The sequence below is a fragment of the Desulfosporosinus metallidurans genome (assembly GCF_001936615.1).
GTDB classification, from domain to species: Bacteria; Bacillota; Desulfitobacteriia; order Desulfitobacteriales; family Desulfitobacteriaceae; genus Desulfosporosinus; species Desulfosporosinus metallidurans.
On the sequence record NZ_MLBF01000033.1, the window covers coordinates 1 to 54,393 of the forward strand.

Annotated in this window: 47 protein-coding genes, 2 pseudogenes and 1 riboswitch; of the genes and pseudogenes, 39 read left to right on the forward strand and 10 right to left on the reverse strand. The window is 41.2% G+C overall.

Annotated features, from left to right (window positions below):
* The first annotated feature begins 105 nt into the window (after window positions 1-105).
* From DSOL_RS16970 to dinB, 7 genes are all read left to right on the forward strand, one after another.
* Window positions 106-1,011 carry a DctP family TRAP transporter solute-binding subunit gene (locus tag DSOL_RS16970; RefSeq protein ID WP_235838864.1) on the forward strand — a complete coding sequence of 302 codons (906 nt, stop codon included), beginning with the start codon at window positions 106-108 and terminating at the stop codon, window positions 1,009-1,011.
* Between the two features lie 74 nt (window positions 1,012-1,085).
* Window positions 1,086-2,393 carry a dicarboxylate/amino acid:cation symporter gene (locus tag DSOL_RS16975; RefSeq protein ID WP_075366014.1) on the forward strand — a complete coding sequence of 436 codons (1,308 nt, stop codon included), beginning with the start codon at window positions 1,086-1,088 and terminating at the stop codon, window positions 2,391-2,393.
* 132 nt (window positions 2,394-2,525) lie between these two features.
* A complete protein-coding gene (locus DSOL_RS28955) occupies window positions 2,526-2,615 on the forward strand; it encodes a hypothetical protein (RefSeq protein ID WP_075366050.1) in 90 nt (29 codons plus the stop codon).
* A 481-nt stretch (window positions 2,616-3,096) separates the two neighbouring features.
* Entirely contained in the window at window positions 3,097-6,912 is a 3,816-nt protein-coding gene (locus DSOL_RS16990) for a phosphoribosylformylglycinamidine synthase (protein WP_075366016.1), read from the forward strand.
* Window positions 6,913-7,021: 109 nt separating this feature from the next.
* A complete protein-coding gene (locus DSOL_RS16995; RefSeq protein WP_075366017.1) occupies window positions 7,022-7,333 on the forward strand; it encodes a hypothetical protein in 312 nt (103 codons plus the stop codon).
* 170 nt (window positions 7,334-7,503) lie between these two features.
* Complete coding sequence (locus DSOL_RS17000) at window positions 7,504-7,986, forward strand: carbonic anhydrase (RefSeq protein WP_083642682.1); 483 nt, start codon at window positions 7,504-7,506, stop codon at window positions 7,984-7,986.
* A 50-nt stretch (window positions 7,987-8,036) separates the two neighbouring features.
* Complete coding sequence (gene dinB, locus DSOL_RS17005; protein WP_075366018.1) at window positions 8,037-9,251, forward strand: DNA polymerase IV; 1,215 nt, start codon at window positions 8,037-8,039, stop codon at window positions 9,249-9,251.
* A 543-nt stretch (window positions 9,252-9,794) separates the two neighbouring features.
* On the opposite strand, the gene DSOL_RS17010 is transcribed toward dinB, so the two are convergent.
* Window positions 9,795-10,367, reverse strand: coding sequence for a hypothetical protein (locus DSOL_RS17010; protein ID WP_075366019.1), 573 nt, complete (start codon window positions 10,365-10,367; stop codon window positions 9,795-9,797).
* Window positions 10,368-10,539: 172 nt separating this feature from the next.
* Here DSOL_RS17010 and DSOL_RS17015 point away from each other — a divergent pair, with 172 nt between their 5' ends.
* From DSOL_RS17015 to DSOL_RS17035, 5 genes are all read left to right on the forward strand, one after another.
* A complete protein-coding gene (locus DSOL_RS17015) occupies window positions 10,540-11,715 on the forward strand; it encodes a MalY/PatB family protein (protein WP_075366020.1) in 1,176 nt (391 codons plus the stop codon).
* A 175-nt stretch (window positions 11,716-11,890) separates the two neighbouring features.
* Window positions 11,891-12,658, forward strand: coding sequence for an ABC transporter ATP-binding protein (locus DSOL_RS17020; protein ID WP_139314506.1), 768 nt, complete (start codon window positions 11,891-11,893; stop codon window positions 12,656-12,658).
* Window positions 12,651-13,493 (forward strand): ABC transporter permease, encoded by an 843-nt coding sequence (locus DSOL_RS17025; RefSeq protein ID WP_083642686.1) that lies wholly within the window; start codon window positions 12,651-12,653, stop codon window positions 13,491-13,493. Before DSOL_RS17020 ends, DSOL_RS17025 begins: the two co-directional genes overlap by 8 nt.
* A gap of 55 nt (window positions 13,494-13,548) precedes the next feature.
* The gene (locus DSOL_RS17030; protein ID WP_075366021.1) at window positions 13,549-14,553 is read left to right on the forward strand and encodes an ABC transporter substrate-binding protein; all 1,005 of its coding nucleotides are present in this window, start codon (window positions 13,549-13,551) and stop codon (window positions 14,551-14,553) included.
* 207 nt (window positions 14,554-14,760) lie between these two features.
* A complete protein-coding gene (locus DSOL_RS17035; protein WP_075366022.1) occupies window positions 14,761-15,912 on the forward strand; it encodes a M20/M25/M40 family metallo-hydrolase in 1,152 nt (383 codons plus the stop codon).
* Window position 15,913: 1 nt separating this feature from the next.
* On the opposite strand, the gene DSOL_RS17040 is transcribed toward DSOL_RS17035, so the two are convergent.
* Window positions 15,914-16,993, reverse strand: coding sequence for an FUSC family protein (locus tag DSOL_RS17040; RefSeq protein WP_075366023.1), 1,080 nt, complete (start codon window positions 16,991-16,993; stop codon window positions 15,914-15,916).
* Window positions 16,994-17,218: 225 nt separating this feature from the next.
* Here DSOL_RS17040 and DSOL_RS28070 point away from each other — a divergent pair, with 225 nt between their 5' ends.
* The 5 genes and pseudogenes from DSOL_RS28070 (at window position 17,219) to DSOL_RS17060 (ending at window position 22,803) form a co-directional block, all read left to right on the forward strand.
* Window positions 17,219-17,395 carry a hypothetical protein gene (locus DSOL_RS28070; protein ID WP_170871544.1) on the forward strand — a complete coding sequence of 59 codons (177 nt, stop codon included), beginning with the start codon at window positions 17,219-17,221 and terminating at the stop codon, window positions 17,393-17,395.
* Between the two features lie 16 nt (window positions 17,396-17,411).
* Window positions 17,412-17,774, forward strand: coding sequence for a bacillithiol system redox-active protein YtxJ (gene ytxJ, locus DSOL_RS17045; RefSeq protein WP_075366024.1), 363 nt, complete (start codon window positions 17,412-17,414; stop codon window positions 17,772-17,774).
* A 687-nt stretch (window positions 17,775-18,461) separates the two neighbouring features.
* Entirely contained in the window at window positions 18,462-19,889 is a 1,428-nt protein-coding gene (locus DSOL_RS17050; RefSeq protein ID WP_075366025.1) for an MFS transporter, read from the forward strand.
* A gap of 206 nt (window positions 19,890-20,095) precedes the next feature.
* A pseudogene (locus tag DSOL_RS17055) lies at window positions 20,096-20,770 on the forward strand (ABC transporter ATP-binding protein); the annotation flags it as partial.
* Window positions 20,771-20,787: 17 nt separating this feature from the next.
* A complete protein-coding gene (locus DSOL_RS17060; protein WP_075366026.1) occupies window positions 20,788-22,803 on the forward strand; it encodes a heterodisulfide reductase-related iron-sulfur binding cluster in 2,016 nt (671 codons plus the stop codon).
* A gap of 7 nt (window positions 22,804-22,810) precedes the next feature.
* On the opposite strand, the gene DSOL_RS17065 is transcribed toward DSOL_RS17060, so the two are convergent.
* Both DSOL_RS17065 and DSOL_RS17070 read right to left on the reverse strand, forming a co-directional pair.
* Window positions 22,811-22,999 (reverse strand): PspC domain-containing protein, encoded by a 189-nt coding sequence (locus DSOL_RS17065; protein WP_075366027.1) that lies wholly within the window; start codon window positions 22,997-22,999, stop codon window positions 22,811-22,813.
* Window positions 23,000-23,133: 134 nt separating this feature from the next.
* A complete protein-coding gene (locus DSOL_RS17070; RefSeq protein ID WP_075366028.1) occupies window positions 23,134-24,582 on the reverse strand; it encodes a transposase in 1,449 nt (482 codons plus the stop codon).
* 395 nt (window positions 24,583-24,977) lie between these two features.
* Between DSOL_RS17070 and DSOL_RS17075 the strand changes: the two genes are divergently transcribed.
* From DSOL_RS17075 to DSOL_RS17110, 9 genes and pseudogenes are all read left to right on the forward strand, one after another.
* A complete protein-coding gene (locus DSOL_RS17075) occupies window positions 24,978-25,223 on the forward strand; it encodes a hypothetical protein (RefSeq protein ID WP_075366029.1) in 246 nt (81 codons plus the stop codon).
* A 13-nt stretch (window positions 25,224-25,236) separates the two neighbouring features.
* On the forward strand, window positions 25,237-25,371 hold the full coding sequence (locus tag DSOL_RS28960) for an alpha amylase C-terminal domain-containing protein (protein WP_235838862.1): 135 nt from the start codon (window positions 25,237-25,239) through the stop codon (window positions 25,369-25,371).
* A 115-nt stretch (window positions 25,372-25,486) separates the two neighbouring features.
* Window positions 25,487-27,931 carry a glycogen/starch/alpha-glucan phosphorylase gene (locus DSOL_RS17085; protein ID WP_075366030.1) on the forward strand — a complete coding sequence of 815 codons (2,445 nt, stop codon included), beginning with the start codon at window positions 25,487-25,489 and terminating at the stop codon, window positions 27,929-27,931.
* Between the two features lie 61 nt (window positions 27,932-27,992).
* A pseudogene (locus tag DSOL_RS17090) lies at window positions 27,993-29,212 on the forward strand (glucose-1-phosphate adenylyltransferase).
* A 1-nt stretch (window position 29,213) separates the two neighbouring features.
* Window positions 29,214-29,603 (forward strand): sugar phosphate nucleotidyltransferase, encoded by a 390-nt coding sequence (locus DSOL_RS29755; protein WP_345788396.1) that lies wholly within the window; start codon window positions 29,214-29,216, stop codon window positions 29,601-29,603.
* The gene (locus tag DSOL_RS17095) at window positions 29,569-30,351 is read left to right on the forward strand and encodes a GlgC family sugar phosphate nucleotidyltransferase (RefSeq protein WP_345788397.1); all 783 of its coding nucleotides are present in this window, start codon (window positions 29,569-29,571) and stop codon (window positions 30,349-30,351) included. Before DSOL_RS29755 ends, DSOL_RS17095 begins: the two co-directional genes overlap by 35 nt.
* Window positions 30,352-30,371: 20 nt before the next feature.
* Entirely contained in the window at window positions 30,372-31,802 is a 1,431-nt protein-coding gene (glgA, locus tag DSOL_RS17100; RefSeq protein WP_075366031.1) for a glycogen synthase GlgA, read from the forward strand.
* A 97-nt stretch (window positions 31,803-31,899) separates the two neighbouring features.
* The gene (locus DSOL_RS17105) at window positions 31,900-32,127 is read left to right on the forward strand and encodes a hypothetical protein (protein WP_075366032.1); all 228 of its coding nucleotides are present in this window, start codon (window positions 31,900-31,902) and stop codon (window positions 32,125-32,127) included.
* A gap of 282 nt (window positions 32,128-32,409) precedes the next feature.
* Entirely contained in the window at window positions 32,410-33,321 is a 912-nt protein-coding gene (locus DSOL_RS17110; protein WP_075366033.1) for a 4Fe-4S binding protein, read from the forward strand.
* Window positions 33,322-33,569: 248 nt separating this feature from the next.
* On the opposite strand, the gene DSOL_RS17115 is transcribed toward DSOL_RS17110, so the two are convergent.
* Window positions 33,570-33,743: a DUF1540 domain-containing protein gene (locus DSOL_RS17115; protein ID WP_075366034.1), complete on the reverse strand. Its 174-nt coding sequence runs from the start codon at window positions 33,741-33,743 to the stop codon at window positions 33,570-33,572.
* 272 nt (window positions 33,744-34,015) lie between these two features.
* Between DSOL_RS17115 and DSOL_RS17120 the strand changes: the two genes are divergently transcribed.
* From DSOL_RS17120 to DSOL_RS17155, 8 genes are all read left to right on the forward strand, one after another.
* Entirely contained in the window at window positions 34,016-34,870 is an 855-nt protein-coding gene (locus DSOL_RS17120) for a flavodoxin family protein (RefSeq protein WP_075366035.1), read from the forward strand.
* Window positions 34,871-34,960: 90 nt separating this feature from the next.
* Window positions 34,961-35,135: riboswitch (cobalamin riboswitch) on the forward strand.
* A 112-nt stretch (window positions 35,136-35,247) separates the two neighbouring features.
* A complete protein-coding gene (locus DSOL_RS17125) occupies window positions 35,248-35,991 on the forward strand; it encodes an AIR synthase related protein (RefSeq protein ID WP_075366036.1) in 744 nt (247 codons plus the stop codon).
* A gap of 22 nt (window positions 35,992-36,013) precedes the next feature.
* A complete protein-coding gene (locus DSOL_RS17130) occupies window positions 36,014-36,529 on the forward strand; it encodes an ECF transporter S component (protein ID WP_075366037.1) in 516 nt (171 codons plus the stop codon).
* 45 nt (window positions 36,530-36,574) lie between these two features.
* Window positions 36,575-38,341, forward strand: coding sequence for an ABC transporter ATP-binding protein (locus DSOL_RS17135; RefSeq protein ID WP_075366053.1), 1,767 nt, complete (start codon window positions 36,575-36,577; stop codon window positions 38,339-38,341).
* Entirely contained in the window at window positions 38,338-39,147 is an 810-nt protein-coding gene (locus tag DSOL_RS17140; RefSeq protein WP_075366038.1) for an energy-coupling factor transporter transmembrane component T family protein, read from the forward strand. The genes DSOL_RS17135 and DSOL_RS17140 overlap by 4 nt, the downstream gene beginning before the upstream one ends.
* A gap of 43 nt (window positions 39,148-39,190) precedes the next feature.
* Window positions 39,191-40,318, forward strand: coding sequence for a cobalt-precorrin-5B (C(1))-methyltransferase CbiD (gene cbiD, locus DSOL_RS17145; protein WP_075366039.1), 1,128 nt, complete (start codon window positions 39,191-39,193; stop codon window positions 40,316-40,318).
* A gap of 1,045 nt (window positions 40,319-41,363) precedes the next feature.
* The gene (locus DSOL_RS17150) at window positions 41,364-42,653 is read left to right on the forward strand and encodes a M16 family metallopeptidase (RefSeq protein ID WP_075366040.1); all 1,290 of its coding nucleotides are present in this window, start codon (window positions 41,364-41,366) and stop codon (window positions 42,651-42,653) included.
* Entirely contained in the window at window positions 42,650-44,302 is a 1,653-nt protein-coding gene (locus DSOL_RS17155) for a B12-binding domain-containing radical SAM protein (protein WP_075366041.1), read from the forward strand. The genes DSOL_RS17150 and DSOL_RS17155 overlap by 4 nt, the downstream gene beginning before the upstream one ends.
* Window positions 44,303-44,598: 296 nt before the next feature.
* Here the strand turns inward: DSOL_RS17155 and DSOL_RS17160 are convergent, their stop codons facing one another.
* Window positions 44,599-44,811 carry a hypothetical protein gene (locus DSOL_RS17160; RefSeq protein ID WP_075366042.1) on the reverse strand — a complete coding sequence of 71 codons (213 nt, stop codon included), beginning with the start codon at window positions 44,809-44,811 and terminating at the stop codon, window positions 44,599-44,601.
* Between the two features lie 119 nt (window positions 44,812-44,930).
* On the opposite strand from DSOL_RS17160, the gene DSOL_RS17165 reads away from it, so the two are divergent.
* Window positions 44,931-46,571: a B12-binding domain-containing radical SAM protein gene (locus tag DSOL_RS17165; protein ID WP_075366043.1), complete on the forward strand. Its 1,641-nt coding sequence runs from the start codon at window positions 44,931-44,933 to the stop codon at window positions 46,569-46,571.
* Window positions 46,572-46,918: 347 nt separating this feature from the next.
* Here DSOL_RS17165 and DSOL_RS17170 read toward each other — a convergent pair whose 3' ends face one another.
* Entirely contained in the window at window positions 46,919-48,214 is a 1,296-nt protein-coding gene (locus DSOL_RS17170) for an IS110 family RNA-guided transposase (RefSeq protein ID WP_075366044.1), read from the reverse strand.
* Window positions 48,215-48,569: 355 nt separating this feature from the next.
* Here DSOL_RS17170 and DSOL_RS17175 point away from each other — a divergent pair, with 355 nt between their 5' ends.
* The 4 genes from DSOL_RS17175 to DSOL_RS17190 all read left to right on the forward strand — a co-directional run bounded on the left by DSOL_RS17175 (window position 48,570) and on the right by DSOL_RS17190 (window position 51,875).
* A complete protein-coding gene (locus DSOL_RS17175) occupies window positions 48,570-50,213 on the forward strand; it encodes a B12-binding domain-containing radical SAM protein (RefSeq protein ID WP_075366045.1) in 1,644 nt (547 codons plus the stop codon).
* Between the two features lie 14 nt (window positions 50,214-50,227).
* A complete protein-coding gene (locus tag DSOL_RS17180; protein ID WP_139314508.1) occupies window positions 50,228-50,953 on the forward strand; it encodes an AzlC family ABC transporter permease in 726 nt (241 codons plus the stop codon).
* 35 nt (window positions 50,954-50,988) lie between these two features.
* Entirely contained in the window at window positions 50,989-51,249 is a 261-nt protein-coding gene (locus tag DSOL_RS30095) for an AzlD domain-containing protein (RefSeq protein ID WP_427854423.1), read from the forward strand.
* Window positions 51,250-51,380: 131 nt separating this feature from the next.
* Window positions 51,381-51,875 (forward strand): DinB family protein, encoded by a 495-nt coding sequence (locus DSOL_RS17190; protein WP_235838863.1) that lies wholly within the window; start codon window positions 51,381-51,383, stop codon window positions 51,873-51,875.
* 504 nt (window positions 51,876-52,379) lie between these two features.
* On the opposite strand, the gene DSOL_RS17195 is transcribed toward DSOL_RS17190, so the two are convergent.
* From DSOL_RS17195 to DSOL_RS17205, 3 genes are all read right to left on the reverse strand, one after another.
* Window positions 52,380-52,748 carry a hypothetical protein gene (locus DSOL_RS17195; RefSeq protein ID WP_075366047.1) on the reverse strand — a complete coding sequence of 123 codons (369 nt, stop codon included), beginning with the start codon at window positions 52,746-52,748 and terminating at the stop codon, window positions 52,380-52,382.
* A 363-nt stretch (window positions 52,749-53,111) separates the two neighbouring features.
* Complete coding sequence (locus DSOL_RS17200; RefSeq protein WP_139314510.1) at window positions 53,112-53,336, reverse strand: hypothetical protein; 225 nt, start codon at window positions 53,334-53,336, stop codon at window positions 53,112-53,114.
* 310 nt (window positions 53,337-53,646) lie between these two features.
* Window positions 53,647-54,069 (reverse strand): helix-turn-helix domain-containing protein, encoded by a 423-nt coding sequence (locus tag DSOL_RS17205; protein ID WP_075366049.1) that lies wholly within the window; start codon window positions 54,067-54,069, stop codon window positions 53,647-53,649.
* Between the last annotated feature and the right edge of the window lie 324 nt (window positions 54,070-54,393).

Consider the following 54,393-nt stretch of genomic DNA (forward strand, 5'->3'; position numbering starts at 1 on the left):
CTATTGTTTGATATTTTTGATTATTAGGGGGGTGTAGTCCTAGAGTCATTGATGAACAAGCAAAGTCGCAAAAAAACGTAAAAAATTGTCTAATCAAATTTTCCCATAGTAGTTTCTGAGAATACCTCGAAAGGGCTTGCGGCAAAACGTTTTGCCGATTTAGTCCGGGAGAGAACAGGGGGGTATGTCGAAGTACAAGTGTTTCCGGACTCTAAGTTATATAAAGATGGAGAAGAATTCGAAGCACTAAAAAACGGAGCGGTACAGATGTTAGCTCCAGCTACATCCAAATTATCAACCATGTTTCCGGAGTGGCAATTGTTTGATTTACCCTTTGCTTTTCCCGATATGAAAACAGCGCATTCTTTGATGGATGGCTCACTTGGGCAAGAATTATTTGCCGATTTACAGAAACAGAAGTTTTTGGGCTTAGCTATGTGGGATAGCGGTTTTAAGCAGTTTACTAATAACGAACGTCCCTTGCGCACACCGGAAGATTTTCAAGGCTTGCGTTTTCGGATCATGACCTCCAATGTTCTAAAGGATCAATTTGAGGCCCTTGGAGCACAAGCACTACCCATGCCCTTTAATGATGTTTACCAAGCTTTGGTCAATGGAACGGTCGATGCTGAAGAAAATACAATCTCAAACATTAATACTCAAAAGTTTAATCAAACCCAAAAGTACCTAACCCTCAGTAATCACGGTTATTTAGGGTATGTCGTACTCACTAACCTTGATTTCTGGCAAGGCTTGCCTCCACAAGTTAGAAAGATTCTCGAAGATACCCTACGCGAGGTGACCATCTGGGAACGGGAAAGAGCAGGAGAAATGGATCAAAAACAACTTGTGGAATTAGAGCAGGAGGGTAAGTTAAAAATTACCCGTTTGAGCCAAGGAGAAAAGTTGCAGTTGCAAAAGTCCTTAAATCCAGTCTATGAGCGCCTTTCTAAAGAAATAGGCCAGGATTTGGTTAATAGAGTTATCCGAAATTCAAGAAAAGGAGAGTAGGTAAAGTTTAATGGGGTCCTCTACCCAGAAGGAATTTAGAAAGTTAAAACTTAAATTTAAGAGGGGGATGTAGAGTGGAAAAGCAACAGAAACAGAGATTTTACAACGTTTTGTACTTTAGGGTCCTATTTGCGATTGTAATCGGTATTTTTCTAGGCTATTTTTATCCTGGTCTTGGAACAAAGATGAAACCTCTAGGTGATGGCTTTATCCAGCTCATCAAAATGCTAATTGCACCGATTATTTTTACGACAGTTGTTGTGGGTATTGCTAGTATGGGTGATATGAAAAAGGTAGGTCGAGTTGGACTAAAAGCAATCGTTTATTTTGAAATAGTTTCATCGATTGCCTTAGTACTTGGCCTTATTGTAGTTAATATTTATCAACCAGGCGTTGGGATCAACGCCAATCCGGCGACTTTGGATGTTAAATCAATTGCCAGTTATACTACTGCGGCAAAATCCTTGAATGCTGTTGACTTTTTACTGAACATTATTCCTAATACAGTCGTTGACGCATTTGCCAAGGGAGATATTCTGCAGGTATTGTTGTTTTCAATCCTCTTCGGTTTTTCATTGTCAGTATTGGGTGAAAAAGGGAAACCATTGGTTACCTTCTTTGATCAACTATCAAAAGCTTTATTTGGCATTGTGGGTATGATTATGAAAGTTGCCCCAATTGGTGCCTTTGGAGCGATGTCCTTCACCATTGGGAAATATGGTATTCATACTCTAGTATCGTTGGGTAAGCTGATGGCTGGAGTTTATACCACAAGTCTTCTCTTTATTTTCATAGTTCTTGGACTGATCGCCAGATTTAACGGATTTGGTATTTGGAAATTCATCAAATATATCAAGGAGGAAATGTTTATCGTCTTAGGAACTTCCTCTTCAGAGTCGGTTTTGCCGCGTATGATAGATAAAATGGAGAAATTGGGTTGTTCTAAATCGGTCGTTGGTTTGGTTATACCGACGGGATATTCCTTTAATTTAGATGGTACTTCAATTTATCTTACTATGGCTGCAATCTTTATTGCCCAGGCTTGTAATGTACATCTGAGCATCGTACAACAATTGACGATAGTGGCAGTGTTGATGCTTACTTCCAAAGGAGCAGCAGCAGTCACTGGTGGTGGTTTTATCACGTTAGCTGCCACATTAGCCTCTATTAGTACAATCCCAGTGGCAGGGTTGACACTTTTACTTGGAGTTGACCGCTTTATGTCAGAGGCTCGGGCACTTACAAACTTAATAGGTAACGGTGTTGCCACAATTGTAGTATCAAAGTGGGAGAAAGAGTTTGATGCCGAAAGAGCGGAGCTTATATTTAACGGAACAACAGTGGAAGATTTTCCGGCTGGAGTGAAAACAGAAAGTATTTAGCCGCCATTTACGACTAACAACTGATGTTTCTAAGTGGAACCCCCTTGGTAAACACGAAGTATGGTAAACGTACAACGTGATTTCAAGGGGTTTTTGTTACTGAAAAAAACGGTTTGTGAAGAAGTGGAGGCTATGCTGAACCAACATCCCGATATTGTAGAAAGTGCGGTTTTACCAGTCCAAGACACGAAAAAAGGCGAGGTTGTAAAAGCTTCCAGATGAGATTATCAGTTGGGGCAAAAATAATATGACATCCCATAAGGTCCCGGCTTATGTAGAGTTTAAAGACACGTTGCCCAAATCAGGTGTTAAGCTCCTCCGTTGGTTACTACGGGATGAAGAGGTATATAAATTGATCCAATCTTTAATCCAGAAAATTTTTCAGGGAGTTAGATCTACTGTTGTTGGGTTCGAGGGAGAAGAACGGATTTATAGAACGGTTAGAGAAGCCTAAGTAGTGCAACACGAGGACATGTTTCCGTGAACGGTGTACGTGTAGTGGAGTGATATATTGCAAGGATTCCATTGTTGTCTACTTTTATTTCGATGTGAATCGTGGTATTATGCAAACTAAGGATTTTTGTGCCAACTATTCTTGGGAGACAAGGCCATAGACAAAGTGCTATGGCCTTATACATATTTTAAACATCAATAGTTTAATGTTACAAGTTAGGATTAAAAATCATATTCGATGGAGGATGGTATGGGAACACAAGCAGTTAAACGAATTTACGTGGAAAAAAAGCCAGGCTATGATATTGAAGCACAGGGTCTCTATAATGATTTATTAGAAAATCTGGGCATCCTTGGGTTGGAGAATTTAAGGGTCATTAATCGTTATGATATTTCTGGAATTACGGATGAGGAATATACGCAGTCCCGTCCAATAATTTTTGCTGAGCCCCCGCTGGATTTGGTCTTTGACGAGGATTTAGAAATTCCCACTGAGGACCTGGTTTTTGCTATGCAATACCTACCTGGTCAGTATGATCAACGGGCGGATTCTGCTGCCCAATGTGTCCAGATCTTGACTCAGAAAGAGCGGCCCAATATTGTCTCTGCTAAAGTGATTGTTTTGAAGGGTCAAATAGCACTAGAGGATTTTCAGAAAATCAAGGATTACTGTATTAACCCTGTTGAATCACGGGAAGCTTCTTTAGATAAACCCGAAAGTCTGGAATTTGAATCTGTGATTCCTCCGGATGTAGAAGTAATTGATCGATTTATTGAGAAGACGCCGGCTGAGCTGAAAACGTTTTTTCAAGTAACTGGCTTAGCGATGAGTTATGAGGATTTGGCTTTTTGTCAGGGTTATTTTCGAGACACAGAGAAAAGAAACCCGACGATTACCGAGATCCGAGTGATCGACACTTACTGGTCAGATCATTGCCGCCACACAACGTTTAATACCCGGATTGAAGAAGTTGCTATTCCTGAAGGGGAATTTGCTTACCCTCTGACCACGGCCTTCCAGGAATACCTCACTTCTCGGGAGTTTGTCTATGCTGAAAATGTCTCTAACCGAGATGTCTGTCTTATGGATATAGGCATTTTGGGTATGAAAGAACTGAAAAAGAGAGGGCAATTACCAGACCTCGATCAATCCGATGAGATCAACGCTTGTAGTATTGTTGTGAATGTCGACATCGACGGCCAAAATGAAGAGTGGCTGGTGATGTTTAAAAATGAGACCCATAACCATCCCACGGAAATCGAACCGTTCGGTGGGGCGGCTACTTGTCTAGGGGGTGCAATTCGAGATCCCTTATCTGGTCGTACCTACGTTTACCAAGCCATGCGTGTGACAGGGAGTGGGGATCCGAGAACGAAACTAGAGGATACCCTACCCGGAAAATTACCTCAAAGAAAGATCACCAGGGGTGCGGCCTCTGGTTACAGTTCCTACGGAAATCAAATTGGACTCGCCACTGGGCAAGTTGCGGAAGTCTATGATGACGGCTTTGTGGCCAAACGTATGGAAATTGGGGCTGTGATTGCCGCTGCTCCCCGCAAAAATGTAGTACGTGAAGTCCCTGAACCCGGGGACGTTGTCGTACTGGTCGGCGGGAGAACGGGCCGAGACGGGTGTGGTGGTGCGACAGGTTCTTCAAAGGAACACACCGCGGAGTCCTTACTGACCTGCGGGGCTGAAGTGCAAAAAGGAAATCCTCCCACAGAACGAAAGATTCAAAGGCTCTTCCGTAATTCAAATATAAGTACCCTCATTAAACGATGTAATGATTTCGGAGCGGGTGGCGTTGCCGTGGCCATCGGGGAATTAACAGATGGCTTGGAAATTAACCTTGATGCTGTTCCGAAAAAATACGAAGGTCTTGATGGGACAGAACTCGCAATTTCCGAATCGCAGGAACGTATGGCCGTCGTTATTCGTTCAGATGATTTTGAGACATTTGCCAACTATGCTCATGAGGAAAACCTGGAAGCAACGTTAGTGGCTCGGGTTAGTTCTGTTCCCAGGCTCACAATGTTTTGGCGGGGGCAGGCAATTGTGGATCTCAGCCGAGAATTTCTCAATACCAATGGGGTCAAGCAAACGACGAGAATTCAGGTAACTCTTCCCGAGGCAAGTCGTAACTACTTTAGTCGGCTGTCAGAAACAGTCGAGCAAAAAATTACCTCTGAAACTATGAAAAACGAGGCTTCCTCGTTAAAAGAGGCTTGGCTAGCCAACCTAACGGACTTAAACGTCTGTAGCCAAAAAGGACTGGTGGAGAGGTTTGACAGTACCATCGGGATGTCTTCTGTCCTCATGCCGTTAGGTGGTAAATATCAAGCGACCCCTGCGGAAGGCATGGTGGCTAAAATTCCTGTGCTGTCAGGGGAAACTAATACTGCGACCATGATGACCTATGGTTATAATCCGCAATTGTCAAAATGGAGTCCGTTCCACGGTGCTCTATATGCTGTCGTGGATGCAGTAACCAAAATCGTAGCGCTAGGTGGAGATTATCGTAAAGTGCGCCTTACACTGCAGGAATATTTTGAACGACTGGGAACCGATCCGGAAAAATGGGGAAAACCCTTCAGCGCTTTACTCGGAGCATTTTACGCCCAGAAGAAACTGGAGATCCCTGCCATCGGTGGGAAAGACAGTATGTCTGGAACCTTTATGGATATGCATGTTCCACCGACATTGGTTGCTTTTGCGGTCAATGTGAGTGAGGCGGATAAAGTTGTGTCTCAGGAGTTCAAAAGGGTTGGCAGCCAAGTTGTCTTGGTAACAGCCATTCGGGATGCCCATGAGATCCCTGATTTTGATCAGTTGCGCAAAAATTATATGAAGATTACAGAGTTGATCAATTCCGGATTCGTCTTGGCAACGCATACCGTAAGGATGGGAGGACTAGCTGCTGCACTTAGCAAAATGTCGTTTGGCAATCGGATCGGGATGGTTTTTGACGCTCAAATCGATAATTTAGATTTATTTTCGGCTAATTATGGTACGATCGTCCTGGAAATTGTGGAGACGGTGGATCTAGCAGAGGCTTTCGGCGAGGTAGCATACCAACTTCTCGGCTATACCCGAGAAAAACAGGTAATTACGGTTAATGGAGTGGATGTTGAGCTGGATGTCGCTTTACAGGCCTGGGAAAAGCCGCTAGAAAAAATCTTTCCTACTCAAACGAAAAAGGTCTCTGAGCCGCAAAGGATGAGTTTCAACTTGCGGAATACTCAAAAACCGTCTTCAAAAGTGGCCAAACCGAGAATTTTCATTCCCGTATTTCCGGGTACGAACTGCGAATATGACTCAGCTAAATCCTTTGAGAAAGCTGGAGGCCTAGTGGAAACCATGGTGATTAGGAACCTAACGTCTGCCGATGTGGAACAATCCATCCAAGAGATGACAAAAAAAATTGGGCAAGCCCAAATTGTCATGCTGCCGGGTGGCTTTAGTGCCGGGGATGAACCAGATGGATCGGGCAAATTCATTGCCACGATGTTCAGAAATCCCCGAATCAACGAAGCGGTGCTGAAACTGATCAACCATCGAGACGGTTTGATGCTAGGGATTTGTAACGGTTTCCAAGCCTTGATTAAACTCGGACTCGTTCCGTATGGAGAAATCTTGGATTTAACCGAGGATTCTCCGACACTCACGTACAATAAAATCGGACGTCACGTTTCCAGCATGGTCCAAACTAAAGTTGTTTCCGTTTTATCCCCTTGGTTCAGCGGGGTGAAATTGGGAGACATACACACCGTGCCCATCTCGCACGGAGAAGGACGGTTTGTTGCCAGTCAAGATGTAATACAGACGTTGATTGCTAATGGGCAGGTTGCCACTCAATATGTCGATCTCGAGGGTAACCCAAGCAATGACATAATCTATACACCCAATGGCTCTTATGAAGCAATTGAAGGAATCACCAGCCCAGATGGACGTATTCTAGGAAAAATGGCTCATTCTGAAAGAACAGGTCTGGAAATAGCTAAAAATGTTCCAGGAGACAAGTATCAACCTATTTTTGCAGGAGGGGTAAATTACTTCAGAGATTAAGTTCATGAACAACCCTTGCCATAGGTTACATTTCCTTTGCAGGTTTTTTGAACTGTCTGTCGAATTATGAAACTGGATTATTAATTACAGCATATAGGAGATGAATTTCTTGAACACTCAATTTGAAGGTGCCGTAATAACAGAACAAGACAAAACGTTTGCCGTTGTTTCTGTTCAGAGGTCTGTATTCCAAGATTCGTTTAATGCAACTATGATTATCAAATCTATGTTACCTGTCTTTAAAGGAATGCCGGTTGTTCTCATGACGATTGATACCCAGGGAGTTCCGGCCTACTTCGGCAGATCGGACCTTGTACTTCTACTCGAGAGCATCAATATTAAAGATGCTAAATGGGAACAAATTACCGCCGATGTTGACTTAAGCAATTCTTGCCCAATGAAAGAGACGGAAGATTCATAACCGAAAATTATAGAGCCTTAAGAATTTCGATACCGTCATAGAAGCTGGTTTTTCCTATCTTCAAGGAAAAACCAGCTTTTTCTTCTGTTCACTTATCAGAAAGCAGTAGTTTGAGGGGGTAAGACTAAAATACTCATAAGGACCTCAGTTCCACAAGACGAAGCGATTTAATGAAGAACGGACAACACCCGTTTGCCGTCATTGTAAGCTGCTCAGATTCGAGGGTTCCTCCCGAACTTCTGTTTGACCAAGCCCTTGGTGACTTATTTGTCGTCCGTGTTGCAGGGAATGTCGTTACTCCTGTCGAAATGGGAAGCATAGAGTATGCCGTTGAACATCTTAAGGTTCCTTTAGTCGTAGTGCTAGGCCATGAGGAATGCGGTGCTGTCACGGCTGCTGTGCAGGGAGGAGAAACTCATGGTAGTATTGCTGCTATTATCGAGAAAATTAAACCTGCAGTCAATGAGGCTAGGGTTACCAAAGCAACTGGCAAAGACTTAATTGAAAAGAGTGCCGATCTGAATATTCAGAACGCCCTTATGGATATCGCCAAGAGCCCAATTATTAAAGAGGGTGTGGAAACGAAACAAGTTAGAGTTATAGGCGCCAAGTATGATCTGGATGAGGGCTTGTTAAAGTTAATGAATGATTAGAATCTAAAAGGAGTCGAGCCGTTATCTGACGATTCGGGAGCTAGAGGAAAATGAATATTTGGACAAACTTACGTAAAATATTACATGTCGATATGGATGCCTTCTACGCCTCTGTAGAGCAGCGGGACGATCCTTTCTTACTGGGTAAACCGGTCGTGGTCGGGGGTAGACCCAATAGCCGGGGTGTAGTTTCCGCAGCTTCATATGAAGCACGCAAATTTGGGATTCACTCGGCTATGCCTTTGGCGGAGGCCCTCCGGCGCTGTCCCCAGGCGGTTTTTTTACCAGTAAACGGCCAAAAGTATCGGGAGGTATCGTTGCAAATCCGGGAGATATTTTCAGCTTATACGCCCATGGTTGAGCCACTATCCTTAGATGAGGCCTTTTTAGACGTTACTGGTTCTACGAGCTTATTTGGTCCTGCGGATACCATTGCCTTAACGATTAAAAAACGCATCCAGCAAGAACTGAACTTAACGGCTTCAGTTGGCTTGGCCTGTAACAAATTTTTGGCTAAGCTTGCCTCAGACTTGCGAAAACCGAACGGTTTTGTCGTTGTTCAGCCGGATAGGGTTCAGGAGTTTCTTGACCCACTGTCTGTAGAGAGGATTTGGGGAGTCGGCAAAAAAACCGCGGAACAGTTGCACGCTCTTAATATCAAAACGATTAGGGACTTGCGAAACTTGGAGCAGGGATACCTAACACGGCTCTTTGGGGTTTCGGGAACTCAGCTTTTTCAGTTGGCGAAAGGTATTGATGATCGGCCCGTGGAAAGTGATAGGGTGGTTAAATCTATCGGTCGTGAAACCACGTTTGCCACAGATGTTGCTGATCTGGAGGTGCTGAAGACAGCTTTGCTAACGCAGGCTATTGATGTGGGTCGAAGCTTGCGTAAAGAGGGATTCAAAGGCAAGACGATCACCTTAAAAGTCCGTTATGACGATTTTCGGACAGTGTCTCGTTCTCGGACACTACCACGACCCACTGATCTTGACAACGTGATTTACCAAGAGGCATGTACCTTGTTAAGAGAGGTATCGCTTAAACAACCACTAAGGTTAATTGGTGTAACTCTACATAATCTGACAGATCAGATTGAAGGTCAATTATCTCTGTTCGAAGAGCCCCAACTGGATCATGAAACTCTTAATAAGGTTCTTGATTTTGTTAAAGAGAAGTACGGTGAGAAGAGTATTACGAGGGCAAGACTTTTGAGACCAAAGGATATTAAAGAAAAGGATGGTGAGAATGGCATTCAAGTCTAAGAAGAAAGGGACAAGCATAATGTTTTAGAGAGAGTAAAAAGTATTTATCTGTCAAAGAGAAAAAGGAGAAGAGAAAGGTGGATGACGTATGCGAACGAATCGGCGAAGTATCCTAGCTGTGATTGGAGTTGCTCTTTTGTTGATACAGATGACTTCTGGGCTAGCACTTGCAGGAGAGAGCAGTTCATCACCAGCTGTGCAGATATAGCCTCTGGCCCCATCTGAAATCACGTTAGAAAAGGCGATTCTTATTGTAAAAAACAAGTTCGATATCCCCAATGAGTACACTGATTTTAACTCTACGTATAATACGAACGATGATCGCCAGGTATGGTCTCTACGTTGGAACGGGCCTGTGGGACGACCCGGGGAGTTTTCAGCGGAGGTCAGTGCGCTAAACGGTGATATTTTAAGCATGAACAATTGGAAAAGTGGTATATTGCTCTAGCTCGAAGCTGCAACCGCTCTCTTTAGGGCCCTAGGTTGGCGGAGCTAGTTTTTCGTCTTTGAGAGCCTTTCACTTATGTGTGAAATGCTCTTGTTTTACTCAAGAAAGTGATTGGATTTTAAGTAGTTTAAAATACCTGATTTTTCACTGGCTTCCACGTGAACAAACGGTTGAGGATTATTAGCAATGATTCCGGCCCATTTAAGGTAAATAGTTTGAGTGTATGATTTTCGAATAATGGGATCAGTATAACTAAGATTTATGATTACAAACTGTGAATTGAGATCGGATCGTTGGCAAATGTCTTTGTCGTCAATGTTGAGGAGCAAACTTGTGGTGGTATCTCTAGGAATATCATTAATTACGGTGTAGTCGTCTACAAAAATGGGTTTCTGTAATAAATTTTGGTCAAAAACCAAGGTTTTACTTGAAAGACTACTTGCAGGATGAGTTCCAACATTATTAAATTTAAATTCAAAACTTATGTCCCCTTTAAGATGAACTGCAGGAGAATCTTTAAAGGTAAAATAAGGGCGTGCTGCTTCTCGCTGGGCTTGCCAGGAAGTCACAGAAATAAACACAGTGATGATCGAAACGATGGCAAAAATCGCTGTTGAAGTGGTGACTACCATGTTAGACCAATTCTTTTCTCGTTTGTTCCAAGACATGTTTTCCCCCTATTTCAAACATGCATTATGGTTAGTTATGAACTATATATATTAATCTATTTGTTAAACATTCATAACACCTCATAGACGCATCATCATCTTCGTTATATCATTAGAAACGTTAAGCTTTGCTTTGTTTGTCGTTAAATACTATAAGGAGAGGTTTGATTTTATGAACTACGACTTTGACCAAATAACGGATCGGCACCATACGAATTCTATAAAGTGGGATTTTAACCAACGAACGTTTGGCCGCGAGGACGTTTTACCCCTTTGGGTAGCCGATATGGACTTCAAAGCTCCAGAAGCGGTTGTCGAAGCCTTGGTGAAGCGAGCGCAGCACGGGATATACGGTTATTCGGAAGGTATGGATGGATACTACAAGGCACTTGAAGAATGGATTGATAAGCGCCATGGTTGGAAAATCAAACATGACTGGATTACGTTCAGTCCTGGAGTTGTGCCCGCCCTAAATGAATTGGTGCGTAGTTTAACTCAACCGGGCGAAAAAATTCTCATTCAATCTCCGGTTTATCCACCCTTTTTTCATGCGATACGGAATCACGGGCGTGAGGTTGTTAACAGTCAGCTTAGATTAGAAAATGGCCGGTACATTATGGACTTTGCGGACTTGGAGGAGAAATTTTCTAGCGGCGTCAAGATGATGATTCTTTGCAACCCGCACAACCCGGTAGGGCGGGTTTGGAAGCGAGATGAGCTTGAACGCTTAGGGCAGCTCTGCCTGGCCCATGATGTCATAGTCATCTCTGATGAAATTCACGGGGATCTTATTTATAAGGATTACCATCATATTCCCTTTGCTTCTCTATCCCCAGAGTTGGCAAATCAATCGATTGTTTGCACCGCACCTAGTAAGACATTTAATTTAGCCGGTTTACAAACCTCGAATTTGATCATTCCCAATCCCTCGTTTCGAAAAACATTTCAAGCGTCGCTTAACCTGACAGGAATTCATAACCCCAATGTATTTGGTATAACGGCACTTGAAGCAGCTTATCGGCATGGTTGGGACTGGTTGGATCAGTTGATGAATTACATTAAGGGAAACGTGGATTTCCTGACTTCGTTTCTTGACCAAGAACTGGGGCAAGTTCAAGCGATTCAACCTGAAGGAACCTATTTGGTTTGGCTCGATTTTCGGTCATTAGGAATGGAACCGAAAGTCCTACAGGAATTTTTGGTCCATCAAGCGGGTGTGGGTTTAAATGCTGGCTATCAATTTGGACCTGGTGGGGAAGGCTTTGCACGGCTCAATTTGGGGTGCTCCCGTTCGGTAGTGGAAGAAGGATTACAGCGTATTAAAGCAGCGGTCAAACGATTGGAATAGCAGCACTTCAGCAATTTAAATGCCTAACAAAACATAGCTCTTCTCAAGAACAGTCGTTACACTTTTCCAAGTGCACGGCTGTTCTTTTTCCTATACTAATAATTTGAATTGCTCACCTATTATGGCCTCCATCAATACACTATTAAAAAGCAAAGGAGTTAAGGAGGGGGTGCCATTGAACGATCTAGTCGAGGTACATAACGTAGGCATGAAATATCAATCCCTTAATGGAGAAATCACGGCTCTAGAGAATATCAATTTTTCAGTGCACGATGGGGAGTTTGTGAGTATTGTCGGCCCGAGCGGGTGCGGCAAATCCACCCTGTTATCCATCATTTCGGGGTTGCTTTCCTCAACCACTGGAACCGTCTTACTTGGCGGAGAAAAGGTCACGGGGACTTCCCCGAAAATCGGTTACATGTTGCAAAAGGATCATCTTTTTGACTGGAGAACCATCTATCAAAATGTCATCCTGGGCCTGGAAATAAGAAAGGCTATGACACCTAGAGCAAAGGAGCATGCCTTAAACCTTCTTAAAACGTATGGGCTTTACGAATTCAGAAATAAGTACCCTAACCAGCTTTCGGGTGGAATGCGGCAAAGAGTGGCTCTCATACGAACTCTTGTGACTGATCCTCAAATCCTTCTCCTAGACGAAGCCTTTTCAGCCTTGGATTATCAAACCAGACTCGTTGTCAATGAGGATATCTATACCATTATTAAAAAAGAAAACAAAACGGCGCTTCTTGTAACTCATGACATTTCCGAAAGTATCAGTATGGCAGATCGGGTCGTACTCTTATCTAAACGGCCTGGGAGATTAAAGGACATTTATAATATCAATTTGAGTTGTGCAAACAGAACCCCTTTATCCGCTCGGGAAGCACCTGAATTCCGCTATTATTTTCAAGAGATATGGAAGGGGCTGGATGTCCATGTCTAATCCAGAAGAAAGAAGCATTCCTTACATGGCTAAGGCGTCAGACTTTTCTCAAGAACATATAGGATACTTACGGCAGATCAAGAGGGAAAAACTATGGATTCGGTTCATACAATTTCTGATTTTAGTCCTTGCTTTAGGACTTTGGGAAATCTGCGCCAATTATAAAATCGTTGATCCGTTCATCACCAGCCAACCCTCAAGGATCATAGCAACGATCATTAGGTTATATGAGGAGGGGGTGCTTTTTCAACACATTGGAATAACCTGCCTCGAAGCGGTCGTTGGTTTTGTCCTAGGAACCCTTGTGGGAACACTGATCGCCATCATCCTATGGTGGTCAGAATTTTTGAGTAAGGTCTTAGAACCTTACCTCGTGATTCTTAACAGTTTGCCGAAAATTGCTCTCGGACCTGTGTTTATCGTTTGGATTGGAGCGGGCCCAGCGGCAATTATCATCATGACATTGGCCATTTCTCTCATTGTCACTGTTTTAGAAGTGTTAAATGGATTCCTAGCCATTGACCAGGAAAAGACGAAGCTTGTCCAGACCTTTGGTGGCACAAAATACCAAGTTCTTATGAAAGTGTTACTTCCTGCATCGGCTCCGACCATAATTAATGCCCTTAAGATTAATGTTGGGTTGTCTTGGGTAGGGGTAATCGTAGGAGAGTTTTTAGTATCTAAAGCAGGATTAGGTTATCTCATTGTTTACGGGGGGCAAGTTTTTAAATTGGACCTAGTCATGACCAGTGTTATTATCCTAGGTGTGGCAGCGACCGTGATGTATCAGGGGGTGGTTTTCCTAGAGAAGTTTATGGTAAAAAACAAAGCATAACGTTATATCATAATTTTTTAAACAACCAACATAAATCAAGAGGGGGAACGTCATAATGAAAAAAGGGTTTCTAATGGTATTTATCGTGTTGCTTTTAGGGATTTCCCTAGTGCTATCAGGCTGTAGTAATCAAACTGAGATCACTAAAATTAAACTTTCTGAGGTCACACATTCCATTTTTTATGCTCCACAGTATGTAGCATTAACTCAAGGATTCTTCAAAGAAGAAGGACTAGAGATCGAGCTCTCAAATGGTCAAGGGGCTGACAAGGTTATGACTGCAGTGCTATCAGGGCAAGTTGACATTGGCTTTGCTGGACCTGAAGCGAGTGTTTATGTTTATAACGAGGGTAAAGAAGATCATAGCGTCGTATTCGCCCAACTTACCAACGGAGATGGAACGTTCCTAATGGGTAGGAAGCCTGATCCCAACTTTAAGTGGAGTGATCTGAAAGGAAAAAGTGTTATTGGTGGACGCAAAGGTGGCATGCCAGCCATTGTCCTTCAGTATGTATTGAGTAAAAATAGTCTTACTACGGGAAAAGATGTTACCGTTGATACCACGCTACAATTTGCAGCGATGCCCGGTGCGTTTATTGGGGGCAAGGGTGATTATGTTATTATCTTTGAACCCACGGCATCGAGCATGGAGAAGGAGGGCAAAGCTTATATCGTAGCTTCTCTGGGCAAGGAAAGCGGTGAAGTACCCTATACTGCATATTTTACCAAGAAGAGTACGATTGAAAAAAACCCAGAGCTCATTCAGAAGTTTACAAATGCAATCTACAAGGGTCAGCGTTGGGTAGCAAGTCATACCTCGGAAGAGATTGCCAAGGCTATTAAACCTCAATTTCCGGAGGAAAACGATCAGATACTGATAAGTGCTGTCAAACGTTATAAAGAACAGAACACCTGGAAAACGGATCCTGTACTTCAGGAAAAAGATTTCTATCTCTTGCAAAAGATTATAAAGGATGCTGGGGAACTCAATAAAATTGCCCCTTATGATAAAGTGGTAACGACGAAATTTGGAGAAAAGGCCATAAAAATCGGGAAATAATGCAGCCGAAGGGATTAAGCGTATGCTTAATCCTTTTACTTCAAGAGCCAGTATCGTTATTGATGAGCAATCAGTCGAATTAAATTTGGGTAAGATAGTTTGACATAAGCAGGAATTAGTAAGCTTTTGATGAATCTATTATTATAGGGATTCAAGTAAGATCTGATCTAATAGCTCGAATGAGAGGTAAAATGAAGGAGTTACAACATGATTAATCGTGAAAGAATATTAACTGAGTTTTTCGAACTAGTGAGAACCGATTCGCCAACAAAAAATGAGCGGTTCATTGCAAATATGCTCAAAAACCGCCTCCAGAACCTAGGCATGACTGTAACCGAAGATAATGTTGGTCAAGTGATCGGCGGCAATTGCGGCAATGTCCTTGCTTATTTAAAAGGCACACTTCCTATGGCGCCGATCGTTTTATTCTCAGCCCATATGGATACAGTACAACCTTGCTTAAATATTGAGCCCGTGTTAAACGATGGACTAATCACGTCCGCTGGTCCAACGATTTTGGGAGCCGATGATAAATCTGGTATAGTACCAATCCTTGAAGCGTTAAGAACGATCCAAGAGCAGGCCATTCCTCATGGAGATATACAAGTTATCTTTAGTGTAGCCGAAGAAGGGGGTTTAAACGGTTCCAAAAACATTGAAAAAAAGCAACTGAAGGCTGACTTAGGATTTGTTTTGGACTCTGGTGGCAAACCGGGTGAAATTATTCTTGAAGCCCCTGGTCAAGATCGAATCAATATCACGATTAACGGCAAGGCGGCCCATGCCGGCGTTGAACCGGAAAATGGAATTAGCGCCATAGTTGTGGCTGCTAAGGCGATTTCTCGTCTTCAAACGGGCCGGATAGATGAGGAAACGACTTCAAACGTCGGAACGATCCAGGGTGGACGGGCCACCAATATTGTAGCAGATAGAGTAGAAGTTACTTGTGAAACTAGAAGCCGCAATTTGGGAAAACTGGAACGTCTGACCGCACAGATGTGTAATGCGTTTAAGCACTGTGCTGAAGAGGTCGGCGCCATCTCAGAGATTGAAGTTCTTAGATTATACGACCCGCTTATCATCGCTGCGGAATCAAAAATTGCCGCGCTAACGGTTCAAGCAGTCAAATCTGCCGGCTTAACCGTCGAATTTGGGGTAACCGGTGGGGGAAGCGATGCCAATAATTTTAACCGCTACGGCGTACCTTGCGTCGTTCTAGGAACTGGAATGCAAAAGTACCATACGACCGATGAAAGTATCGAAGAAGAAGATCTGTATCGGTCAGCGAAGTTGGTATTGGAGATTATCAAGGCTGTAGCGCGGGTTGATAAACACGAAATTATTAACTTTGTCGATTAGATCAAAGCGTAGTTGCATTTTTACCAGTAAACGCCCCCAGATCATAAAGCTTTTTCATCCGCCTACCAGCCCAGCGCATTTCGGTAGCGACCACAGCAATTTCCATCATGGCCCTCAGATAAAAGACCCCACTTACGGTGCGTTGCCATGAATCCATAACCCGATCAAATTCTGCCCAGTATTCGACATCCTCTTTAGCCTTTTCTACAGCATGGGGTTGGTTTAACCCTATGCTGACTTTGCGTGCCCAGAGTCCCAACTTTCTTTCTCCATCTAGGAGTACATCAAGAATCATTTGATATTCTGAACTTAGGCCATCAACAGGTAGTGGAGAATCGGGTGAATTACGTCGTTTAACGCGCTGAGCAGTCATCTCACCAATAGTTTGTCCACGTTCAATAAAACCTCTACAAATTTCGAGAACTCGCTCAACGAGTAAAGGGTTGTCATTCTCTGTTAATTCTTCTCGGCTATGTTCATAAAGATTCATAACTTCCTCTAGACGCTCTAATAACTCTGAAGGGGATTCCGCAATATATGATGCGAGAGAGGCAGAAGAAATAAACGTGATCAATCGGTCTAAGAAATAGGTGGATGCGTCGCGAAAAAGGCGATCTAATTCATAAAAAAGTTTTTTCTTGTGTTCTGGTGGCAGTAAGATATGGTTAACAACTAGAGCTACTCCGAGACCTAGCAAAACTGCTAAAGAACGTGTTGCAGCATGGGGCAAAAATTCATTAGCTGGTGAATCGAGCACAAAGACGATCGACACAACGCCGATGGTTATTCCCCCAGACCAACCAAGCTGATTACACAGAAGAATGATGAGAATGACGGCTAGACCTGTGACCAGAGGACTTGTTCCAAGTGTAAGCCCTAAAAGGACGGCCAAAATGACACTTAGTAAATGAATCCACACTTGCTCCCATGCATTATGTAGCGCTTTGCGAACGGAAGGTTGCATGTTAACCACGACAGAAATGGCTGCAAAAACGGCGGGTTCAATATGAAGGATTTTACATAGAAACATTGCCAAGGTGACGGCAATTCCCGTTTTTATAATTCGTGCCCCGACATACATGTGATCCTCTCCTTAACTCACGATAATTCTCTTCGTAGATGCGCGACGTTCGACTTTTATACTACATTGTACCAAGTCTTGGCATCACTGTCACATAATAAACAAGTCCTCTGTGGCATTGAAGAGGCAGTTTTTCTTCGTTGGACAAAGTGGTTATCGTCAAACATCAGAATTTTTCCGAAAAACAAGCTATGTCCGTTCTCTACTAGATGGGGGGATGGCTCGATGACTGCACGAGCTAAAGGATTTCATGGACAGTTTTTGGGTTATTTAATGGCAGCATTATTTTTGTTAGCCTTCTGGCATTTTGCTGCTTGGAGCCTGACGCTGGCAACAAGTGAAAGGCCACTAAAACGTCAACTTTGTAATCCAGAGTGTTTTTGTTATAATAATACAGTATGAAAAAGGAGTGAAAACAATGGCAGAATTTAGGGAGATCACCAACACTCAAGAATTAAGCGAGATATTAAACGAGTCTTGCCAACGTAAGATTATACTTTTTAAACATAGTACAACTTGTCCGATCAGTGGACGTGCTTGGGGGGAAGTGCAGAATTTTATCCGAGAAAGTTCGGATGAGGTGTTGGTTGTCATGATCAAAGTGATCGAATCCCGTCCAGTTTCTAACCTAGTGACTGAGACTTTGGGAGTACTGCATCAATCTCCTCAAATACTTCTTATAGAGAATAGTCAGGTTATGTGGCATGTTTCCCATCAGCAAATTACTCAGGATAGAATCAAGAAAGCATTAGACGGCGAAACACAACCTTTAATATTATAACTTTATCTAGTATTGATTTGTTGATTCTAAATACCCCGACAATTTTCTTGAGAAACTAGACAAACTACTATGAACTCTTCTTTGAGTATGATAGTATATATACAGTAACATAATCTTCGGAATTTTCTTGAAATTATAAAGTTTGAGGAAAGAGGGGATTGTAAATGGCAAAATGCGAAAAATGTGGGGTTGTAGTTTTTTCTAACGAGGATTTGTATGAAGATCATGGTTTACAGATATGCGAAGATTGCAAAATGAAAAGTAGTAAGTCTCCATCCCAACCCTGTGGCGGTGAGAAGTAGGTTTTTTTAAGTCAAATAAGCTCCAGAAAGGCCTTAGCCTTCTGGAGCTTATTAAGTGTCTGCCATATCACATCTTTACGATCAACTACTTGTGCCCTCAAGCAACTGGGGGCACTTTCCTCTCTATACTATTTGTGGGGATGAGTTCGGTGGACTAACCTTTAGATTTTCTTAAGATTTCGTCAAGATTTCTTAGTTTGATCTCTGGAAGCTAGGCACAGTCATGATCTGGACATTTCACGCTTGGCATAAATTGTTTGCTATATACTCGTAGAAGTGGTAAGGTAAATTCCTACGATTCACGTAGGAATTTAAACTATGAGTGTATGGAAATCTACTATGGCTCGAGGAATACACTCAACTAATCATGGAGGTACTCATATTAATGGAAAAGATTGATTACAAATGGATAGCCCTTTCTTGTACAACCCTTGGTGCTCTTTTTTCCGTACTCAGTGGCAGCACACTGATCATTGCGCTCCCGGTAATTATGAAGGATTTACATGCAAGCATGACCGTAATAACCTGGACGATCATGGGATATATGTTGGTAATGACTATCCTAGTGCCTTCAGTTGGAAGAATGGCAGATATGTATGGCAGAAAGAAGCTTTATGTCAGTGGATTTGCCTTATTTACGATTGCTTCCCTTTTAAGTGGCTTGGCTCAGTCTGGTACGCAGCTTTTAATTTTTAGACTAGTACAGGCCATCGGAGGTGCTCTAATGGTGGCCAACAGTACTGCCATAGTCGCTGACGCTTTCCCCAAGGAAGAACTTGGTAAGGCTTTGGGACTTAATATTATGGTTATCAGCATAGCGTCTGTGATTGGCCCTATCCTGGGGGGATTTCTGATGACCTTTGGCTGGAGAAGCATTTTCTATATTAACGTCCCTATTGGAATCATTGGCTCATTATGGTCATACTTTAAACTTCGAGAGACTCATAAAATCCTTCGAAAACAAACCTTTGATTGGAAAGGTACCTTAAGCTTCTCCGCCGGAATCCTATTACTTTTAATGGCCTTATCTTTGGGTGCCTTTATGGGCTGGACGAATTCTTATGTCATTCTCTTATTTGCGGTTGCCATAATACTTTTGGTTTTGTTTGTGCGAATTGAAAATAAGACCGACCAGCCCATGCTGGATTTAAGGTTATTTAAAACACGGGTTATTGCCTTAGCCTACCTCAGTAACTTTCTCAATGGTTTAGCTAGAGGCGCAGTTACCTTTCTACTCATCTTCTTTTTTCAAGGGGTAAAAGGTATGGATCCTGTAGTTGCTGGAATTTTATTATCTCCCTTTGCCTTATCCATGATGATCGTTTCTCCGTTCAGCGGAGGGCTATCCGACCGTTATGGTGCCAGAGTTTTAAGTTCGTCTGGTCTGTTGGTATCGGCTGTGGGGCTAGGGGGATTAATGATGATCAACGCTAAGACATCCACTCCTGAATTAATCCTATGGATGCTCATCATGGGTTTTGGTTCGGGAATGTTCTTCTCGCCCAATACTAGTTCCATCATGGGTTCGGTGCCGCCTGACAAACGGGGTATCGCCGCGGGGGTGAACACGATGATGAGTAATGCCGGAATGGTACTCAGCATAGCACTTTCTATGGCAATTATTTCCTCGAGTATATCTCCCGCTGCAATGCAGGCATTATTTATTGGTACTCAGGTTGGTTCAAACGGTATAGCGATTAATGAGTTTGTTTCAGGTCTCAGAACAGCCTTTTCCATCTCTTTTGCCTTTAGCCTGCTGGGAGCCTTAATGTCCTATTTAAGAGGACCTAAACCAAACTGGGAGATAGAATAATAGAATAACCCATTAAGCAATTGGTTATTAAGGAGCTAATCAGGTGAGCCTTGCGTTCAACAGAACGTAGGGCTTTCTGTATTTTCGGTAGAAATCAACAGAAAGAGAGAAGTGGAAATGATTGATTACTTAAGCAAGTTAATCAGCAAAGAATATGCTTTTAGCTAGATATCAGATGAAGTCCTATGATATACTTTTGTATGCCTTACTCCAAGATAGGGGAAATTTTGAGGAACATTAGTTTCACCGTCTACCCTGGACAAACCGTGGCTTTTGTTGGACATCGCCAATCTCCTCATACGCTTCTATCCACTTACTAGGGGAGAAATCCTTATTGACGGAGTATCTTTGTCTGAATTTTCCGCGGCAGAGTTGCGCTCCAAGGTGGGACTTGTGGCTCAAGATCCGTTTTTATTCGTAGGAGATATCACCAAAAATATTGCACTCTCTAGGTCAACCGTGAGCGAAGAAGACGTGTTAGAAGCGGCATCGTTAGTACAGGCAGGTGAATTTATTGAAATGCTCCGCAAGGATTCGAGGAACCGATCGGAGAGCGCGGTGCTACTTTATCGAGTGGTCAGCGTCAACTCATTTGTTTCGCCCGAACTATGGCGGGAAAACCGAAAATCCTTGTTTTGGATGAAACAACTGCCAACGTTGATACGGAAACAGAAGAAGCGATTCAAACGGCCTTAGGGAAAATGCGCAAGGGACGAACGACAATTGCCATTGCTCATCGACTTTCAACAATAAAGGATGCTAACCTTATCTTAGTCCTCCACAACGGAAAGATTGTCGAACGAGGTACTCATACTGAACTTCTGGTCAAAGAAGGGTTATATCACAAAATGTTCACGATGCAGCAGGGAACTATGGGGTAAAGAATCGAGGTGTACGTATGGAGGCGACCAGACAGTTATATTGGAATAGTCACGGAAAGGGCTTAATGTATGTTTTCGCCCTAATTTCAGTCATAATCTTTACAAGAGGGTGTTATAAAAAGATTTGGGGTTGGCAACAAGGCCGCACGATCAACTATGATCACTTAGGTTTGAGATTTAAAATGTTCTTTTCAGCCTTAATCAAGCATGATCAAGGAATTTTCAGGGGGACTTTCCGCCGCATCATGCATTTGGGAGTTTTTTATGGGTTTGTAATCTTGACGATTGGAACGTCAGTCATAGCTATTCAGGATCATTTTGGCATTCCACTTTTTTATGGAAATAAGTATTTGATCCTTAGCTTGTTAATGGATTTATTTGGACTAATGGCCATGATTGGAATTGGAATGGCCGCCTATAAGCGTTATATTGATAAACCGGACCATGAGGATTACACCTTAGATGACGCAGTTTTACTCATCCTCATTTTTTTAATCCTTTTTACGGGTTTTGTATTGGAAGGTTTACGGATTTACTCAACCCAAGATCCTTGGGCATGGTGGTCACCGGTCGGTCTGCTTTTCTCCGAAGTTGTTAGCATCACAGGCTTGTCTCTTAGATCAAGCCTATCTGTTCATGCAGCATTATGGTATATCCATATGCTGTTGGCCTTCGGATTTATTGCCTATATTCCTTATTCAAAATTGTTTCATATGTTTGCTTCTTCGATAAACATCTTCTTAAGACCGTTCTCCCCAATAGGTGGATTGACCCCAGTTGATATAACTTCTCAAGAAGTAGAGAACATTGGCGCGGCACGTCTCGAAGAGTTTAGCAAAAAACAGCTTCTCGAATTAGATGCTTGCATTTCCTGCGGAAGGTGTCAGAAAGGTTGTCCGGCATATATAAGTGGTACTCCATTATCCCCTAGAGTGGTGGTTCAAGATCTAAAAAGGCATTCAATCAAAAAGGCGTCGTTTTTTAGAAACCGAGGGGAGACGTTTAATCACGTTATCCCAGGTAACGTAATTTCTAAAGAGACGCTATGGTCTTGTACAACGTGTGGACTCTGCGAGGACAAATGCCCCATTTATATCGAGCATATTAAACGTATCGTGGATATGCGAAGAAGTCTAAGCACCGAAAGTACGGACTATCCACCTGAGCTTCAGAAGGTCTTTAAATCTATCTCAGAAGTTGGAAATCCGTGGGGGATACGTTTAGCTGCTTCAGATGGTTTAGATGGTTCAAATAGTCCGTCATATTGGACCAAAGAGTTGCAAGTTCCTCTTCTTAGTGTGAAAAAAAAGACGAACATCCTCTATTGGCTGGGATGTTTCGGTTCTTATGAATCTAGGAATCAGAAGGTCTCCCAGACGATGTTTAAGATCTTTGAAAAAGCAGGTGTTGATTATGCCGTATTGGGAAGAGAAGAAAAATGCTGTGGAGATTCCGTTAGGCGCCTAGGAAACGAAAAACTCTTTCAACAGTTAGCAAGAGAAACTATCCGAAATTTAGACCGCTATAGCTTTAAGACCATCGTGACTCATTGTCCCCATTGTTATAATATGCTTCAAAACGACTACCCTCAATTTGGAGGGCATTATCATGTAATGCATCATTCCGAGTATCTTTTAGAACTTATTGCATCCGGTAAACTAATACTAAAGGGTGCAAAGGCTAATAGCCGTAAAGTAACCTTTCACGATCCTTGCTATTTGGGGAGATATAACTCTATTTACGAGGCACCCAGAGAAGTTTTGACTTCGATTCCAGGACTAGAATTAGTGGAGATGAAAAACAATCGATCAAGAGCCTTTTGCTGTGGAGCTGGAGGGGGCCGAATTTGGTTAGACGATTTTAAGGAGCAAAGAATTAGTAAACTACTCGTCAAAAAGGCTCTCAGAACGGAGCCGGATATTTTGGCTAGCGCCTGCTCTATGTGTTTAACTACATTGACCGCTGCAGTTAGGAGTATGGATGCTAATATGCAAAGCCAAGACATTGCCGAAATTGTTTACGAGGCTCTCTAACCATAATTCAATCGGAATCTAATGGGACGACAAACCAGGCGACTAGATAGGCTAAAAATCCAGTTCCTGCCACAAAGATTAAAAGAATTGTTGCAATCCGGACTAGGCTGGGATCAAGGTTTAAGTACTCTGCTAATCCTCCGCAGACCCCTCCGACTTGTTTATCTTGACTAGATCGATACAAACGTTTCTTCATAACATTCCCTATCTCTCAGTTTCTCAGCCTATTAACAAGTTGACACTTTCGGCTGTTATTATAGTTACTCAAGAGTTCAAAGTTCTCTCCAAAAAATCCCATAGAAATTAGCCAAATAAGCCTAGATAACGATATTAGGCACGTATCTTTTCAGACATATCAAATTCCAGCCGTTGATAATCTTGGATTTTCGACAAAGTCGCATAATAACTGAGATTGCGAAAATTCCAAGACAACTCCTGCTGGATCACCGAACGAACGGTTTCTACCGATGGAAGCGCTGAGGATCGGGTTCGGAGCCAGCCCGAGAATTTTTGCCAGACTAAGGTTGGAAACGTTAGAGAAACGATTGTCAAGATTCCCATGGCCATGCAACTTAAAAACGTGTACACTTCGATGGCTCTTGTGGTCGCTAGGATCCTTTCTTTATCGGTTAATTTTTTTACAACGGAAAGATCGGTTTTTGTTTTAAGACGTGATAGTTTCGGCAGCGCTTTTGTCCAAAAATGATAACCAAAACTACCGATGACATGTTTTAACATTTTGAAAGAAACTTCAATCTTAAATCGGTAACTGTAGGCTAGAATAATTTGTTGTGGCTGCAGAGTCCGATCCGAACACATCAAAATCATCATTTTTTCACCAGTTTTCACCAAAACAAAGCGCACTTTGCGGCCAATCGGTTTCCATAAAAGATCCAGGCAGAGATACTGTACTGTTTCATTCTTCCCATAGAGGTTGATAGAGAGGGTTTGAAACGTTTCTAGACAATCTTGAAAGAGATTTTTAAACACAACCTTTTCGCCATAGATACGGGGGCGTCCTTTCCCTCGTTTTTCAGGTTTTTGGGGTTCTTTAAAGGCCACCGTATTGGATTTTGCTCTCATGATTAGAGTGATTAACTTGGAAGAGTGTTCTTGATTGATAGCCTCGGCCGCATTAAAGGAAGTTACACTGGGGAAATAGGCATCTAATAGGACGATTATTTTTTCTGAAGTAACGTTGACATACCGTCCAGCCATCTGAATTATTTTTCCAATGCTGTTTTCTTTCGGTGTCTCAGAGGTTGTTTGTTCGGAGGAATCATGGTTTAAAGCGTTTATTTCATCAATGCCATCGTGAAGATCAATATCCAAAGGAACGCACTGAGTCGTTGGTCCTTCGGCCAAAATGCCTATCATGCCAAACTGGTGACCAAAGATGTATTCTGCTTTCCCCACATTTCCAGAATCCTGATGCAGTTTTTTTACACCGGGCATGTACCGAGCTTCCTTACCCACTTTGATGTGGTCTCCGATTATAATAGTTCGTCTATCAATCTTCACAGGTTTTATGTATTGCTGAACAACGTTCACCCATTGGCGTTTGATATCCCCTAAATTAAAGGCCGGCGATCGGAAAAAGTAGATCATGGATTCATAATGACAAGAGTCCAGATGTAAGCAACCCACAATAGAAGAGACTCCTCTTAGATTTGTTCGCACTAACATCCCGACGATGATGACGACAAACCAAGAAAAGGTTTCCTTTCGCTTGAAGCAACATTGAAATCGTTGTAAAATGGTATCGATAAGCTTGAGCATATGTCGTCGTCCCCTTTGTTTTTTGAGTGAGAACAATAAACTATCAGGGCGACGACAATAAATCAAGCTTATTTTTATTTGGTTAGATTTGGGTGTAACTTTGAACTCTTGAGATAGTTACACTCTTAATACGTTTGAAATGATGAGATGTTACATTAACTCAGAAAGAAATTTAACAATAGATGCAATCGACCGAGTCCCTACAACAAAAGAGGCTGTCTAAAAATGGAAATTTTTAGACAGCCTCTTTATAAATTTGATTTACACATAAGTCCAAGGATTTCGTTGCACAAGCAGAAACTACTATTGATAAATTTACGCCATATGGAAGAACAATCCATATGGTGGAAGAATATATAAAGTAAGATTAGAAACATAAAAGAGGTTGTGATTATATGCCTAACGACAGTTATCTTATGCAAGAAGAAGCATACCTTTTTAATATTGGAGAAATGTACCACAGCTACTTGAAGCTTGGCGCACATATCATAGAATATGATGCTATTCGGGGGACGAATTTTGCAGTCTGGGTGCCTGAGGTGCTGAATGTATATCTTTGGATATGGACTCTCTTTGTGCCAGTGGTTCTTGAAAAACAGTTATATAAATATGAAATACTAAGGACGAAAAAGTGTTTCTGAAATCTTAATTATATTGATTAACTTTCAGCTAACTGGCTATGAGAATTTTCGTCTAGGAGTTCCAAACAGGGGAATCTATCAAGAATTATTGAATTCTGATCAAGAAATTTATGGGGCGGGGAGCAAGTCAACCGCTCGTGCCTTTTGACCGAGGAGGTTCCTTGGCATGGTCAACCCTTCTCTCTGACGATTAAAGTGGCACCCTTAGCTATGATTATCTTAAAAGCTTGGTTGAATAGTAAGATATTGGAGGAAGAAACAAAATGTTTTCAAATAAAGAAAGCTTTAAGCAAGCCTATCTGAAAAAATTAATGGAGGGAGAAGGGATTACCGCTGAAGAAGCAACCCACTGGGACAAATTTAGTGCCTTGGTCGGATTGTTAAAAGAAAAAATGAGTTATCACAAGGCTATGAACACTATTTCTATCTCCCAGGGTAAACAAATATACTATTTTTCGCTGGAGTTTCTAATTGGTAAGCTTCTCCTCAATTATCTGGTTAATTTTAAAATAGAAGGTCTAGTTCGAGAAGGTTTATCCGAGTTGAACATTAATTTAGATGATCTTTTAGAACAAGAATCAGACCCTGGTTTGGGTAATGGTGGATTAGGAAGATTAGCTGCATGTTTCCTCGACTCCATGGCGTTTTTGGGCATCGAGGGGCATGGGAATGGGATTCGTTATAAGTATGGCCTGTTTGAACAAAAGATTGTGTGTGGAAATCAGGTTGAAGTGGCAGATAACTGGCTAAAAAATGGGTATCCGTGGGAAATGCGCAAATATAATAAGGCAGTTATTGTGAAATTCAAAGGAAATGTGAGAGTAGAGTACCACGAGGGGGAGACAGTGTTTCATCATGAAAACTATGAGCAAGTACTGGCAGTACCCTATGATGTACCCATCATGAGCTATGATAATCCTATGTATATCAATAACTTAAGGCTATGGAGTGCTGAAGCAGTCTCAGGAGAGCTGGACTTAACTAGTTTCAATCGGGGAGAATTTAACCAAGCGACAAGCTATAAATCTGAGGTCGAAGCGATTTCTTATATTCTTTATCCAGATGATAGCGGTCGTTCTGGGAGAGAGCTAAGGCTTAAGCAAGAATATTTCTTTGTAGCTGCTGGCTTAGGTTCAATCGTGAGGAGTTATAAAAAAAAGAATAATACATGTTCGTTGCAAGATTTCTCGCGACGGGTGGCTATTCATATTAATGATACTCATCCAGTTTTGTGTATTCCCGAACTAATGCGCATCTTAATTGATGAAGAAAGGATAGGATGGGATGAGGCTTGGAATATCACCGTCAACACCATTTCGTTTACAAATCACACAGTTTTGCCTGAAGCACTGGAAAAATGGCCTATTGATCTCGTCAAAAGCCTACTGCCCAGGATTTATATGATCATCGAGGAAATTGATCGTAGATTCAAGGAAGACTTAACGCGAAAATTTCTCGATGATCAGGAGGTGGTTCATAACACTCAAATCTTCAGAGATGGGTATGTTTGGATGGCGAATTTAGCGATTATCGGAAGTTCTTCGGTCAATGGGGTTGCTAGACTTCATACTAAAATTCTTAAAAACGAGGTCTTCAAGGAATACTATCGGATATTTGGCTATAAATTTAGTAATAAAACAAATGGGGTCAATCACAGGAGATTTTTGTTAGCTGCAAACCCAAAGATGTCTGGTCTGATCACGGAGGCTATTGGTCCGAATTGGAAAGAAGATGCTGAAGAACTCAAGAAACTTAAGAAGTTTAAAGATGATCACAGTTTTCTAGAGCAGATTGCCAAAGTAAAGTACGAAAATAAATGCCGTTTGGCTGAAAAAGTCAGATCGAAACAGGGGCTTGTCCTTGACCCTTCGTCGATTTTTGACGTTCAAGTGAAGAGGGTGCATGCCTATAAAAGGCAATTGCTCAATGTTTTAAAAATCATGCATTTATACAATCAGGCGATCGATGATCCTGAGTCGTTGACAGGTTCGCAGACCTTCATCTTCGGAGGAAAAGCCGCACCAGGCTATCATTATGCCAAAGTCGTGATCAAGCTGATCAATGCTCTCAGTCAAAAGATTGAGCAGGATCCGAACGTTAATCAGAAACTAAAGGTTGTCTTTATAGAGAATTTTAATGTATCCCAAGGGGAATTGATCTATCCAGCGGCTGACATTAGTGAACAAATATCGACTGCCAGTAAAGAAGCTTCAGGCACTGGAAATATGAAATTTATGATGAATGGTGCCCTTACTTTGGGGACCTTAGATGGTGCCAACGTTGAAATTAACGAAGCTGTAGGTAAGGAAAATATCTTTATTTTTGGACTCAATGCCGATCAAGTTTTAGATTATACCCGTAATGGAGGGTATAAGCCCTGGGATGAATACCATGCCAACCCTGACATTAGAAGGTGTGTGGACCACTTAAGAAGTGGGTTTTTCGATAATCTGGGGGAAGAATTCAGAGTGTTATATGATTCACTACTCATCTACAATGATGAATTTTTTGTCTTAAAAGATTTTCAATCCTATCTGGAAATGCATGCCAAGCTCCAAAAACTATATTTGAATCGAGATGCCTGGAATCGAATTTCCCTAATCAATATCGCGGAATCAGGAATATTCTCTAGTGATCGGACTATTCGAGACTATGCAGATTGGATCTGGAAGATCCGATACCGCACCGTCGCTAACCTCACTTTCTAAATAAATGATTAAAGGAAATACAATTAAGGGCGGTTTTGAGATAAGAGGGAGGGGAGCATCTTTGAAAAAGCAGGAATGTGTAGCGATGCTATTAGCCGGTGGACAAGGAAGTAGATTAGGCGGTCTGACACGAATCCGAGCTAAACCGGCCGTTTCTTTCTGCGGCAAGTATCGAATTATTGACTTTACGTTAAGTAACTGCTCAAATTCGCAAATTAATACGGTTGGGGTACTCATCCAGTATAAGCCGTTTCTGCTTAATTCTTATATTGATTTGGGATCGGCATGGGACCTAGATAATCCTTCGGGTGGAATGCATATTCTTCCCCCTTTTCTCAGTGAAACTAAAGGAAGTTGGTATAACGGCACAGCAAACGCCGTGTATCAAAATTATGAGTTTATAGACTTTTATGACCCCGAATATGTAATTATTCTTTCCGGGGATCATGTCTATCGCATGGATTATACCTTGATGTTAAAGTTCCACAAGGAGAAGAATTCTGAGATAACTATTGCCACGATCAAAGTTCCTTGGGAAGAAGCTTCACGCTTTGGTATTCTAACCGTCGATGACGATGAACGGATTACCAAGTTTACAGAAAAGCCTTCCCAACCCGATAGTAATCTTGCCTCTATGGGGGTCTATATTTTCAATTGGTCAACCCTTAAGCAGGCGTTAATTTCCGATGCTGGAGACCCTCAGTCTCATAATGATTTCGGCCAAAACATAATCCCTCAGCAACTAAACCAAGCGAAGCGAGTTTATGCGTACAGGTTTCAAGGGTATTGGCGTGATGTCGGTACAATTGAAAGCTATTATCAAGCGAATATGGAGTCTTTGAGGGAGGGCCACTTTCTTAATATTTTTGATCCAAAGTTTCGGATCTTTTCCAATGAAGATATTTTACCCCCCCACTTTGTGGGGTCCACGGCGAAGATAGAAAACAGTCTGATATGTAATGGGTGCATCGTGCATGGCATGGCAAGGTAAGCAATTCAATTATCGCGCCAGGGGTTTATGTAGGGAAAGAGGTACAAATTAGGGATTCGATTTTATTGCCAAATGTAAAAATTCACAAGGGATCGGACATTCATAAGACAATTGTTGGTGAAAATGCAGAAATTATGCGCAACTGTGTTGTGGGTGTTGAGGGACGAGTCCCTCCGAATCAAGAAGGGATTACGGTGATTGAGGATAACCACATACTTTCTGAAGGTTCCGTGATCGAAGCTGGTGAAACGATTTATAGAGCCTGCCCGTTTGGAAAAGGAGAGAAATAAGATGTCGAATGCTATAGGAATCATTTATGCGAATAGCGCAACTGATAGTTTGCAAGGGCTTGCCTTGGAAAGGCCGATTGCTGCTATTCCCTTCGGCGGACGGTATCGAATTCTCGATTTTGCGCTATCGAGCATGGTTAACTCCGGGATACAAACGATAGGATTGGTTACCCCTCACCATTATAGACCACTTCTGGATCACTTGGGCGCTGGTAAAGCTTGGTTTCTAGACAGGAAGGATGGCGGACTGTTTATCCTGCCTGGAGTCATCCATGGTCTAGCAGGGGACAATCACACGTTTTGTATTAAAGATTTAAAAAATAATCTGGAATATTTGCAGAAAGATTACGCAGAATATGTTGTCATTAGTCGAGGGGATCAAATTTTTTAACATTAATTTTAAACTGGCCTTAGAATTTCACAATGACAAGCGTGCCGATGTTACCTTGATTTATAAAGACATGGATCACTTGGTCGAACCCACGGATGAAATGAATTTTGAGCTTGATAACGATCAGAAAGTCACTAATATTTGTGACATAGAGGACCTTGGACGGGGGAAACTCATTCAACCTCATTTAGTATGTATGTTTATCATCCGACGTGAGCTTTTATTAAATATTATCGAAAAATATAGTTCTATTGGGTGTAGTTCTATTGGGTGTATTGACTTAATTAACATTATAATGGAAAATATTGGAATTCTCAAAATCTACGGCCGGCCTACTTGTACGTTAATTGGGGCGATTCGTACGGTAAAAGATTACTTTGATCGAAGTATGAAATTGCTCGATCTAGAAGTTCGAGGAAAATTATGGTTGGGGCAAGATCGGATCCACACCAAAATAAGGGATAACCCCCCTACTCAATATACTTCACAGGCCAAAGTCAGTAATTCATTAATTGCTAGTGGGTGCTCTATCTCAGGAACAGTTGAAAATTCGATTATTTTCAGAGAAGTGATTCTTGAGCAAGGTTGTCAAATTAAAAATAGCATCATACTGCCTGAATGCCATATTCAAGAGAATGCTCAAATAGAGTATGCTATTCTCGATAAATCCGTAAAGGTCAATGGGGAAAATGTCCTAAAGGGGAGTCTGAATAACCCATTAGTCGTCCTCAAAAGAACCGTGATCTAGAATTCGAAAGGCGGAGGAATATGAACGTTGTGTTTGTATCAGCAGAAGCAGATCCCTTTGCGAAAACAGGTGGTTTAGGGGAAGTCGTCGGCTCGTTACCTTCCTTTCTGCATAAACAGGGTGTTGATGTGCGAGTGATTATGCCGAAATACAGCACGATTTCTGAATGTTATAAAACGGAGTTCCGACACTTGGCCCATTTCGCTGTCCAAGTCGCTTGGCGTCAACAATATTGTGGGTTGGAAGAAGTGGTTTACCAGGGGGTTCATTATTATTTTCTTGATAACGAGTATTATTTTTCTCGCCCTCAGGTTTATGGGGAATATGATGATGCGGAGCGATTCGCTTTTTTTTCCCGTGCAGCTCTGGAAAGCTTAATCCACATTCCTGGATTTAAACCAGATATTATCCATTGTCATGATTGGCATACGGCTTTAATCCCCCTCATGCTCAAAGAGTTTTATAGCCGGGAGCCCCTTTATTATCCCTTGAAGACGGTTTTTACAATTCATAACCTGAAGTATCAAGGGCTTTTTTCTAGGGAAGTACTTAGCGATATCGTGGGACTCGGGCAGGAACATTTTACAGAAGATGCCTTGGAATTTCATGGAGCGGTCAATTTTATGAAGGCTGCTCTACTTCATGCGGATTGGATCACAACGGTGAGTCCGACGTATGCTGAAGAAATTAAAAATCCTTACTATGGAGAAAAACTCGATGGACTTTTAAGAAAACGTGGCGAGTCTTTAACTGGAATTCTTAATGGCATTGATTACGGAGTCTATAATCCACACAAAGACCCTTATCTGGTCATGCCGTTCGATAATCTTCTCCTTGCAAAACAAGAAAACAAAAAACACTTACAGGCGATCATGGGACTCCCCGTTCGAGATGATATAGCTGTCCTAGGGATGGTCTCTCGACTAGCAGACCAAAAAGGCCTGGATTTATTGGCCCACGTAATAGAAGAAATCCTGTCACAAGAGGTTCAATTGGTGATTCTAGGTACAGGCGAGAACCGTTATGAGGAAATGTTACGATATTTCGCCTCAAACTATCCCGAAAAGCTTGCAATTAGCTTAAAATTCTCAGATGAACTGGCGCATAAAATCTATGCCGGGGCAGATCTGTTTTTAATGCCGTCGCGTTTTGAACCCTGTGGTATTGCCCAAATGATCGCAATGCGTTATGGGACGATTCCTGTCGTCCGAGAAACAGGTGGGTTAAAAGACACGGTCTTTTCGTACGATGAAATGTCCGGTGTTGGTAATGGGTTTAGTTTTGCCAATTATAATGCCCACGAATTTCTGTTTACAGTGCAACGGGCCTTAAAGCTATACCATACAGATAAGCAGGTATGGGCAAATCTGCGCCAAAAAGCTATGGAGATGGATTTTAGTTGGGAGAGATCCGCGAATGCTTATATCGAAATTTATGAGTCTCTATTATAATCCGCGATGAGCAGCCATTGGAACTGCAGATTCACCTAAGTTAGTCCCAATCTCAACGGATGGAGAATAATTAATTGCAAGGATACAGGTGAGTAAAATGGTGTTTAATGCGTATCACAATTCTCACGATGTGTTTTACCGTGAACCATTTGGCGCGGTTACGTGTGGACAGAAAATCCTCTTCCGATTAGAAACATTTTCGACGGTTCCAGTTGAAACCTGCTTTCTGCGTCTTTGGGTAAAAAACCAGGAAGTCTTAATCCCTCTGCAACTTATCCTTGATGGTGTCTTTAGCCACACTGGCAGTGACGACCAAGTTAGATGAGAATCAAGTTACGGAAGAACTAAAAATTTGGCTCCGTACCCAAGCAGAGAGATCAAAGAGATTGAGGGTATGTTAAGGAAAGACCGAGCTTTTTTTGAAATTATGTCTGTGAAAAGCTATTGACTCAAATTGTAATCATGTACTATAATAACGACTAATAACAAGTATTCATATCGGAATTTAGGAGATTCAATATTGTCATCATTTTACCTTCTTTAACAGTAAATATTGTTATATGAAAAAATGTTAATTCGTATTTGACGGAAAGAGGTTTAAACGATTATGGGCAAGGTTGATAATAAGTCGTTAAAAACAACAGGTTTCATTAGGCAGGTTCAGAAGGACTGTTTTTCAATGAGATTAAGGGTTGTTGGGGGTCAAATAAGTGCGGAACAGTTAAAAAAAGTCTATGAAATTGCTCAGGTATATGGTAAAGGATACATTCATCTTACGTCAAGACAAGGGATTGAGATCCCTTTTATCAAGCTTGAAGATATTGATATCGTAAAATGCGAATTGGGCAAAGCAGGATTAGAACCGGGGGCAAGCGGTCCAAGGGTTAGAGCAGTGACTGCTTGCCAGGGGATTGCTATCTGTCCAAACGGCTTGATTGATACAACAGAGCTAGCCAAAGAACTTGAAAAACGATATTCTGCCAAAGACCTTCCACACAAGTTCAAATTGGGTGTTACAGGGTGTAGAAATAACTGTTTAAAAGCGGAAGAAAATGACCTTGGAATAAAAGGTGGAATACAACCGACCTGGGAGAAGATGAACTGTAGTTTTTGCGGCTTATGTGAAGCTGTTTGCCCTGGGAAAGCGATCAAAGTGGATAAAGGAGAAGGAAGTCTCGTATTTGTCGAGGAGAAATGTATTCATTGTGGCAAATGTGAAAAATCGTGCCCGTTAGGGGCTTGGCAAGGAAAAGCTGGCTTTCTTATTTATTTTGGGGGAACGTTGGGCAAGCAAATATTAACCGGAAAGCAATTTCTTCCGCTGATTTTTGAAAAGGAGGAGCTATTTAGACTAATCGATGCTACTTTAGCATTCTTCGCAAAATACGGCAATCCAAGAGAACGTTTTAGGCGAACCATAGAGAGGGTTGGATGGGGACGTTTGGAAATGGAATTAACGGATATTATTATGATCACTAGGGATGCATCTGTTGATATTACCGATATAGTTGCCCGTTAACTTATGATTTTATGTACAATTAAAACCCAGTAATTAGATAGGGTAAGTAGGGAAAGTATAATATATAAAGCTTAGTAGGAGGTTTAACAATCATCTGAATTGGTCAAATTGATGAACCGATGGTAAAGTGGGTTTTGTAAGGAATTGAGTAAAATAACTATTATTTTAAGGCTTGTCCAAGCGGACAAGCCTTAAAATTTCCGTTGTGTAAATTAGAATTACACAATTTATCCGGGTAAGGTAATCAATCACTCAGGGAGAAAGGTCGCGCAGTCTGTCATTTCAGTAGTACTAGCGTTAGGGGCTTGAACTTCGATTTTGTCTGCGTAACAATGATCGCCTGACCCATAATAATGGCAAGTGTTAACAAGGCATTTAATTCCGCCGTTAGGTTGAGGCATTTTCTTAGCTTGTCCAGGCATGTAAATTCCTCCTTAAATTTGAATTCTAATTTATAATGTCCATATTGAGTAATTTAATGAATTCCAATTTATTACAAAAGTTATCTAATTGTCAAGTTCCACGTTTTCATATATTGTCATACTAGTAACGGGTAGCAGTGTGATATAATCAATGTTAAGCTCTTGTCCGTTCGCTTACGCAAATTCCGCTCAACATGCTCTCTCTGCAATATTCTTTTGGCTTTTTGCAGCAAAATCATACATGCATTCAGAGTGGATGAGGAGGTATACATATGAAGAAAATCTTAGGATTAGTGGCTTCACAGAGAAAATTAGCCAATGGGGAGATCTTGATCAAGGAGGCAGCTGCCTCGATAGGAGAGGAATTCGAGCTAGAACTCATCAAACTGCCCGATTTAAATCTTCAACCCTGCAAGGCTTGCTATGCTTGTTTGGTACCGAATCAACGTTGCCCCCTAACGGATGACTTATATTTTTTACTCGATCGAATAAAAGAGGCGGATGGGATTATTATATCCTCCCCATGCTATGCTTTGGGCCCAGCTGCAATCACAAAGTTGTTTGGAGACCGGATTATTGCCCTTGCTCGACAACTGGATGAACTCTGGGGGAAACCTTGCGTGATTATCGCTACTGCTGGCATTAAGGGTTGGGAAGGATATACCCTATCAGCTTTGATTGCTAACGCTCGCTTTATGGGCTTTGATATCAAGGATGCCCACATGTTTATGGGGGCACTTCCCGGAGAAGCTTTGGTAAATCCTGAATCAACCGCACGCATCCGAGCTCTGGGGGCGTCGTTATTCGGAAAACCTCGACAATCAGAAGCGGGTCAATGCCCCACTTGTTGGTCGGATCTTTGGAAGTTTCCTACACCAAATCATGCTGTTTGCCCACTTTGTGGTCAGGAAGCAGATGTACGCTCTTCGGAAAACGGTATGCAGTGGAATTTCGGATCGGCGGGTCACCGTTTTGAAAAAAAATCCTTAAAAGAACACTTCCAGGTTTGGTTGGTAGACCAAGTCAAAGAATTTGGCAGCCGCCGCAAAGAGTTGTCAATAATACGGAACCGATATAAAGGGCAGGATAAATGGATAAAGCAAAATAAAGAACACGACGACAACTGAAGCGTAGACCCTTCAGAAACACGGGGAGACGAAGATTTAGAAAAGGTCTTGTAATCTAATGCTTCATGCATTAAAATACAATTAAATCAATAATAACTTTTTGTTACAGGTGCCCTTAGTCAGGGAGAATAGGGAACTGGGTGAAAATCCCGGACGGACCCACCACTGTAAAGAGGAGACTTATATGAAAGCCACTGGGAAACCGGGAAGGCGTATACAGTCGATGATTCTAAGTCAGGAGACCTGCCTGTAATGTAAGTAAGACATGGATTAAGGTAAAGTTCATGGTCGATTTTCGGGTCACGTGGTGAACGGAAAATGGACTGTGAGCTTTTTATTTTGGCCTTATGCCATAAAAAGAAAGGGGGTGGAAACGATTGGGATATCTTGGTCGCGATGTTGAGGTTGTTGCTATAAATACAGAACAATTACTTGTAGCTTCCTGTGATTCCTGTGGGGCGATCGGTATGAAAGATCTCGATGAATTACAAATTTCATGGTCCATCACTGGTAGATTAACGACACGGGTGGCTTTGTTGGAAGTCCTTGCAACGGGGGCCGTGCCCCTGATGATGACGGTGGCAATATCAAATGAGCCGTATCCGACTGGCGAAGGAATTTTAGAGGGGGTGAAAGAGGAATTCGCAGCCGCTGGATTGACATTACCCATGGCGATCAGCACGGAAAAAAACATGAACACTCAGCAAACCGGCCTCGGAATCAGTGTGATTGGTGTGGCAAAGAAGAATCGATTGCGAATTGGAACCTCCCTGTCTGGAGATGACGTCTATTGTTTAGGATTGCCTAAAGTAGGTCCTGAAGTCAGCAATCCAGAGGATCCGGAAATAGTTCAGGCTAACCATATTCGAGTCCTTTTAGACAGCCTAGGTGTTCACGATATCATCCCTGTTGGGTCAAGAGGTATCCGCACGGAGGCACAGCTACTTGCCTCCAACAGTAACAGCAGGTTAATCGTCGATCCTACCTGCTTACTTGATTTGGATAAATCGGCTGGTCCTTCGACCTGTGTCATTTTTACGTCTTCATCGCCCTTGTCATTTGATCTCACTTCATCTGGTTTTAAGCGGTTACCCGTTACTAGAATCGGTAAATTGAACTAAAAAATATGAGGAGGAGTAACCCATGAATAATTTAAACACAGAAACAGAGGACTTAAAACTATCTGCTTGGAATGTCAAAAGACTATCAATTATGGCTATATTTATTGCCTTAAGTGCTGTAGGCGCACTGATTAAAATACCAAGTCCTGTAGGAACCATTGGTATGGATTCAGCTCCTGGATTTTTCAGTGCTTTAGCCTTTGGCGGGCTGGAGGGAGCGATTGTCATTGCCTTTGGTCATTTACTGACCTCAGCAGTGATTGGATTCCCAATGACGATTCCTGTCCATCTGTATATTGCTTTTCAAATGGCTTTATGGGCTTTGGCCTACCGTTGGGTAAACAAAAAGCTGGGTCTGATTCCTGCAGTCATCGTTGGAATTATCCTCAATGGGGTTGTATCATCCTTTGCTATGCTTCCGATGATGGGCATGGGAGGGGTTTTGGGACTGATGCCTTTTCTGATCGTCGGAGCAGCCATTAATGTCATAATCTCTGCAATCGCTTATAAAGCGATTAAGGGAAGTCGGCTTATCTAGGATGATGAGGTGAAAGCCGTGGAAGCCGAGCAAACTATGAAAACTATGCAACATATTGATAATGCCCTTGAACTCCATAATGTTTCCTACCATTATCCAAACTCTATGGAACCTAGTTTGAGAAACATAAGTTTAACCGTTGATAAAGGAAAGTTCGTTGGGTTAATGGGTGCTACTGGGGCAGGGAAAACAACCTTGAGTTTATGCCTTAACGGTCTAATTCCCCAACTCTTGGAAGGAAAACTGATGGGTCAGGTTATCGTGGCCGGTCTTGACGTCAGGAAAACCGCAGTGCAGTCCTTATCCAAGATTCTCGGACTTGTCTTACAGGATCCGGAAACTCAAATTATTGGCCGCACCGTCGAAGAAGATACCGCATTTGGCCCCCGTAATTTTTTGGTTCCGTTAGAAGAGATTAAACGAAGGGTCAATCAAACACTGGAAAAAGTTCGCCTTCAAGGGTACAATAAACGCTTGACCCAGGAACTTTCAGGTGGAGAAAAACAACGCCTGGCGATTGCTGGCGTTCTCGTGATGGAGCCTGAAATCTTGGTACTCGACGAACCCACTTCGGAACTTGATCCAGTGGGAAGATCCGAAATCTTTGAAACATTGGATGATCTGCGGCGACAAAAAGAGTTAACGATTATGTTAGTCGAGCATTCCAGTGAAGAACTGATCAAAAAGGCCGATGAGGTCGTTGTGCTCAATCAGGGGGAAGTGGTTTGGCGAGGGGTTCCGACTGAACTGTTTCGCAATATTCCTCTCTTACGTCAGTATGGGATAAAGCCCTTACCAGTCAGCCTCATCGGATGGGCTTTCTATGAAAGAGGTTGGGTTCCCTTTGACGAAATTCCTTTAGATATCCCCTCTGCAGAACACTTGGTCAGGGATTTGTTACCAAGGCATGGACAGTGGAGGGATAATCTTCAGTCACTTCAGCATCTTCAGCCCCAGAAGACGGATTCTTTCCAAGCTCAGAAAGAGGGAGCCGTTCGGATCAGAGACTTAATCTATCAATACAATTCAGGCCAGCCCGCTTTGCGGGGGATTAACCTAACTATAGCAACTGGTGAGTTTGTGGCCTTGATTGGGCAAAATGGTGCTGGCAAATCGACTTTGGCCAAACATTTGAATGGATTATTGAAACCAACGTGTGGAGATGTTATCGTAGAGGGCATGAATACCCTGAAGTATGATACAGCCCATTTGTCCAAAACGATCGGCTATGTCTTCCAAAACCCAGATCATCAGATTTTCTCAGTTACGGTTGAGAAAGAATTAGAATATGGGCTGAAAAATGCGGGTTTTAAAGGCCAGGAAATCAAAGAACGAGTTGATCAGGTGCTTAAGTCAACCGGGCTAGAGAGATATCGACATGTTCATCCGTTCACCTTGGGAAAAGGAGAACGGCAACTGATTGCCGTGGCCTCTATCCTAGTCATTAAACCAAAACTACTTATTATTGACGAACCGACGACGGGATCAGACTGGGCAGGGGTTCAGACAATGATGGCTTTAATAAGCCAACTCCATCTTGCTGGAACCACCATAGTTATGATTAGTCATGATATGGACCTTGTAGCCCAATACGCTCAGCGAGTTATTGTCCTTAAAGACGGCGGCATTTTGTTAGATGGTAGCCCCCGTGATGTCTTTTCAAAAGAAGAACTCCTTCTTGACGCTGCTATTGTCCCACCCCAACTTTGTAGGCTTTCCTCTCGATTGAAGGATGTTTTGTTTCAGGAAACTTTGATCGAACCTGAGGAGTTCATTGCGCTGTTCGAAAATGGGAGGGTGACGGGACGTTGATAGAGTACTTGCCGGGAAATACCCTTATTCATCGTTTAGACGTTCGTACTAAAATGCTCGGTTTCTTAGGAATCCTCATTCTCTCTTTCTTATTTCAAGCTCCACAGTATCAGCTTTGGATCGTTGTTTTGACAGGACTTTTAGCTTTTTGGATAAAAATCCCTCTGCGAAAAATTGGGGGAATGATGGTTCCCTTGATTCCCATTGTCATTTCGATTATTCTTATCACAGGATTTACATTTGCACCGGAGCGCTTTGATCGGGTCTCTAGCCAAACCATCCTCTTTTATGCCCTGCCGGGGAACCGGTTGGGAGCAACGGTGGGGGGATTTCTGATGGGTACCACATTTCTCTTACGACTCTTTAGTTTGATGATTGCTTCTTCCGTGCTGACTTTGACCACGTCGATGGATGATTTTATCCAATTCTTTTATAAGCTTAAAGTTCCAGCAGAGATATCTATGATGCTAACAACGGCAATCCGATTTATTCCTACTCTAGATAAAAAACGAAGACAGATCTTAGAGGCTCAAAAAGCTCGCGGGACGAGATTTAATGAGAAGGGAATCACCGGTTCCATTCGATCCTATCTTCCGATTATGATTCCTATGTTTATTAATTCTATTTTAATGGCTAATTCATTATCCATGGCCATGCTTAATCGGGGGTATGGCTTGTCGCGAACTTGGACATCAATGAAAGAAATTGCCTTTGCCCCAAGGGATTTTTGGACAATTTCTCTGATTGCTTTATCGCTCACAATAGCCATCTTCGTCCGATTTGGACTGCACCTTGGGGTTTTATAGCTCTATTGAAATGATTAATTTTTAGTTAGGTGGAGAGGGAACAATGGCACGAGACAAAGATCGACATACTTGGCGTGAAGGATATACAACAGGAAGCTGTGCTGCTGGTGCTGCTAAAGTTGCCTGCCTGCTCCTCCGAGGGAACAGCTTACCTGAGCAGGTAGAGATCCCCCTGCCGAATTCTGGGCGTTTAAAGATGCCCATCGAGGGGGGAGAATCAAACTATCCAGTAGCCATGGCGAGCATTCTCAAAAACGGCGGAGATGATGCGGATATCACACATGGACTTGAAATCCGGGCGGTTGTACGCCAGCTTTCCCCTCAAGGAATTGTTCACATCCGAGGAGGCCAAGGAGTTGGGACTGTTACAAAAAAAGGATTAGCCATGGAAGTCGGGGAAAGTGCTATTAACCCTGTGCCCAGAAAGATGATTCTTGAAGCGGTCAGAGAAGTCTTCCCTGAAGAAGAGCTTGAAATAATCATCGAAGTTCCTGACGGAGAGGATGCTGCTTTGCGCACCCTTAATCCCAGGTTAGGGATTGTCGGAGGAATTTCAATACTTGGGACTTGTGGAATTGTCCGTCCGATGTCCGAAGAAGCATTCAAAACCTCGATCTTACCGGAGTTAAATCAGGCTGTAGCTTACGGCCATAAAACAATCGTGCTCACCCCTGGGCACTATGGGTATCGAGTCGCAACGGAACGCTTTAAGGTTCCGACCGAAGCCGTAATCCAAATGAGTAATTTTGTTGGTTTTCTCTTAGAAGAAGCAGCCTACCGGGGGATTGAAAAAGTTATATTACTGGGGCATATCGGAAAGCTGATTAAAGTCTCAGGTGGCATCTTCCACACTCACAATCGTGTCGCCGATGCCCGCAATGAAATTTTACTGGCGTACGGTGCACTTGCTGGAATTAAGATAGAAACCTTAGCTCGTTTGGCTGAGTTCCCAACGACTGAGGGGGCTACTATAGAACTTATGAATCTCGGCGAGCAAAAGCTACTCCACCATCTGGCCCATTTGGCCAGTGAACGGGCCCAGGCATTCACTTTTGGACGTCTGACCGTTGGTACGATTATGACATTGTTGAATGGTCAACCGATTGGCTGGGATACGAAGGCTCGCGAAATTGTGGAAGAACAACGCTGGGAGTGGTCTGTTGATGCATAATCCAAATCTAAAATATACTCTCAGCTGTCTGAGTAGAATAAAGTGAACACGCAGAGAAGCTGTCGCTAAGACATTAACACTGAATCAAATTGAACAAAATAAGGCTGTGTATTTCGTTTAGGCAAGAATTTGCGGAGGATTTTGGTTGAAGCAAGTTGTTAATTAGGGACTGAAATGACGATCATGTTCCCGTGGACAAAGCACGTGGAGACGGTAGTTTGTCTGCAAATAAAGCACAGTTGAAAAGTCGCTTATGGTGCGGGTTTGCGGGTTTTAGGCATGTGCGTGGGATGAGTACAAGATGTGCTTTTGAGGAAATATATGGGACAAATTTACGTATGTGTTGCATAACCTTGTCCGTCGGAACATGTTCTTCGTACATGGGAACATATTTTAGATAGTAATTATTGACAATTACTTAGTAATTTATGGTACGTTTGGAGACCTTTGATATGTCACAACTAATACCCCTTCTACGTTAGGAGGGGCTTTTTTTTAGATTTGGGAAAAGTTCTAGGCTATCTTGAATTTGGATTACAAAGGTTGCTTCTTATGTCCTTCTACCAATATTCACGCCTTGCTGCAATTCAATACTACACAATAACAGTTATTTTCGCGAATCTAAAGACTTGATATGAGATAACCAAGAAATTTTACTATAAATTTATACAAAATTACGACAAGTGAATCTGGGAATTTATGTTACGATAACAGTGGTACAAGCAGTTTTATCGCTCGAACACCCACAAATAATCAAATTATGTGCGCAATACTGGTAGAATTACCAGGAACAAGGTTAGAAATATTCGATATGCTTATCTTCATTTTAGGGTAGAAACAGGTTATCTACGCTAAGATAATTGCTAACAGTTATTGATCACATGAGGAGATTAGTGTTTATACTTGAATGGTTCTTAGAATACGTACGATAAAACTTTTAGCTAAACGCTAAATATCAGATAACAAAAGTTTATATGATATTACACATTTAAGTTGTAAATACTTCAGGGATATTTTTAAATATTCATAGGAAAAGGTGAAGTTATTGAGCTATGATATAAAATTTGATGATATTAATAGCATTTACGCTAAAAAAATATTCCCGAATAAGTGCCAGTTGCTAATAGAAAAATTACCTTGGTCTTTTACTACTTCAATAGGTGTCTGGGTTAAAGTTGGATCAAAATATGATAAGGAAGATGAAAAAGGTCTAAGCCACTTAATTGAGCACCTTTTGTTTAGGGGGACTCAGAATCGTTCAGCTCAGGAAATTGTAAACTACATGGAATCAGTTGGTGGAGAAATTAACGCTTTTACAGAAAGGGAGCTAACATGTTTTTCGGTGAAAATATTAAAGGGCGACGTTCAGAGAGGTATTGAATTACTTTATGACCTTGTCGCAAAACCTCTTTTTAATGATGAGGATATTGCAAAGGAAAAAGAAATAGTTAAACGAGAAATAGAAGAGCAAGAAGAAGATTATCATTTGAGAGTTCATGATTTACTGATCAAAAATATGTACCCAAACTCTTTGGGTTATCACATTTATGGAGATAAAAAAAACTTAGATAATCTTAGTAAAGAAAAAATCGAAAATTTTTATAGAAAGTTTTATATACCCGAAAATATTGCCATATCCGTAACCGGAAACTTTGATGAAAGCTTAATTGAAGATTTAGTTAAAAGAACGTTCGCTTCCCTTCCTACTAGTCATTTTAGTCCGAACCAATTAATAGTTCCCACAATTAAACGTAATTTGAGCTTTTTTGAGAAAGATGTTGAACAAACTTATTTTTGTCTTGGTACAGAAGGGTTGAAGCAAACCGACCCTGATCGAGTAATTATGTTTGTGATAAGCTCTTTATTAGGAGAGGGTATGAGCTCCCGGCTTTATAAAAAAGTTAGGGAAGAATTTGGGCTTGCTTATACAATCTATTCATACTACACCCTTTATGTAGAAACGGGGGCATTTTTAATAACCGGTATTACCCAAAACGGTCAATTAAAATCTGTTTTAGAAATTTTAAAAAATGAATTATATAATATTTGTAATTTTAAAGTATCTAAGGAAGAACTCAATATGGCTAAAGCTAAATTACAAGGGAATTTTTTCTTTAACCTTGAACAAGTAGCAAATAGGATGATACGACTTTCAAAACTAAATGATTGGCATGGTAGACATTATTCCATAACGGAAGAACTTAAAATGATTGAAATAATCTCAATTGATGACGTAGTAAGAGTAGCAGACAGATTATTTAAAAGTGACAATTGGAACTTATCTATTATAGGAAGAAATTTAGAAATAAACCTAAAGGAGATGTTTGTGTTATGAGTCAATTAAAAAGAGATGTTGTGTTAGTAAATCCAAAGGATGGAGATATGCCCTATGATTATTACGCTACTTACGAAAATCTTGGGATAGCATATTTGACTGCTTCTTTAAGAGACAATGGCATATCTGTAGCCATAGTTGACGCTTATGCAAGAAACATGGATTACGAAGAAGTATTAAGAGAAATAGCCTCATACTCTCCTCGCCTTGTAGGATTCACCTCAACTTATAGAAGTTATCCTGAAGCTGTGATAATTGCAGAATCTGTTAAGAATATCGCATCTGGAGTTCATATAACAATAGGCGGGGAACATGTTACGTATGCCGCTAACGAAATATTAAACGAAACTACTTTGTTTGACAGTATTGTTCTTGGGGAAGGCGAAGTGACCATTGTAGAATTATTTAAGGCAATTTCTTCAGGAAACGATTTAGCTAGCGTTCAAGGTTTATCATACCGAAAGAATGGCCAAATTTTTAAAAATAACTATTGCCTTCCTATTTCAGATTTGGACACTATTCCATTTCCCGCACGGGATACATTAGATTATTGTATTGAAAATCATAAACCAGGACTTATTGGTATTTTGGGTAGCCGCGGTTGTGCATTTAATTGCAGTTTCTGTAATGCAAATGAATTTTTTAGCCTAGGTACTAAACCGAGCTGGCGAAAGCGATCTCCTAAAAATATAGTAGATGAGCTAGAATATATATATAAGAATTATTACGATAAAGGTTTATATAAGCTGATATATTTCTATGATGCAACTTTTGTATATCCTAATCCTTCTGGAAGGCAGTGGGTTCGTGAAATATGCGAGGAAATAATTAAGCGCGATATACATGTAACTTTTGAAATTAACTGCCGCGCAGACAGTTTTACTGGAATTGACGATGATCTTGTGCCCTTACTTAAAAAGGCCGGCCTTAAAAGCGTTTTCGTTGGATTAGAATCGGGGTCAGAAGACGTTTTGAGTCATTATAATAAAAAAGTATCTGTTAACCAAAATATATATGTTATGGAAATCCTAAAACGGCACGGGATCCAAAGTACAACCAATGGATTTATCATGCTAAACCCTTTTATTACACTTAATGGTTTAAAGGATAGCGCCAATTTTCTTTTAAAAGTAGAACAATGCACATATTGGAACCTTAGCCAGAAAATACAGCTGTTCCCCGGGATTAATCTTACAAAAGATTTAAAAAATATGGGTCTCTTGCTGGATACTTATAAGCATACTGAAGTTTATGCGTACAAATTCAAGGACCCACGTGTTGAGGTTTTGGCTGAGGCTCTTGACTTCTCTAGAGAAGACATACCCACTCGCGAGAACCACTTAATCAGATATGTGGAGATTTTGGGAAGTCAATTAATGGATATGGTAACCAACTCAGATCTGTTAAACGATGAAGAAGCTGAAAAGCTAATAAAATACAAAAAAAGTATAGATGAAAATCGGATGGAAATTTTCCATCATAATCTGGTTTTTTTCGCGAAAGCTGTGGATTTAGCTTTAGAAAACTGGACTACTAATGGCTTTTTAGAGATAAAAAGAGACTATTTAGAAGAAATGGATAGTAAGCTTAATAAGCTTAACGATAATTTTGAAAAATTTTTAAAATTTTTAGATTTCCTGGTTAAATAACTAGGAAGAATATTTAAAGGAAAGGAGGAATAAAAATGGCAATTAACTTAATGGCTCCTTTAAGTGACAAAAAGGTAGTTAAACTAGCTGAGAACTTAAGTAAAAAAATTGACCAAAAATTAGCTGAAAAAGAGTCCAAGTAGTAAAACCTAACAGGACAGCGGAAGTTGCATTTTGTAGCTTCCGCTAATATTCCTTTAATATACTCTCGGATTTTAATAATAACTGCCAAATTCAGATAATTAGCCCAGAAACTTTGGTCTTAAAGAGTAAAATCTGTCTTCTTTCGATTCACTCTAAAAGGGCATACCAAAAAGCCATGATGCATCAACACCTTGGAAGATCATCTGGTTAAAACCGCTGAGAATGCTATAAAGGGGAACACGGCACAGTTTATTCACCAATACGGTGATAAACCGATTTTCGGCATAGTTAGCAAAAAGAGCAGAAACGATCGAACATGGAGGGTAGATCCTGTGGAGAATAGGAATTTCTAATTGGATGTTCATGAAAATGAAATCCCCTTACCGAAAAGTAGGAGGAATTGAATATTGATGCTCAAGCAAAGCCTTGTCCCATCTAACTTGGCAAATGCCGAGAGTCTATTAATTATTCGAGGAGGATGAAAATGTCCAGTTATAAAGTAATCTTGGTAAATCCAAATGATAAGACAGTACCTAACCATTCCTATGGAATTGCTGAACACTTAGGACTCGCCTATCTTGCGGCATATCTTCGTAAAAACTTTATAGAAGTAAAAATTGTTGACGGTGATGTTGAAAATATTGATAAGGATCAGATTTTGAAAGAGATTTTTGACTATGAGCCGGACATGGTATGTCTCACTGGGTTGATTCGAACTATTGGAGATGCCTTGGAGATTGCTGATGAGATACGCAGTAAGCGGCAGAATATATTTATATGTATCGGTGGACAGCATGCTTCTTATGCAGCGGAAGAGATTCTTTTCCATCATCCTAGTGTCGATTGCGTTGTACGAGGTGAAGGTGAAATAACTTTAATGGAGATTATCGAAAGAATTAACGAAGGCCAGGGTTTAGATGGTGTTCTGGGAGTATATTATCGGGATAATGAGCAAGTAATTAAGAATCAGGATCGGCCTGCAATTGAAGATCTTGACATTTTGCCTTTCCCTGCTCGGGATTCCCTCAAAAAGTGCATTAAGAATGGGAATCAGTTGCCAGTTATTAGTATTTTAACCAGCCGGGGCTGTCCTGGTGGATGCAGTTTCTGTAACTCTTCGGATTTCTTTACCATGGGCGGTGGGGTCCGATGGCGTTATCGTTCGCCTAAGAATGTTGTAGATGAAATTCAATATTTAGCTGAGAATTTCAGGTCAGAAAATACTTATTGGGTACTTCATATTTACGACGATAACTTTATTGGATCTGGTCGTAAGGGAAGGGAAAGAGCAAAAGAGATTGCCCGAGAAATGCTTAATAGGGGCTTGAAAATACCATTTGATATCTTTTGCAGGGTTGACAGTTTTGATGGGGATGAAGAGTTACTTAGACTTTTAAAAGAAGCTGGTCTGGTATCGGCTTTTCTAGGATTGGAGTCAGGTTTGTCAGATACCCTGAAATTATTCAATAAGGGAACTACTCCTGCGCAGAATATTGCTGCAGTTCAGTTAATGGAACGCTATAATATAGCAACTCCTGCTAGTGGTTTTATTATGTTTCACCCTTATGTGACCTTTGAAGAACTAAGAAAAAACGCTGAATTTTTGCTTTCTGTTGGTCAGGCAACCTTCTGGAATCTTAGCGTCAATCTCATACTCTTTAAAGGCACAAAGCTGGTAGAAAAAGTACGAAAGGATAACTTTTTGGGAAATATGATTTATAATTGGGCGGCCTACGAATATCAGTATTTGGATCCTACCGTGAGCGAACTGGCCAAGGCAATGGATTTTACTAACCATCCGATAATGATAAGGCTAGATTCTTCTGTTAGATATGTGGAAAACATGTTGTGTCGCCTGACTGAGCAGATTAAAGAGCTAGGTGATGATTCCCTCAATAAAAAAGTGATGTCTGAACACAGGCTAAAAGTTAGGAATCAATTGTGTTCAATCCAGGAAAAATCGGTGGGATTCTTCCTTAATGCGATTAATTTGTCAGAAGATAATCGTATGTCTAGTTATAACCAATTGAAGGAAAAGTTTTTGACTGATACTGATGTGGAGATTAATAGGCTTAATGATATTTTTGAAGATTATATTCAAATTATAGAGAAAGAGATAGCTTAAGACCAGCTAATAAAAGTCAAGAGTCAGTTTGAATATTTCTTAAGATCTTCATTTCAGAAAAATCGGTACAACAAAGTAAGCCATTGAAAAATCCGAACAATGACCTAAAGATTAATTTTTGGAAGCCCACTAAGAGAAACGGGACGCTCGGCGCTTGCCAGGCAAACTCTCTTTTAATCTGGGGTAACTCTCTGGGGGAAAAGAGACTTTGCAGTCTTCAAGCGTTTGGGTGTAGTGCACGTGTCAATGGGATGATGGCGAGCATATCCTCGGTCTAACGCCCTCCGGTATCCCTCGCATCACCCTTGTCACGATCCGAATGGCTCTGTTGTATCCAAACTATTCCTTTAAGCAGCTGCTGGTTGAGGCTTTGTTGTCCTCCAAGTTTGATGATCTTCAGGTCTTTTAATTTCAAAGGGCTTTTGGTCACGAAGAACGGCAAAGATGTAGTGAAGAAGTTTGTGCATGACGGCCACGAGAGCCACCTTTTTCTTCTTGCTGACACATTTTGACGTGTAGAACTCTCTTAGAACAGGGTTGATCTCCTTGCCATTCCGCGTTTTTCTAATGGAGGCCATAGCGACTGTAAATAGGATTCTTCTCCCAATTCGTGTGCCTCGTTTAGAAATTTTGTTTCTGTCTCCATTGAATTTACCCGATTGATTGACCGAGGGATCAAGACCAAAGAATGCCGTGAGAGCTTTGGGTGAGTTGAAAAGATTAAAATCACCAATCTCAGCAATAAGCGTAGCGGCAGTCAAAAATCCAACGCCTGGAATTTCATCAAGAAGCTCAACGTTTCTCTTTGCTTCAGCAGGGAATTCATCGGAACCAATCATCTTGTGGATTTGTGCCCCGATGCCATTTAAGCTTGCCTGCATGTGTTCTATCCCATCGATATGAAACTTGATCTTAGTATCAAGCAATGAGAATTCGCTGGGCATAGAAGAAGCAAGCAGAGCACAGTCACGTAGCAAAGCCACCTTATTAGAGGCCCACTCTAAGCCCTTACGGCTGGCTTTAGAGATTAATAGAGTGAGGACGTCTGTGTCGGCTTCACGAAGAGCACTAGGTGAAGGATAGCTCCTAAGAACTGCTAGGGCCGTCTTTCCAAAGGGTCCAGAGAACACGTCAAGGAATCCAGGAAAGAGTAAGTAAAGATCCGTACAAAGCCTGTTCTTCATCTCAGTGAGCATATCTGAAACGGCGTAATACTCACGAGTCATCATGCGAAGAGCAAGGATTTGTGGCTCAGGCATCATGGAAACCTTAATATCTTGGTATTTAGCAAGCCGAGCGATGGCTTCCGAATCTTTATTATCATTTTTCACTTTTCTTAAGTCGAAGTTCTTGGTAGAATGGACACACAAGGGGTTAAGCACAAAACCCTTGAGGTCATTCGATTTCAAGAAGAAGAGTGGTAAATGAAAGATACCCGTAGATTCTACGAAGTAGATGGGCTTTCGATTTAACCGCTCTTCTTCTTTTTTAAGAATATCGAGCAGTTTGTGAAAGCCGGCAGGATTGTGATCAATCCTAAACGGTTTACGAATAAGTTCACCGGTGGGTGCCAGCATAGCAACAATCGAGAATTCGGAGGAAACATCGATTCCAACCACGAAATCGTTAAGAAACTGAGACAAGGGAACACAACCTTTCAAACAGAATGAATCAGAGCATCCACTTAAGAAGAATGTCAAACAACCTTGCATTTGAAACGGGTAACACTAGAATAGTGACCCAACCAGCTAAACATTGAATCATTCTTGTGGAGTGACACGCTATTTTACGGATAAGCCTCAAAAAGAGGGATCCAGGAGGAACGCACATCTATCTCTCTGCCAAAAGTGATTATAGCACGATATTTACTGATTGAGGTCCAACGTGTCAACTAATTCATCTGAACAATAAGGAGTAAGTTATCAAGGAACGTTCGGGTTGGTTTTGAACCATCAACCCTATATCTATCTTACAAGGAGGAAAGGAGAAAAGGGTAAAATGAAAGAAAATTTTCGAGTAGTATTGATTAATCCCTCTAATGGCACTATTCCGGCGGATTTATATGCTCCAACGGAACATTTGGGGTTAGCCTATTTAGCAGCTGTTTTAAGGTGCAACGGGTTTCCCGTTAAGATAATTGATGCCTATGCCCTTAACCTTAGTTACGAAGAAGTTTTAAAAGAAACCTTGGATTTCAGACCGTCCTTTATTGGATTAACTGCCGAATACAACACTATTGAACAAGCCATGAAACTAGCTACGGAATTTAAGGAAAAATTACCAGAAGTATATATTACTTTTGGAGGAGAACATACTACTTTTTCTACGATAGAGATATTCAACGAATGTATTGCCGTTGACTTGGTTATCCGTGGAGAAGGCGAAATTACTATTGTTGAAGTAATGAACCGCTTAGTCGAAAATAAGGACTTAACTAACGTTGATGGAGTATATTTTAGGGGTAATCAGGGAGAAATCGTAACTAACAAAGAACGGGCTGCTATAGCAGACTTGGATACATTGCCATTTCCCGTTAGGGATACTTTGGATGCCTGCATAGAAAGGGGAATTACACCCGCTATCAGCATACTGGCTAGCAGGGGATGTCATGCAAACTGTAGCTTTTGTAATGCATCTAAATTTTTCAATCTTGGCGGTGGAAGCCATTGGCGGTCACGTGACCCCAAAAAAGTAGTTGATGAATTAGAGTTTTTACTAGAACGGTATAAAGATTATCCAATATATGAGGTCGTATATTTTAATGACGAAAACTTTGTGGGGCCGGACCCTGATGGCATTAGACGTGTCCACGAAATTGCTAGGGAAATAAAGAAAAGAAATTTAAAATTATCCTTTGAAATTTTTTGCCGGGCTGATAGTTTTGATGGTTATGAAGAAGTGGTTAAAGATCTAAGTGAGGCGGGATTAATTTCTGCCTTAGTTGGATTGGAATCTGGTTACCAAAAACAGCTAAACAGCTTTGGAAAAGGAACAACAGTTGATCAGAACTTAAATACCATCGAAATTTTTAAAAACCATAATATAATTACCTCATCAAGTGGGTTCTTAATGTTTAACCCTTATAGTAATTTCAAGGAAATAGAGGAAAATGCAAAATTCCTTCTTTCAATAGGGATGTCAACTCTTTACAATATGAGTTTAAAGGTCTTAGGTTACCCTGGAATTGGTATGAATAACAAGTTAAAGAGAGACGAACTACTTGAGGAAGATTTCGGTCATAGAAATGTTAGTGGATACAGGTTTATAGATAAACGGATTGGGATTTTGGCAGAAAAATTAAATTTTAATGAAGCAATTAAAAGAAAAGAAGACGCAGCTCACCGATATTTGGATTTTATGATGGCAAACTTAGATAAGAAACTCGCTCGTATACATATGATGGAAACGCAAAATGAGCAGGTCTTTTTTCTAAAAAAGATTGTCATTAACCAACGTTTTAACGCAAATCTCGTCACATATAACTTTTTTCTAAGATCTGTAATTCTTGCAGAAACGGGATGGAACCAAAAAGCATTCGAAGAATATAAAGAAAGTTATATTTCGGAGATCAGTGCAGCTTTACAGGTTATGAATGACTCTTTTGTGGCCTATATAAGCTTTTTGGAAGAAGTAATAGCATAATTGGGGAGAATAATGTGAATTATAATGAATTCTTAATGGGTATTAAAAAAACTACACCACTTATGGTAGGGGTAATCCCCTTTGGTCTGGCCTATGGAATAATGGGCGCTCAAGCTGGTTTAAAATTTTCAGAAATAACTTTAATGTCTATATTTGTTTTTGCTGGTTCGGCGCAGTTTATGGCAGTTGGTATGATTAAAGAAGGGATAAGCTTTGCTTTCATTGTTTTTTCCACTTTGCTTATCAATTTGAGGCACTTGTTGATGGGTTTATCTCTGGCACCATATTTGAACACACAGAAAAGAAGGTGGCTTTACCTTCTTGCTTTTGGAATGGTAGACGAGTCATATGCCAGTACCATAAATCACTATCAGGAATCCGGTTCTGAGCAAGGAAACCCTTATTTTATGGTTGGCGCAGCACTGGGTATGTACATTTTCTGGATAGGAAGCTCAGTTGTTGGTGGTCTTTTGGGGCATTCTATCAAAGATCCTTTATCTTGGGGATTAGACTTTGCCATGCCCGCTACTTTTTTAAGTATTCTGGTTCTGCAAATTAAATCTGCCAGAATGTTAATCGTGTTCTTGGTATCGGGAATTACTGCCATAGCTGCGTATATATATATTCCAGGGAAATGGTATATTATTATCGCTACTGTGGCGGCTACCGCCACGGGTGCCTTTATGGAATTAACGGAAGAAAGTAGGGTTGCAAATTGCGAAAAGAATACTTCTTCTTGATCATCATGATGGCCTGTGTAACTTATTTGACAAGGATGGTCTTTCTAGTATCTTCCAAAAAGTTGAAGATGCCTCAAATAGTCAACAGTTCGTTGAAATACATTCCCGTTGCAATTCTTTCGACATTGGTGTTTCCAGGAATTTTTTCTCCTAATGGGAAGCTTTATGTTTCATATGGTAATCCCTATATAATTGCTGCTATCATAACAGTAATCGCTGTATTATTAAGTAAAAAGTCTATAGTTGGAATAATTTTAGGTAGCGCATCGCTTATTGCTTTAAGGCATATTCTTTAAAAATGTCGTTTTGATGAACGTGGTTATTACAGGTCGGCAATACACATTACGTTATCTAAAATGCACTTTGTCCGATCATACATGGCAGGTGGGGTAATTTTTCTAATATTGTGCCTGAGGAGGAATTTATAATGAACAAGAACCTGATAAGTGAACTTTATGAGTATAATAATTGGGCTAACGAAAAGTTACTAAATGAACTGGGACGATTAGAACCAGAGGATATTACTAGAGATTTATCAAGTAGCTTTAGATCAATACAAGATACAATGGTACATATTCTTGCCGTAGAGGAGTTGTGGGTATCACGCTGGATGGGAGAGCAAACCCGTAGTCTACTGATTCCTGATGATTTTCCAACATATTCTTCTTTGGCAGAGCGATGGAATATCTTTAGGACTCAGATTAATGATTTTTTATTGTTGCTAACAGAAGGGGATTTGGTTGCAGAACTCAGTTATAAGAACATTAAAGGAATAACGTATTCTTTAGAATTATGGAAGCAGATCTTACACGTGACTAATCATTCGTCATACCATCGGGGCCAAGTGGTGACTATGATTAGACAGTTAAAGAAGCAACCGCCATCATTGGATCTGATTTATTATTATCTTGGAGAAAGGTAGATAAGTTGGTGCAATTTCCCGCAAACCCAGCACTTTAGCCTCTGACACAGTCAAACCATTGATTTCACTGGTATTATTGGTGATTGCAAAAGTGTATCAAATTCGGAGTTTTTTGTCCTACCCATCCTACCGCTGAAAATAAACCAGTCCAAATACCCGGCGGCTTTGAATGGTGTGTTGGGGGATTCGGTGTCTACTAGAATTTCCCCCATCCCACTGGCTCACTAAACTGATTAACCCATCCGTTAATGTCGCTTCCGTGCGTGACAATAATAAGGCCGCCAGTTTGAAGTCAGGTGGCCTTGTCGAATCTGTAGATTTGTCCCACCCGTTCTGACGCTACCAATAAACCCGTCTAAAGGCACACCCGGCGGCTTTGAATCGATGTTGCTGGATTGGGTGTCTGGGCAAGGCTGGAATACACAGCTCTTGGGTATCAGCCGTTTGTCGATCGGGTTCTTAAGAAATTTCTTAGACCACACCGCACAGAGAAAAAGGGAGGCTTTAATAAGAGCCGCCCGCTTCTCTGATGATTCCAGTAGCATTTTCATATACAGATTCATCAACGACTGCTACTAAAAGAATATTTTGACCGGTTATTACATCTTGCCCACCGTCACTCATCCCGCTTGCGCTGACATCCGCCGATGACAAAACTCCTGTATTTTTGTCGCTCGAAGCACCTAAGGTCATTGTTGCCTGACTTGATGGATTACCCGTTAAGGGATTCATTAATTTATCGCTGCTTCCAAGTGGGTATTTATTTACACGATCTATTTGTATATCAATTACACCTAAGTCTTTAATCTTTTTTTCGACTTCTTTTGCCTCATCTTCAGTCTTGAAATAGGCAAATATGTTCTTTTCACCCATAAGTACAATCTCCCTTTTAATCAGCTAGTTTAATATTACCTACATTGGGGGTTTTCATTCAATGGGTGTCGCTACTCTAAGAAATGTCTAAAAACTTCCTATTTATAATAGTATGAAGGACACTAGGCGACAAAAAGGTTCATAATTAAGTTCCTGAAACTGTTTGCCGAATTGTCTAGTTGCTTATCACCATGCCGAATATGTAGATTTGTCCGAACGTCTCACGGCTACTAAATAAATCCGTCTAAGGGCACACCCGGCGGCTACATGAATGGGGTGTTGGTGGATTGGGTATGTAAGCTAAATACCGCAAACAGGCTCAGCAGTATAAAATCTGCTGGGCCTACTTTTTTATCTTCACCGTCAATTTATATCTTCCTTTTGCGGTAATACACGGGCAATAAAATCTCGATATACTCTAGCAAATTCAGCATAAAGCACTTGTCGCTGTTTGTTGGTTATCTTTCCGGTTTTCACAAGCCTTTGTAATTCAGCGAGCGCTAATTGGGCAGATGGTTGTTCCTGTAATTCTTCTACAGTAAGTAATGGTATGCGGCCATACCTGTGGAATAAGTCAACTTCACCCATTAGGCCGAGTTCAAATATCTTAGCGAGTTCATGTAGTAGTAGATCACTCGGCGATTTGTTACCCTTTTCTACTTCATACAAATATTGGAATGATACTGAGAGTTGGACGCTACATTTTTTTGAGTTAAACTTCGTTCAGTTCTAAGTGACGTGAGGTAATCGCCAGCACGGATTTGTTTTAACTTGGATAACTCATCAACGGTAAGATTGCCAAAATCAGACGTATAATTCCTTTCTTACAAAGAAGTAATGGGATGAAAGAATAGCCCCCACGATCATCCCTGATGTGAATCCCTGGTCGATGGTAATGTCACTTAAAGTTCTCCTCTTGGTTTTTCTTCTGGATAAAACTCCGGTATAGCTCATACATATTGTCGTAGAGTTCATCCTTTTCTGCCTCAGTTAACTGAGAATTATGGCTCATTTCCGATAAAAGACGCTGCAACGACTTCCGGGCAAGTATTTCATCCTTTGTCAAAATCGGTATCTTTCCCCACCTTCTAAAAAGACCGTCTTCATCAACTTCGTAAACTCTGGCAAGGGTAGAAATTAAGTGATCGGAGGGCATCCTGCCTCTCTCGATTTCAGATAAATGTGCAGGGGTAACACCAATTTGTTTGCAAACCGCTGCAAGGGAACGGTCCCCGCGAAGTTGTTTAAGATACTGTCCAGCGTCAAATTGCTTTATGAATTGTTCCCGTTCGGGATTTCTATTATCAGCTGGATTATCCATAATTACTCCTAATTATCAATATCTTTTTCATAGGTCATAAGGAAATATGAGCAAATAGTAACTACGATATAGTAATGAGCATTAACAATTTAATGTGTTACAGGCTTTTGCAATTTCACAAACAGCGGTGATGTACCTGAAAATAGTACATCACCGCTGTTTATTTAATGGTGGTACAAATTTTCGAAAGAATCTGGAGTGACCCAGTTTGCCATAACTAACCCAATAACGAGTACGAGAAAGGCGATGATGTAGAGAAGTGTAGCAATATGTTTCAGTCTCTTATAGTAAATTTTTTTGTCTGGAAAAAATCTTCGGATGTAG

What these genes read in the sequence shown, in the direction of transcription:
- DSOL_RS17205 (WP_075366049.1), bottom strand. Translation starts at nt 54,069, where the DNA reads ATGGATAATCCAGCTGATAATAGAAATCCCGAACGGGAACAATTCATA.
- DSOL_RS30095 (WP_427854423.1), top strand. Translation starts at nt 50,989, where the DNA reads ATGGTCTTTCTAGTATCTTCCAAAAAGTTGAAGATGCCTCAAATAGTC.
- dinB (WP_075366018.1), top strand. Translation starts at nt 8,037, where the DNA reads ATGAATATTTGGACAAACTTACGTAAAATATTACATGTCGATATGGAT.
- DSOL_RS17085 (WP_075366030.1), top strand. Translation starts at nt 25,487, where the DNA reads ATGTTTTCAAATAAAGAAAGCTTTAAGCAAGCCTATCTGAAAAAATTA.
- DSOL_RS17025 (WP_083642686.1), top strand. Translation starts at nt 12,651, where the DNA reads ATGTCTAATCCAGAAGAAAGAAGCATTCCTTACATGGCTAAGGCGTCA.
- ytxJ (WP_075366024.1), top strand. Translation starts at nt 17,412, where the DNA reads ATGGCAGAATTTAGGGAGATCACCAACACTCAAGAATTAAGCGAGATA.
- DSOL_RS17165 (WP_075366043.1), top strand. Translation starts at nt 44,931, where the DNA reads ATGTCCAGTTATAAAGTAATCTTGGTAAATCCAAATGATAAGACAGTA.
- glgA (WP_075366031.1), top strand. Translation starts at nt 30,372, where the DNA reads ATGAACGTTGTGTTTGTATCAGCAGAAGCAGATCCCTTTGCGAAAACA.
- DSOL_RS17000 (WP_083642682.1), top strand. Translation starts at nt 7,504, where the DNA reads ATGAAGAACGGACAACACCCGTTTGCCGTCATTGTAAGCTGCTCAGAT.
- DSOL_RS17190 (WP_235838863.1), top strand. Translation starts at nt 51,381, where the DNA reads ATGAACAAGAACCTGATAAGTGAACTTTATGAGTATAATAATTGGGCT.
- DSOL_RS17050 (WP_075366025.1), top strand. Translation starts at nt 18,462, where the DNA reads ATGGAAAAGATTGATTACAAATGGATAGCCCTTTCTTGTACAACCCTT.
- DSOL_RS28070 (WP_170871544.1), top strand. Translation starts at nt 17,219, where the DNA reads ATGACTGCACGAGCTAAAGGATTTCATGGACAGTTTTTGGGTTATTTA.
- DSOL_RS17135 (WP_075366053.1), top strand. Translation starts at nt 36,575, where the DNA reads ATGCAACATATTGATAATGCCCTTGAACTCCATAATGTTTCCTACCAT.
- DSOL_RS17155 (WP_075366041.1), top strand. Translation starts at nt 42,650, where the DNA reads ATGAGTCAATTAAAAAGAGATGTTGTGTTAGTAAATCCAAAGGATGGA.
- DSOL_RS29755 (WP_345788396.1), top strand. Translation starts at nt 29,214, where the DNA reads ATGTCGAATGCTATAGGAATCATTTATGCGAATAGCGCAACTGATAGT.
- DSOL_RS17095 (WP_345788397.1), top strand. Translation starts at nt 29,569, where the DNA reads ATGTTGTCATTAGTCGAGGGGATCAAATTTTTTAACATTAATTTTAAA.
- DSOL_RS17030 (WP_075366021.1), top strand. Translation starts at nt 13,549, where the DNA reads ATGAAAAAAGGGTTTCTAATGGTATTTATCGTGTTGCTTTTAGGGATT.
- cbiD (WP_075366039.1), top strand. Translation starts at nt 39,191, where the DNA reads ATGGCACGAGACAAAGATCGACATACTTGGCGTGAAGGATATACAACA.
- DSOL_RS17065 (WP_075366027.1), bottom strand. Translation starts at nt 22,999, where the DNA reads ATGAAGAAACGTTTGTATCGATCTAGTCAAGATAAACAAGTCGGAGGG.
- DSOL_RS17015 (WP_075366020.1), top strand. Translation starts at nt 10,540, where the DNA reads ATGAACTACGACTTTGACCAAATAACGGATCGGCACCATACGAATTCT.
- DSOL_RS17040 (WP_075366023.1), bottom strand. Translation starts at nt 16,993, where the DNA reads ATGTATGTCGGGGCACGAATTATAAAAACGGGAATTGCCGTCACCTTG.
- DSOL_RS17195 (WP_075366047.1), bottom strand. Translation starts at nt 52,748, where the DNA reads ATGGGTGAAAAGAACATATTTGCCTATTTCAAGACTGAAGATGAGGCA.
- DSOL_RS16990 (WP_075366016.1), top strand. Translation starts at nt 3,097, where the DNA reads ATGGGAACACAAGCAGTTAAACGAATTTACGTGGAAAAAAAGCCAGGC.
- DSOL_RS17160 (WP_075366042.1), bottom strand. Translation starts at nt 44,811, where the DNA reads ATGAACATCCAATTAGAAATTCCTATTCTCCACAGGATCTACCCTCCA.
- DSOL_RS17105 (WP_075366032.1), top strand. Translation starts at nt 31,900, where the DNA reads ATGGTGTTTAATGCGTATCACAATTCTCACGATGTGTTTTACCGTGAA.
- DSOL_RS17110 (WP_075366033.1), top strand. Translation starts at nt 32,410, where the DNA reads ATGGGCAAGGTTGATAATAAGTCGTTAAAAACAACAGGTTTCATTAGG.
- DSOL_RS17070 (WP_075366028.1), bottom strand. Translation starts at nt 24,582, where the DNA reads ATGCTCAAGCTTATCGATACCATTTTACAACGATTTCAATGTTGCTTC.
- DSOL_RS28955 (WP_075366050.1), top strand. Translation starts at nt 2,526, where the DNA reads ATGCTGAACCAACATCCCGATATTGTAGAAAGTGCGGTTTTACCAGTC.
- DSOL_RS17060 (WP_075366026.1), top strand. Translation starts at nt 20,788, where the DNA reads ATGGAGGCGACCAGACAGTTATATTGGAATAGTCACGGAAAGGGCTTA.
- DSOL_RS17130 (WP_075366037.1), top strand. Translation starts at nt 36,014, where the DNA reads ATGAATAATTTAAACACAGAAACAGAGGACTTAAAACTATCTGCTTGG.
- DSOL_RS17075 (WP_075366029.1), top strand. Translation starts at nt 24,978, where the DNA reads ATGCCTAACGACAGTTATCTTATGCAAGAAGAAGCATACCTTTTTAAT.
- DSOL_RS17035 (WP_075366022.1), top strand. Translation starts at nt 14,761, where the DNA reads ATGATTAATCGTGAAAGAATATTAACTGAGTTTTTCGAACTAGTGAGA.
- DSOL_RS17175 (WP_075366045.1), top strand. Translation starts at nt 48,570, where the DNA reads ATGAAAGAAAATTTTCGAGTAGTATTGATTAATCCCTCTAATGGCACT.
- DSOL_RS17115 (WP_075366034.1), bottom strand. Translation starts at nt 33,743, where the DNA reads ATGCCTGGACAAGCTAAGAAAATGCCTCAACCTAACGGCGGAATTAAA.
- DSOL_RS17120 (WP_075366035.1), top strand. Translation starts at nt 34,016, where the DNA reads ATGAAGAAAATCTTAGGATTAGTGGCTTCACAGAGAAAATTAGCCAAT.
- DSOL_RS17010 (WP_075366019.1), bottom strand. Translation starts at nt 10,367, where the DNA reads ATGTCTTGGAACAAACGAGAAAAGAATTGGTCTAACATGGTAGTCACC.
- DSOL_RS17200 (WP_139314510.1), bottom strand. Translation starts at nt 53,336, where the DNA reads ATGGGTGAAGTTGACTTATTCCACAGGTATGGCCGCATACCATTACTT.